The organism is Chromatiales bacterium (assembly GCA_014762505.1).
Taxonomy (GTDB): domain Bacteria; phylum Pseudomonadota; class Gammaproteobacteria; order SpSt-1174; family SpSt-1174; genus SpSt-1174.
The window spans coordinates 1-52,003 of the sequence record JABURS010000032.1 but is presented as its reverse complement, the minus strand read 5'-3'; the positions used below and the strand labels follow the sequence as shown (position 1 = coordinate 52,003).

The following is a 52,003-nucleotide window of genomic DNA, read 5'->3' as shown; positions in this document are numbered from 1 at the left end:
GAGCCGGCGGACAACGAAACCTACCGGCCGGTACGCGAGTTCATCGAACGTTTCACGCGGGAACTGCGCGACCCGCGGGAGGCGCGCTGAGATGGCGTCGACCGCCACCCGACTGCGCCAGGTACTGTTCGGCTCCATCCGGCGCCAGCTCATCCTGGGGATCGCGCTGGTACACGCGGTGCTCATGACCATCTTCGTCTTCGACCTGGTCGAGCGTCAGCGCGATTTTCTGCACGACCAGGCCATCGCCCAGGTCACCAGTCTGGCCGAGACGCTGGCCACCAACAGCGGTTCCTGGCTGCTGGCCAACGATGTCATCGGCCTGGAGGAGGTGCTCGCCTCGCAGGCCAGCTATCCGGGCCTGGAATACGCCATGGTACTCGGCACGCGCGGCAAGGTGATGGCGCACACCGAGCGCCGGTTCGCCGGTCAGCACGTCATCGACCCGGTGAGCCGCGAGCTGCTGGACTCCCCGCCCGGCACGCATCGGCTGATCGAGACCCGCCAGCTCATCGACGTGGCGGCGCCGATCCTGGTCAACGGCGAACTCATCGGCTGGGCCCGGGTGGCGCTCAGCCAGCAGGACAACCTGGCCGGCCTGCGCCTGATCACCCGTGACGGGGTGTTCTACACCGTGATTGCCATCGTCATCGGCGTGCTGTTCGCCGTGCTCATGGCCCGGCGCCTGACGCGCGGACTGCACGAACTGGTGGTCACCTCCTCGCGGGTGCGCGAGGGCGGGCATGGCGTGCGCGCCCCAGAGCAGCACACCGAGGAACTCGCGCAGCTGGCGGACGACTTCAACCGCATGCTCGACGTGCTGGAGCAGAAGGAGAAGGACCTGACTGCCGCCCAGCAGGAACTGATCCAGAGCGAGGAGCGTTTCGACCTCGCCATGCGCGGCTCCAATGACGGGCTGTGGGACTGGGATGCGCAGAGCAATACCGTGTACTACTCGCCGCGCTGGAAGGCCATGCTGGGCTTTGCCGAAGACGAGCTGGACAATTCCGAGGAGGCCTGGTCGAGCCGCGTGCACCCCGAGGACCTGCCACGGGCACGGGCGGCGATCGAGGCGAACCTGCGCGGCGAGACCCCCTTCTACGAGAGCGTGCATCGCATCCGCCACCGCGACGGCAGTTGGCGCTGGCACCTGGAGCGGGGCATCTCGGTGCATGACGACACGGGCAGGGCCTACCGCATGGTGGGCACCAATACCGACATCACCGAGCGCAAGCAGGCCGAGGACGCGCTGTTCGAGGAGAAGGAGCGCGCCCTGGTCACGCTCAACTCCATCGGTGACGCGGTGATCACCACCGACGAGTCCGGCCTGGTGGTGTTCATGAATCCCATCGCCGAGGTGCTCACGGGCTGGACCCAGGCCGAGGCGGCGGGCAGGACCCTGGAAGAGGTCTTCCCCATCGTCAACGAGATCAGCCGCGAGCCGCTGGACAACCCGGTGAACTACTGCCTGAACGAGGGCAAGGTGGCGGCCCTGACCAGCAATACCATCCTGGTCAACCGCCACGGGCACGAGATCGCCATCGAGGACTCGGCCGCCCCGATCCGCGATCGCAGCGGGCGCATCATCGGGGTGGTGATGGTCTTCCACGACGTGACCATGGCGCGCGAGCTCACGCAGAAGATGACCTGGCAGGCCACCCATGACGCCCTCACCGGGCTGGTGAACCGTGCCGAGTTCGAGCGCCGGCTGGCCGCGCTGATCCGCCAGCCCGGCGAGCCGGGCAGCACGCATGCGCTGCTCTATATCGACCTCGACCAGTTCAAGGTGGTGAACGACACCTGCGGCCACGTGGCCGGCGACGAGCTGCTGCGCCAGCTCAGCTTCCTGCTCAAGGAGCATGTACGCGACAGTGACACCCTGGCGCGTCTGGGCGGCGACGAATTCGGCCTGTTGCTGGAGCGCTGTCCCCTGGGGCGGGCGCGCGAGATCGCCGAGAGTCTGCGCCATGTCATCAAGGACTTCCGTTTCACCTGGGACGAGAAGCCCTTCGAGATCGGTGCCAGTATCGGCGTGGTGGAGGTCAACGAGGACTCGGAGAACCTGTCGACGGTGATGAGCGCCGCCGACGTGGCCTGCTACGCCGCCAAGGACCTGGGGCGCAACCGCGTGCATGTCTACGAGCCCAACGACGAGGAGCTCAAGCAGCGCCGCGGCGAGATGCAGTGGATCGGGCGCATCAACAATGCCCTGGCCAACGACCGGCTGGTGCTCTACGGCCAGGCAATCCGCCCGGTGGGCGGCGAGGCGGACGAGGGCAGGCACTACGAGATCCTGGTGCGCATGCTGGACGAGGAGGGCGAGCTGGTGCCGCCGGCCGCCTTCATCCCTGCCGCCGAGCGCTACAACCTGATGCCCTCGGTGGACAAGTGGGTGGTGAACCACGTCTGCCGCCTGGCCGGCGCGCTACGGGCGCGGGGCGGGGCCAGCCAGCTGACCATGCTCGCCATCAACTTGTCCGGCAGCACGCTCAGCGATGACGACTTCCTCGGTTTCGTGCGTCACCAGCTCGAGGCCTACCGCGTGCCGCCCGAACTGATCTGCTTCGAGATTACCGAGACGGCGGCGATTGCCAACCTGGCGCGCGCCATCCAGTTCATCCGCGAGATGAAGCGCTTCGGTTGCCGCTTTGCGCTGGACGATTTCGGCAGCGGCCTGTCGTCCTTCGCCTACCTGAAGAACCTGCCCGTGGACTACCTCAAGATCGACGGCAGCTTCATCCGCGACATGGTGGCCGACCCCATCGATCGCGCCATGGTGCGCAGCATCAACGAGGTGGGACACGTGATGGGGATACAGACCATCGCCGAATTCGTCGAGGACGAGGAGACGCTGGCGGTGCTGCGCAGCATCGGCGTGGACTATGCCCAGGGCTATGGCATCGAGCATCCCGCGCCGCTGATCGGGCAGCTCGGGCTGGATCACGGGCTGGCGCCCGGGGCTAGTGTGCGCGCAGCCGTTCGGCGATCGCGCGCAACGCCCGCGCCCGGTGACTGACGCGGTTCTTCTCGGCGGGGTCGAGTTCGGCGGCCGACCGGTCCAGTGCCGGATCGAAGAACAGCGGGTCGTAGCCAAAGCCGCCCTCACCGCGCGCGGACTCCAGGATGCGACCCTCCCAGATGCCCTCGGCGATCACCGGCGTGGGGTCTTCGGCGTGGCGCAGGAAGGCCACCGCGCAGTAAAAACGCGCGCCGCGCTCGGCCGTCGGCAGGCCTTCCAGCGCCGCCAGCAGACGGGCGTTGTTGGCCGCATCGTCGCCATGCACGCCGGCATAGCGGGCCGAGTAGATGCCCGGCGCGCCGTTGAGGGCGTCGACCTCGATGCCGGAATCGTCCGCCATCGCCGGCAGGCCGGTGTGCGCGGCCGCGTGGCGGGCCTTGAGGATGGCGTTCTCGATGAAGCTGAGCCCCGTCTCCTCCGCATCCGGCACGCCGAAGTCCGACTGCGGCAGCACCTGGATGCCCGTGCCCTCGAGGAGCTGGCGCAGCTCGGCGAGCTTGCCCTGGTTGCCGGTGGCGAGCACGAGTTTCATCGGGATGCCCTCCTAGATGCCCAGGGCCTGCTTCTGGTGTTCGATGATGTTGCCGATCCCGGCGGCGGCCAGGTCCAGCATCGCGTCGAGTTCCTCGCGGCGGAAGGCATGGCCCTCGGCGGTGCCCTGCACCTCGATGAAGGCGCCGCCGTCGTTCATCACCACGTTCATGTCGGTCTCGGCACTGGAGTCCTCGTCGAAGTCGAGGTCCAGCACCGGCGTGCCGTTGTGGATGCCCACCGACACCGAGGCCACCAGACCGTGCAGCGGGTTGGTCTTGAGCTGGCCCTTCTTCATCAGGTGGGTGATGGCATCGTAGAGGGCGACGAAGCCGCCGCTGATCGAGGCCGTGCGCGTGCCGCCGTCGGCCTGGATCACGTCGCAGTCCACCGTGATCTGGCGTTCGCCCAGGGCGGAGAGGTCGCAGGCGGCGCGCAGCGAGCGGCCGATCAGGCGCTGGATCTCCTGGGTGCGACCGCCCTGCTTGCCGCGGGCCGCCTCGCGGGCCATGCGGCTGCCCGTGGAGCGCGGCAGCATGCCGTACTCGGCCGTCACCCAGCCCTGGCCCTTGCCCTTCAGCCAGGGCGGCAGGCGCTCCTCCACCGTGGCGGTGCAGATCACCTTGGTGTGGCCGAACTCCACCAGGACCGAGCCCTCCGCGTGCTTGGTGTAGTTGCGGGTGAACTGGATCTCGCGTAGCTGGTCCGGTGCGCGGCCGCTGGGTCTCATGCCTGTCTCCTGGTCGGGGTGTGGTGTTGCCGGGTCGGCATTATAGCGGCTCGGCCCGCCCGATGTCGGGCGGGCGGGGCGAATGCACTACAATGGCGGGACACACCAAACACCACAAGGGCAGGACATGTTACGCAGCATGACGGCATTCGCGCGCCGCGAGGCGCAGGGGGACTGGGGCACGCTCGTCTGGGAGATCCGTTCGGTGAACCACCGCTACCTCGAGCCCGGCCTGCGTCTGCCGGAGGAGTTCCGCGCCCTGGAGAACGCCGTGCGCGAGCGGCTGCAGGCCCGCCTCGGTCGCGGCAAGATCGAGTGCGGCCTGCGCTACCAGGCCGGCAGCGGGGCGGTCTCCACCGTGGACGTGAACGTGGAGCTGGCCCGCGCCGTGATCGAGGCCTGCGACCGCATCGAGAAGGAGATGAGCAACGCCCAGCGCCAGTCGGCCATTGATATCCTGCGCTGGCCCGGCGTGGCCCGCGAGGCCGAGCGCGACATGGCGCCGGTGCAGGAGGCGGCGCTGGGGCTGCTGGAGCAGGCCCTGGACGAGCTGGTGGAGAGCCGCGAGCGCGAGGGGGCCCGGCTGCAGGCCATCATCGAGGAGCGGGCCGCGGCCATCGGCGGGATCGTGACCGAGGTGCGTGCGCGGCGCGTCGAGGTGATGCAGGGGGTGCGCGACAAGCTGCTCGCCCGCATCCAGGACCTCGGGGTGGAGGCCGATCCCGGGCGGCTGGAACAGGAGCTGGCCATCATCGCCCAGCGCCTGGACGTGGACGAGGAGCTCGATCGGCTGGATTCCCACCTCAAGGAACTTGCCGCCACCCTGGCGCGCGACGAGCCGGTCGGCCGGCGCCTGGACTTCCTCATGCAGGAATTCAACCGCGAGGCCAATACCCTGGGCTCCAAGGCCAACGACACCCGGACCACCCAGGCGGCGGTGGAGCTCAAGGTGCTGATCGAGCAGATGCGCGAGCAGGTGCAGAACATCGAGTAGGGCCGGTCCTGGTCGTAACGTATTGATCGTAAAGGGGTTGTTCCTTCACCTGCATTTGCCCGGGAATGAACTAACATCAGTCAGTGCGGCAGCATTCCCCGCCGCGGGAGGCCGGCAAGGACTTGTCGGCCGCAATCTCGGGTACCTAAGAGGGAGATCCCTATGGCACGAGACACGCTCGTCTCCGCCATTCGCGCGGCCATGGAACGCGATGGCGGCATCAACCTCCACGAATATCCCATCCGCATCATTCACAACGGCAGTCTTCGTCTCGAGGGCGAAGTCGGCACCATCGAGGCCAAGCGCAAGGCCCTGCTCATCGCCCGGCGGCTGGCCGACGGCCGGCCGGTGGAGGATGGCCTGCGCCTGATCCCGGGCGAGCGCCGCGAGGGCAAGGCCCTGCTCAACGGCGTGCTGAATGCACTCATGCAGGAGCCGGCCTTTGCCGAGTTCGATATCGCCAACGGCGAGCAGCGCGAGACCGGCAGCCCCCGCGGGCGTATCCAGGTCAAGGTGGACGGCAGCCGCGTGGTCCTGCTCGGCTGGGTCAACAGTCTCTCGCACCGGCGTCTGGCCGAGGTGATCGCCTGGTGGGTGCCCGGCTGCTGCGACGTGCTCAACCTCCTGCACGTGGAGCCGGCCGAGATGGAGACCGACGACGAGATCTCCGATGCCGTGCGCCTGGTGCTGGACAAGGAACCCTCGCTCAACGCCGACGAGATCCGCATCCTGACCCGCAACGCCGAGGTCACCCTGGCCGGGGTGGTGCACAGCGCGGAGCAAAAGCGCATCGCGAGTTCCGACTGCTGGTACATCCCCGGCGTGCACGCCGTGCACAACCGACTGGAAGTGAGGCCCCGCTAACCCTCCAGCGGAACCTCCTGTGAGATTCGCCCGCCGCCAGGCGGGCATTTTTTTGGCAGCCCTGGGCGCGCCTTGCTGTCCACTTGAAAAGTCTCCTCCTGCCCCTATCTAGAAGGACACGCAAACACCCTGTCGCATAACCTGTAGTGGAGGTGGAACCATGGCAATCACGCGTTATGAACCCTGGAGCCTGCTCAACCAGCTGCACCGGGAGATGGACAACATGATTCGTGGTGGCGGTGACGAGAGTGCGCTGGCCACCAGCGACTGGCATCCGTCCGTGGACATCAAGGAAGAGGCCGATGCCTACCTGATCTACGCCGACATCCCGGGCGTGGACCCGAAGGACATCGAGGTGAACATGGAGCATGGCGTGCTGACCATCCGTGGTGAACGCAAGGCCGAGACCACGGAGGAGCGCGACAACTTCCGCCGCGTGGAGCGCGTGCGCGGTTCCTTCTATCGGCGCTTCAGCCTGCCCGATACGGCGGACGCCGAGAAGATCACGGCGCGCAGTGAGCACGGGGTGCTGGAGGTGCGTATTCCCAAGCAGGAAAAGGTGCAGCCGCGGCGCATCGCGGTTGAAGGCTGATCATCCCGACGTACAACACGCTGGCGGCGTCATCGGTGTATGCTGTGACGCCGCCTCGATTGTGTGACTGCTGATGGAATTCAAGGACTATTACGAGATTCTCGGTGTCGATCGCGGTGCCTCCGCCGACGAGATCAAGAAGGCCTACCGCCGGCTTGCGCGCAAGTACCACCCGGACGTGAGCAAGGAGGCGCAGGCCGAGGACCGCTTCAAGGAGGTCAACGAGGCCTACGAGGTGCTCAAGGACCCGGAGAAGCGCCGTGCCTACGATCAGCTCGGTGCCAACTGGAAGTCCGGGCAGGACTTTCGTCCGCCGCCGGACTGGGAGGACATGTTCGGCTTCGGCGGTGCGGCGGGTGGTGCGCGCGCGGCCGACGGCGGGTTTGGCGGCAACGGCTTCAGCGATTTCTTCGACTCGCTGTTCGGCGGCGGCTTTCGTCGTGCCGGCGGCGGGGCCGGCGGCATGTTCCGGCAGAAGGGGGCCGACCAGCGCGCGAGCATCCGCGTGAACATCGAGGACCTCTACCACGGCGCCAGCAAGACCATACGCCTGGCCAGCGGCCGCTCGCTCAAGATCAGCATCCCGCGGGGCATGGCCGACGGCGGCCAGATCCGCCTGGCCGGTCAGGGTGGCCCCGGCGTCAACGGCGGGCCGAACGGCGACCTCTATCTCACGCTCAATGCCGCGCCGCATGCCTATTACCGGCTGGACGGTCGCGACATCCTGCTCGACCTGCCCGTGGCCCCCTGGGAGGCGGCGCTGGGCGCCAGCATCAAGGTGCCGACCCTGGGCGGTCCGGTGGAGCTCAAGATCCCGCCGGGCACCCAGTCCGGACGAAAGCTGCGGCTCAAGGGGCGTGGCCTGCCGGGCAGTCCGCCGGGCGATCAGTACGTGCTGGTGCAGGTCGTGACCCCGCCGGCCGAGACGGAGGCGCAGCGCGACTTCTACGCGCGCATGCAGAAGGAGCTGGCCTTCGATCCCCGCGCGCATCTGACCGGTGGCTGAGGCCTGCGCCTGAACTTTTCGCGGCTGCCGGGGTTCTAGTACCACAGTCGTGGCGGGCCGTCCGGCCCGTCGGAATCCGAAAGCGAGGTAAGGCATGCTGAAGACCGCAGGTGCACGGATGCTGTTGTCCGTTCTGTTCATGGGTTTGCTCTTCTCCGGTCTGTTCTTCACCGCTGTCCCGGCACGGGCGGTGCTGCCCGAGGCGGTGGATGGCCAGCCGTTGCCGACACTGGCACCGATGATCGAGCGGGTGACCCCGGCGGTGGTGAAGATCTCCACGCGCGGGCGCGCCGCCGCGCAGAACCCGCTGTTCGACGATCCCTTCTTCCGCCGCTTCTTCGGCGTGCCCGAACAGCCGCGCGAGCGCCAGACCCAGGGGCTGGGGTCCGGCGTCATCGTGGACGCGCAGAACGGCTACATCATCACCAACCATCACGTGATCGATCGCGCCGACGAGATCGCGGTGACGCTGCGTGACGGGCGCGAGTACCCGGCCCGGCTGGTGGGCGCGGATGCCGACGCCGACGTGGCGGTGCTGCAGATCGAGGCCGAGGGCCTGACCCAGGTGGAGATGGCCGACTCGGATGCGCTGCAGGTGGGCGACTTCGTGGTGGCCATCGGCAACCCCTTCGGGCTGAGCCAGACCGTCACCTCCGGCATCGTCAGCGCGCTCGGCCGCAGCGGGCTGGGCATCGAGTCCTACGAGGACTTCATCCAGACCGATGCCTCCATCAATCCCGGCAACTCCGGCGGTGCGCTGGTGAACCTGCGCGGCGAGCTGGTGGGCATCAACACGGCCATCCTCGGCTCCAGCGGCAACATCGGTATCGGCTTCGCCATCCCGGTGAACATGGCGCGCGGCATCATGGAGCAGCTGGTTGAATACGGCGAGGTGCGCCGTGGCCGCCTGGGCGTGTCGGTGCAGGATCTCACGCCGCAGCTGGCGCAGGCCTTCGACATCCGTCGCGTCCAGGGGGCGGTGATCGCCCAGGTGGCACCCGAGTCGCCGGCGGACAGGGCCGGCCTCAAGCCCGGCGACGTGGTGGTGGCGGTGAATGGCCGGCCGATACGCCGCTCGGCCGACATGCGCAATGCCGTCGGTCTGCTGCCCATCGGCTCGGAAGTGGAACTCACCGTCATTCGCAACGGCAAGGAGCGTCGCCTGGTGGCCAGGGTGGCCGAACCCGAGGTGAACACGGCGCAGGCCGGGCGCTTCAGCAGGAAGCTCGAGGGGGCCACCCTGAGCGACATCCGCGAGGGATCGCCGCTTTATGGCAAGGTGGAGGGCGTGTTGGTGGCCGATGTCACGCATGGCAGTCCGGCCCATCTCAACGGTCTGCGACCGGGGGACGTGATCCTGTCGGCGAATCGCCAGCCGGTGACGTCCATCGAGGAGATGGGCAAGGCCATCAGCGATCGCGACCGGGCCCTGCTGCTCAACATCCAGCGCGGGCGTTCGGCGCTCTTCCTGCTGTTGCAGTAGTCCTGTCCCGGGTCAGTAACCGGGGGTGTTCTTCTCCACCCAGCGCTCGCCGCCATCGGCGAGCGTTTCCTTTTTCCAGAAGGGCGCGCGGCTCTTGAGCGCCTCCATGAGGAAGCGGCAGGCCTCGAAGGCGTCCTTGCGGTGGGCCGACCAGGCGGCCGTGAGCACGATGGGGTCGGTGGGCAGGATGCGGCCGACGCGATGCACGATGAGGGCATCGATGAGCGTGTAGCGCCCGCGTGCCTCGTCGAGGATGGCGGCCAGGTGTTTCTCGGTCATGCCGGGATAGTGTTCCAGCGTCATCGCGGTGACGGTGTCGCCCTCGTTGAGGTCGCGCATGCTGCCGACGAACACGGCGGTGGCGCCCACGCCGGCCTCACCCGCCAGCCGTTCGGCCTGGTAACGCTGCAGCTCTGCCCAGGGATCGAAGGGCCCGTCGATGAGGCGGATGCCGTCCATCTCAGCCGCCGGTCACCGGGGGGAAGAAGGCGATCTCGTCGCCGTCATTCACGGGCTGGTCGGGTGCGGCGTATTCCTGATTGACGGCGGCCAGCACGTTGGCGGGCATGGCGGCGCCGTCGGTGGCGCGGGCCCAGGCCTCGCTCACGGTACCGGCATCGGTGGCAGTCAGCTCTACCGCGTCGCGCCCCAGGCGCTCGCGCAGGCTGGCGAAGAATCGGACGGTCAGGCTCATGGGGATGGGATCACGTCGGTGATGGTCCAGAAAGGGCCATTCTATCACTTCCTGTCCCGGTCCCCGGGAGAGGGCTCGATCTCGGGCGGTGGCGGGGGCGGGAGCAGCAGCTCCCGCGGGCGCTCGGCGATGCGCTGCAGGTAGACGCGCAGCAGGCGCGAGACGCTGCCGATGCGCGCGCCGCGCGCCTTGAGTGCCACCCAGAAGGCCAGGGCGAAGCTCACCCACAGGTTCATGGCGCCGATGAGCAGCACGAAGATGAAATACAGGGTCAAGTCGCCCCAGCCCGGCATGCCGCCAGCCACCACGTAGCCGAGGTTGGCCGAGGAGAAGGCGATGTGGCGGATGTCCAGTGGCAGGCTGAGCAGGTAGCCGATGTAGCCCGTGACGCCGAGCAGTACGCCGAAGAAGAAATTCCCGGCCAGCGCGCCGTAGTTGCCGTCGATGTAGTCGGCGATGCGCTCGCGCAGCCCGGTGGGGATGATGCGGCGCAGCAGCGGGTGTTCCCGCAGTCGGCCGGGCAGGTCGAGATAGGCGCAGCGGTTGTCGAAGAAGCCCGCGATCAGGCCGGAGACGAACAGCCACAGTCCGGCGATGGCGGCATGGAACAGCGCCAGCCCGGTGATCGGCGACAGCTCCTTGAGCTGGTAATTGGCCGCCTCGGCATCCAGCACCGGGGTATGCCAGAGTTCGAGATAGGCCCAGCCGACGAGGATGGCCACGGGCAGGGCGACCAGCACGTTGCCCAGGACCGCCACGAACTGCGAGCGGCCCACGTCGATCATCAGATCGGCGAGCTTCTTCAGGTTGGCCATGCCCCGGTCGCCCTGTTCCACGGCGGCGGCGAAGCGTGCGGCGGTCATGGCCGGCTGCTTGGTGGCGACGGTGAAGTGCAGGATGTGTATGAGCACGAAGCCCAGGCCGTAGTTGAGGCAGACCAGGAGCGTCTGCAGGCCCCGCGACAGGCCGAGTTCCACCACCTCGATCTTGATCAGCGCCATGAAGGCGATGATGAGCCCGGCCCCGGCCCCCGACCACAGCATCTGCAGGTATTCGGCGCGATTGCGCGTGATGTAGTGCTCGCCGGTATGGCTGGCGTTCTCGGTCACGCTGCGCGAGAGCAGCTTCACGTTTTCCTGCCACAGCGCGCGCAGGCTGTGGCGGCGGGCGTTGTTGACCACCATCTGCTTGAACAGGCGTACGCCGGTGCTGCGGCGCTTCTCGGCATCGTCCGGATCGAGCAGGTCGAGCAGGTTCTCGATGCGTTCCAGGGTCTGGTCCAGGCGCTCCAGCAGGTAGGTCAGGCCGATGCTGGTGCCGCGTTTCACCGCGCGCTTGCGGAACAGGCTGATCTGCTCGGCCACCTGCTCGAGCAGCACGCGCGCGTGCTCGTCGTCGTGGAAGGGGCGTTCGCTGTCCTGGGTCCACTCCAGGTACTCGCGCACGTAGACGGCCAGCTCGCGCTGCTGGGCGACAAAGGCCGAATTGCGCTCGCAGATGCGCGGGTCCAGGCGCAGCAACTCGGGCTCCAGCTCCTCGGCCGCGATCCAGGTGGAGAGCGTCTCCAGGGCATAGAGCGCCTCTTCGCGTGCCCGGCGCAGGGCCTTCTCGCGCCCCTCGGAGACGTCGATCAGCAGGTCGAACAGGCGCAGCCAGGCATCGTCCGGTACCGCCGTCACCCACTCCGGGTCGTCGAGCCGGTGAAAGACGATGGTGAGCACGTGCTTGAGGTTGCGCCGGTCGGCAGGCGCGGGATTCAGGCGCTCGTAGATGCGCGTGCCGAGTTCGCGGAAGAAGCCGCGGCGGGAGAACAGGCCGATCTCGGTGTACAGCGGCAGATGACGTGAGTCGAGCAGCTGGCCCTGCACGCGGCCGCTCAGGGCGTGACGCACGCTGGAGCGGGATTCCAGCGCCATGGCCAGCTCCTCGATACGGGCGATCACCGGTGCGATGTGCTCGGGGTCGTCCGGGCGCAGCCAGTCCACGAGCTGGGTGAGGGTGTCCACCGCGTCGAGGGTCTCGTCCTCCACGACCCGGTCGAGGAGTGTTTCGAGTCTTGGTCTGGCCATTGCTTCTGCTGGGTTCCCTGTGGCTGGGGTTGCGGGCCGAATGTCGAGCGATAATGTAACATCGCATGCTGGAACTGACTGCAATGATCGAGTGAAGCGGGAGCGGGCAAGGCATGAGCAAGCTGACACATTTCAACGCCGAGGGCGAGGCCCACATGGTCGATGTCGGCGACAAGGCGGTGACCGACCGCGTGGCGGTGGCCGAGGGGCGCATCCGCATGGCCGGGGAGACACTGGCGCTGATTCGTGCCGGTGGCCACAAGAAGGGCGACGTGCTCGGCATCGCGCGCATCGCCGGCATCATGGGTGCCAAGCGCACCGCCGACCTGATCCCGCTGTGTCATCCCATCCCGCTCACCCACGTGAGCGTGGAGTTCGCGCTGGAGGATGCGCCGCCCGCCGTACACTGCCGTGTCACCACCCGCACCGCCGGGCAGACGGGCGTGGAGATGGAGGCCCTCACGGCCGTGCAGGTGGCGCTACTGACCATCTACGACATGTGCAAGGCCGTGGATCGTGGCATGAGCATGGACGAGGTACGCCTGCTGAAGAAGGCCGGCGGCAAGTCGGGCGACTGGGAGCGTGACTAGCCCCGGCTAGCGGGCCGACAGGCGCATCGAGTTCACCAGTTGCTGCACGCGGCGCTTGATGTCGTTGCGCACCCGGCGGAAGGCATCCATTTCCTCTTCACCGGCCTCCGGCTTGAGCGGCGAGGCGATGGTCCACTGCTTTTCGCGCGCGCCGTTGGGGATGGGGGCGTTGAGGTGTTCGTCGTGGCCGGAGATGGTGATGATCAGGTCCGCCCAGGTGAGCAGGTCGCTGCTCACCAGGGCCGGCGGCTGGGTGCCGAGCTCGATGCCGTCCTCGCGCAGCACATCGATGGTGCGCGGGTCGGTGCGGTCCGAGGCGAGTCCCGCCGACTGCACGTCGATGATGTCGCTGCCGAGCTTGCGCATATAGGCCTCGGCCATCAGGGTGCGGTGCGTGTTGTGCGCTCCGAGAAACAGGATATGCGGCTTGCGACGCGGTGAACTGGACATGGATTCCTGCTCCTCGTTTAGCCCTGCTCAAGCAGATTGCGTAGATCGATCACGGCCGCATTGGCGCGCGAGAGATAGGAGGCCATCACCAGCGAGTGGTTGGTGATGATACCGAAGCCGTTGCCGTTGAGGATGATCGGGCTCCAGATCGGCTGCTGCGTGGCCTCGAGTTCGCGGATGATCTGGCGCAGGCTGATCACGGCGTTCTTGTCCTCGAGCGCAGGCCGGAAGTCGTGCTCGGCGGCCTTGAGGAAGTGCAGCAGGGCCCAGGCCGCGCCGCGCGCCTCGTAGAACACGTCATCTACCTCGAAACGGGGTGTCTTCACCAGCATCTCGCCTGGTCGCAGGGTGGACTGCTGGGCCGCACGCTCGCCGGCCAGGTCGGTGTTGATGCGGGTCTGGCCGACGCTGGCCGAGAGGCGCTGCGACAGCGAGCCCAGGCGTTTTTCCACCATGCCGAGCCACTCGCGCAGGTTGTCGGCGCGGGCGTAGAACTGTGCGTCGGCCTGGTCCGTGTCGCTCAGGCGGGCGAGGTAGCGTTCCAGCGCCCGGATGCCCTCGCGGTATTCGCGTTCGGTGGGCGGCAGCATCCAGGATTCGCTGTCGAAGCTGAACTGCGGCTCGGCGATGATGAGGTCGCGGTCCTCGGCCGACTGGGACTGGGAGCGGCTGATGTCGTTGCGCAGGGCACGCGAGAGGTCGCGCACCTGCACCAGCACCCCGTATTCCCAGTTGGGGATGTTGTCCAGGTACAGCCCGGGGGGAAAGATGTCGTTGCTCAGATAGCCGCCGGGCTTGTCGAGCAGAGTGCCGGCCACGCGGATCAGGGTGGCCGTGGTCACCTCGCCGGTGACCAGCGAGGTATCCGCCGCGCCGGTGCGCGCCTGGGCCAGCGACTGGGCGTGGGCGCGCACGTCGAAGGGCTCCGGCTCGTCGCTCCAGTACAGGCCGAGGATCAGCACGAACACCAGCAGGGTGGCAGCCACGATACCGACGCTCCAGGAAAAGCCCTTGCGACGCCAGGTGTCGGGGTGATAGAGACGCAGCAGGCGCTGGCCCAGGCGGGTGAGGGCGTCGCGCAGGGCGGCCAGCCAGTCGAGCAGGGTGTCACGCATGAGCTTGTCGTCCTTCGGTGTGATGCCGGTCATTGTACGCAAAAGCGCGTGGGACGCACGTCGTCGTCCCGTGGATTGTGTGGCCTGTCACTACCCGTCTTCAACCCGCTATGATTAACGATACGATGAATCCGTAATGTAAGAAGCCGGTGAGCGGAGGCAGGACATGAAGTGGTTGAAGTGGGCAGGTTTGGCGGTAGTGGCCGTGGTGCTGGTGCTGGCGGTCGCGATCGGCATCTTCGTCGCCACCTTCGATCCCAATGCCTACAAGTCGCAGATCACCCAGGGCGTGCACGAGGCCACCGGCCGCGAGCTGGCCATCGAGGGCGAGATCGACCTCACCTTCTTCCCGCTGGGCTTCAGCCTGGGCGAGACGCGCCTGAGCAACGCCGCCGGCTTTGGCGATGCGCCGTTCGCCAGTGTCGACGAGGTGGCGGTGCGCGTGGCCATCCTGCCGCTGCTGAAGAACGAGGTGCGCATCGACCGGGTGGTGCTGCGTGGCCTCAGCCTGGACCTGCAGCGCAACGCCCAGGGCGTGACCAACTGGGACGACCTGGTGCCGGCCCAGAGTGAGGTCCCGGGTGAGGCTCGGGGCGAGGAGACGGCGCAGCCGGCCCCCGGGCGCCCGCCCGCCGAGGCGCGCCCCCTGCCGACCATCTGGATCGGCGGCGTGGACATCTCCGCGGCCCGGGTCTCCTGGCGCGACGCCCAGGCGGGCACCGAGATGCGGCTGGACCCCTTCAACCTGCGCACCGGTGCCTTCGCCATCGGCGAGCCCATGGCCCTGCACATGGACCTGCGTATCGAACAGGGCAGCCCCGTCACCGTGCTCACCGCCGCACTGGATGCCGAGGTCACCGCCGACCCGGCCGCCGGCGCCTACCGCATCGCCGACCTGGTGCTGGACGTGGCCGCCAGTGGCCGGGACGTCCCGGCCGGCCGGGTCGAGGCGCGCCTGGGCGCCGGGATCGTCGCCGACCTTAATGCGCAGACGGCCAAGGTCAGCGACCTGCGCCTCGAGACCCTGGGCATGCAGCTCACCGGGCAGGCGGCGGCCACCGGGCTGCTGGGTGATCTCCGGGTCAACGGCAGTATCGCCTCCGACCGTTTCAGTCCGCGCGACCTGATGCAGCGCCTGGCCATCGCCGCGCCCGAGACCAGCGATGACAACGTGCTGAACAAGGCCGAGCTGCGCGCCGGGTTCGCCGCCACCAAGGACAGCGCGCAGCTCGAGGACCTGACCGTGGTGCTGGACGACACCACGCTCAAGGGCACGGCCAGCGTGGCCGGCTTCGCCCGGCCGGCCGTGCGCTTCGGCCTCACCGTGGATGCCATCAACGTCGACCGTTACCTGCCGCCCACCCCCGAACCGGCGCCCGCGCCGGCCGCTGGGGCCGCGGCTGCCGATACGCCCATCGAGCTGCCGATGGCGCTGCTGCGCAGCCTCGATCTCGAGGGCACCGCCGACGTGGGCGAGGCGATCGTGAGCGGCATCGTGCTCTCCGACATCCATGCCACGCTCTCGGCGAAGAATGGCCTGATCCGTGTTGACCCCATGGGACTCACGCTCTACGGCGGCAGCCTCAAGGGCAACGCGAGTCTCGATGCGCGCGGCGACAGCCCCGTCTACCGCACCAGCCAGGCGCTGCGCGGCATGGACATGGGCGCCCTGCAGGCCGACATGCTGGAGAAGGTCTGGCTCACCGGCCAGACGGAGATGGATGCCGATATCACCACCAGCGGCGACCGGCTCTCCGCCCTCAAGCGCGGCCTCAACGGCGACCTGCGTTTCGCCTTCAAGGACGGCGCCATCCAGGACGAGAAGCTCGCCCGCATCGTGCGGCTCATCGAGACCACCATCTACGAGGACAAGACCGCCGGCGAGGGCGGGGCGCGGGAGGTGCGCTTCACCAGCCTCACTGGCACGGCCGCCATCCGCAACGGCGTGGCCAGCAACAGGGACCTGCACGTCCTCACCCCCATCCTGCAGGCGAAGGGCGAGGGCAGCGTGAACCTGGTCGAGAGCCGCATGAACTACAGCTTCGGCGTCGCCAAGCTGGGTGGCTCGCGCACCTATCTCTACACCACGGTGAAGGGGCCCCTGGACGACCTCAGCTACAACCCCGACCTCGAGCGCTTCGCCAAGGACAAGCTGGGCGAGAAGGCCGAGGCCGAGGTGCAGCAGAAGAAGCAGGAGTTCAAGCAGGACGTCGAGGAGAAGGTGAAGGACAAGCTCAAGGGGCTGTTCGACCGCTAGGCCCGGCGGCCGGAACTCCCTGGAACGGCCCATGGGCGGGCGGTCCTGCCGCCACCCGGGCCGTGGGTCAGAAGCGCTGCTCCATGATCAGGCGGATGCCGCGGTGCTCCGTCTCGCTGCGCGGTTCATGCACGAGGAAGGGGCCGTAGACGACGTCGTCGCTGCGGCCGAATTCCCATTCCTCCCAGTAGAGCTCGGTGCCGATCCACCAGTTGTCCGGGCGCTCGTAGAGATAGCGGCCGGACAACTGGTGGATCGGCACCGAGCTCTACTGGGAGGAATGGGAATTCGGCCGCAGCGACGACGTCGTCTACGGCCCCTTCCTCGTGCATGAACCGCGCAGCGACCAGTGGTGGCGGTTGCGGGCAAACAGCGTCGCATCGACCCCCGCGCGCAGCTCCCACCAGCGGTATTCCTCCAGCAGGCCGCCGACCACGCCGCCGACCAGCGGGTTTTAGCTGGGCTGGATGTCGCGATCCCAGGCCACGTAATCGCCGCCGAAGATCAGCGTCACGCGCTCGGGCACGGCGGCGTATTCGTAGTCCAGGCCGAGGCGGTAGAGCAGGGTGTCCGTATCGGTGGTGTGCGGGATGCCCGTCTGCGTCTGGCCGTCGTAGTCCACCGTGCCGCCCGCGAGCTCGAACTTCCCCCGCAGGCCATGCGGCCCGCTGTTGCCCGACGCGGACACACCGAAGCCGGGCAGGGGACCGGTCTCTCCGTCCAGGAAGACGTTGTTGTCGTCGCATTCGGTGTAATCGAAGTAATGGATGAAGGGGTAGGCACGGAAGTCGCCGGCCGCAGCGGCCAGCGGGCAGGTCGTGCAAAGGAGCGCGAGGAGCAGGGGGCGTAGGGTCATGTGGCGAGTATAGGTGAGCGCGGGCGGTCTGGCGCTTGGAAGCCTGCGCCGGATTGTGTACCGTGCCCGGCGTAGCCGCCACTGCCTGTTGAATGCGTATGGATGAGTTCGCCCGCCGCCTGCTGACCTGGTTCGACGAGCACGGTCGCGCCGATCTGCCCTGGAAGCGGCAGGGCGACGCCTATGCCGTGTGGGTCTCGGAGATCATGCTGCAGCAGACCCAGGTCGCCACCGTGGTCCCCTATTTCGAGCGCTTCATGGCCCGCTTCCCCACGCTGGCCGTGCTGGCCGGGGCGCCAGTCGACGAGGTGCTGCATCACTGGACCGGGCTGGGCTACTACGCCCGCGCCCGCAACCTGCACCGGGCGGCCTGCATCGTGGTGGACGAGCATGGCGGCGAGCTGCCGGCGGACATCGAGGCGCTGGAGGCCCTGCCGGGCATCGGCCGCTCCACCGCCGGCGCCATCCTGGCCCAGGCCCACGGGCAGCGGCATGCGATCCTCGACGGCAACGTGAAGCGCGTGCTCGCCCGCCACCACCTGGTCGAGGGCTACCCGGGGCAGGCGGCGGTGCTCAAGGCCCTCTGGGCCCTCGCCGAGCGGCACACGCCGGCGGCGCGCGTGGCTGATTACACCCAGGCCATCATGGACCTGGGCGCCACGGTCTGTACCCGCGCCCGCCCGCGCTGCAGCGCCTGCCCGGTGGCCGGCGACTGCGCGGCACAGGCGCAGGGCCGGCAGGCGGAGCTGCCGGCGCGCCGGCCGAAGAAGGCCCTGCCCGAGCGCGAGACCGTGATGCTGCTGGCCGTCAACCCGGCGGGCGAGGTGCTGCTGGCCCGCCGGCCACCCAGCGGCCTCTGGGGCGGGCTCTGGGGCTTTCCCGAGTTCGCGGACGCCGACGCCGCACGGGCCTGGTGTGCCCGCGAACTGGGCACCGAACCGGCGCAGGAGGCGGCCTGGGAGCCCATCGTGCACAGCTTCAGCCACTTCCGCCTGCACATCACCCCGCTGGTGTTCCGCCTGCAAGCCCCTGCAAACCGTGTGATGGAAGCCGATGGCCAGGTCTGGTATAACACTTCGCTTTCGCCACCGGGCGGCTTCGCCACACCGGTGAAACGTCTCATCGAGCGTTTACGCGCAGAACAGACAGGAGCAAGCAATGGCTCGCATGGTGCAATGCGTCAAGCTGGGTAAGGAGGCCGAAGGCCTCGACCTGCCGCCCTATCCGGGGGATCTCGGCAAGCGGATCTGGGAAAACGTCTCCAAGGAGGCCTGGCAGGCGTGGCTGCGCCACCAGACCATGCTCATCAACGAGTACCGCCTCACCCCGGTGGACCCCAAGGCCCGCAAGTTCCTCGAGGAGGAGATGGAAAAGTTCTTCTTCAGTGGCGAGGAAACGGCCAAGCCGGAAGGCTACGTACCGCCGGAATCCTGAGTCTGCCCTTGACGCCGAAGGGGCGAGTCGCTTTAATAGGCGGCTCGCTCGGCAGGGGGCCCCTGCCAGACGCGTCAACGCCGGCCAGGTAGCTCAGTTGGTAGAGCAGGGGATTGAAAATCCCCGTGTCGGGGGTTCGATTCCCTCCCTGGCCACCATATTCCACGCAAAGGCCACGGTGCAAACCGTGGCCTTTGTCGTTTCTGCCTGGCTGGAATCGAACCCCCGACGGCTTTGTTCGATGTGTCGGGGGAGATTACTCGGCGCGCATCCGCTTATGCCTGGGGCCTCGCCCTACGGGCTCGCTGACGCTCGTGATGGGCCACCAAAGGCGTGGCCCATTCCCTCCCTGGCCACCATCTTCAAGTACAGAGGCCACGGTGCAAACCGTGGCCTTTGTCGTCCGTGCCCGTGAGATCTGGGTGGCTGCCGGTGCGGCTAAACTACATTGAGTGCGTGCCGTCTTATGGGCACGATTTCAGGTCAATTAATGGCGGTTTAAAGCCGAAACCGGGGCTTCTATAAGTAGCTTTATATGCTGGATCAATGAGTTAAGATGGTCCGGTCCCCGGAGTTGCAGCGAAGCTGTTAGGTTGCCAATGACAATATATGAAGGTTACATAGGATCTCTGGACGACCCCAATTTCAAGTGGGAGGGTGGAAATTGGAGTGGAACTATTCCTACCAGCATTAGCCCGAATTTACCTCCGCTGCCAAATAGCAGTGAAAATCTATATTTTAAGGTCGCTGACCTGATTGAGTCAGGCAGATGCCCCGGGAAGAAAACAGAATGGGGTGCATATGTGGCAGTTGTAACAAAATCACAACTACAGACAATATTTTCAGAATGGTATGGGGCTAATGGTTCATTGCTGAAAAATAGTGACTATGAGCATTGGCACCCCAATTACATCAAAGTTATGGAATTTGTATCACGGCTAGAAGAGCAGACACCTTATGCATTGGTTGGTACAGAGCTCTAACAAAGAGTACCTGCGCATGGGATAGTCCATATGGATAATAATGAACGACAAGCATTGAGAAAGATGCTGCTGCAATATCCAGATGTTACAGAAGAAACTGTTGATGAGCAGATATACGCTTATGAACAACGAGAAGTGGTGAAGAAGGCGTTAATTGAGGATAGGGGTTTCTCAAACGCACTTGCAGAAGCATGGCTAGATCGGTCTGGCTATCCTCGGCCTCCTGGTTGGAAATCAGTCTTCTTTTATCCAGGCAGTATTAGGCTGCGAAACAAATTAATTAGCTTCTTGGTAATGGCTTGCTGTGTTGCACTATGGTTGTTTCTCAAGTAGGCAATCTAACAACTGCCTCCAAGGCGACGCGACTACGCCGCGCGCTTGAGGCGAGACGTTAGCGCAAATGGACATAACGTCACGAATCATCGAGGCACGAGGTAGCGATACCATCGTTGATATTCGGCCTGCGAAGGTCGCGAGCGTAGAGGAGGCGGCAGCCCAATTTGGGCTATTCGATTCGCCGGGTATCTATTTCGAGATTTCCGAACAGGATGCGGTGTCCGTTTTGAAAACTGTGCTAAGTCGAGACATGGCATATCACGTTGAGCTCATGCCACAGAACGAGGCCGATGGCCTAGCTAAAGAATTTGTGCGCCACTTTTCAGGTGACAAGCCTAAGTATTTCACGAACGGCGACTACGGATGCCCCCGCAAACATCCAAATGTTGGCCCCAGTTGGACGCCGGCTACAATCGCGACGTTTGATACAGGAGTGCTGGTTATCACCACAGAGCGCATCGGTTGTGCTTGGTTTACTGATGAAGATTAGCGCTAACAACCGGGTCCACGCGATCGGTTACGCTGGCGCGTGAGCCGGAACGATAGAGCCACATCAATATCTCGTCCTGATTTATAACCCCATCTGCCTGGCCACCAGCGACACCGGATGCAGTGCCTCGATCGCCATGCCTTCGGCCTCGAGGCCGGCGCGCAGGTGCAGGGCGCAGCCGATGTTGCTGGTGACGAGGATGTCCGGCCTGAGGTTGCGCAGGTGGGCGAGCTTGTCTTCCCGGAGCTGGTCGGCCATGTCGGGCTGGGTGAGCATGTAGCTGCCGGCGGCACCGCAGCAGCGGGCGTTGTCGGGCAGGTCGAGCAGTTCGAGGCCCGGGATGTGTTCGAGCAGGCGGCGTGGCCAGGCGGCGGCCTTGAGGACGTGGGTGAGCGAGCAGGGGGCGTGGATGGCGACGCGGGCCTGGAGCGGGGCGAGATTGAGTTCCCGTTCGGCCAGGGCCTGGGCCAGGAACCGGCTGACGTCGACGACGCGCCCGGCGAAGGACGGGCCCCGTTCGTCGTCGCCGGCCCGGTCGTACTCGGCGAGCTGGGCGGTGCAGCCGCTCGCCGTGCCGATGATGGCCTGGTAGGGGGCATCGAAGGCGGCCAGGTTGCGCTGCATCAGGTCATCGGCGCGGCTGCTGCGACCGGCGTGCCGGTCGATGGCCCCGCAGCAGGCCTGGGTGGCCGGGATCTCGACCCGGTAGCCGAGGGCGCCGAGCACGGTGAGGGTGTCGGCCAGCGTGCGCCGGTCGAAGACCTCGCTGGCGCAGCCGGTGAACAGCGCCACCGTCGGGCCCTCGCCCCGTGGCTGCAGGTTGGCGGTGTCGATGCGCGGCAGCAGGGCCTCGGCCCGCGCCAGCCCGGTGGCCCGCAGCACGCCGCTGGCGCGGGCCAGCCGCTGCAGGCCGCTGGCCTGGTAAAACCGCAAGGCCTTTGTGGTCACGCGCCGCAGACGGCGTGAATCGATAAACTCCTGCCCGAGTCTTGCCCCCGCCCCTGCCTGCCGGGCGTCATTCAGCTCCTCGCGTACCGCATCGATCAGCTCGCCGTAGGGCACGCCCGAGGGACAGACCGACTCGCAGGCGCGGCAGGCCAGGCAGCCGTCCAGGTGGGCGAGCAGGTGCTCGTCCACGGCGAGGCGGCTGCTGTTCAGGCCCTGCATCAGGGCGATGCGCCCGCGCGGGGAGTCGGCCTCGTTGCGCGTCTTGCCGTAGGTGGGGCAGTGCGGGAGGCACATGCCGCACATCACACAGCGGTCGGTGGCGGCCAGTTTCGGGTTGGGCGGCGGCATGCGGGCGAGTTTGTTAGGATTCGGTTTCCAGACGTTACGGGAGGAATGAATGCTTCGTCAGACGATCTATGTTAGCAGTCTCTGCCTGTGGGCCGTGAGCGCCATGGCCCAGGAGGCCGGCGGCCCCGCCGACCCCTGGAGCGGTTCGGCCGAGCTGGGCGCCAGCACCACCAGCGGCAATACGGATACCCGTAACGTGAACGCCAAGGCGGAGGTGCTCTACGAACTGGATCGCTGGCGCCACACGCTCAATGGCGAGGGCCTGTTCGCCTCCGACTCCGGCGAGGACACGGCCGAGCGCTACGTGGCCGCCTACCAGGCGGATGCCAAACTGAGCCCGCGCAGTTACCTCTACGGTACGGTGCGCGGCGAGGTGGACAAGTTCAGCGGCTATGATTACCGTCTCTCCGAGGCGCTGGGTTACGGCTACCGTGTCTGGGAGGCCGGCGACCTGGGCCACCTGGACCTGGAAGGCGGCCCCGGTGCGCGCCAGAGCAAGCCCGAGGACGGGGCGCGCGAGGAGGAGGCCATCCTGCGCCTGAAGGCGAAGTACCGCCACAGCTGGACGGCGACCACCCGCTTCAGTCAGGACTTCCTGGTGGAATCGGGTGAAGACAACACCTATGCGGAGTCGGTGACCGGCCTCAAGGTGCGCATCAACAGCGCCCTGGCCATGAAACTCAGCTTTACCGCCAAGCGCAACAGCGAGGTGCCGGCCGGCACGAAGAAGACCGACACCCTCAGCGCCGTGAACCTCGTCTACGATTTCTGAACCGGGCCCGCCGGCCCTCGTGAGCCGCTATCCATGAGTTATTACAAGCATCACGTGTTCTTCTGCACCAACCAGCGTGCGCCTGGCCGCCAGGCCTGCGAGAACTGCGGCGCGAGCAAGCAGCGCGCCTATGCCAAGCAGCGGATCAAGGAGCTCGGGCTCAGCGGGCAGGGGGGCATACGTATCAACACGGCCGGCTGCCTGGACCGCTGCAGCGAGGGGCCGGTCATCGTCGTCTACCCGGACGAGACCTGGTACACCTACGTGGACCAGGAAGACATCGACGAGATCATCCAGGAACACCTCATCAACGGCCGCCCGGTCGAACGCCTCAAGATCTGATCCACCCGATCTGACGACCCCAGCCGCCGCCCGCACCCGGGACCCCGGGCACGGGCGGCGGTCCGTCTGCTCCATACATGACAAAAAAATGAAAACAGGGGTTGACATCACGATTTGGTATATTAGAAAATGCTCACATACTGATTCACCGGCCCCGCCGGTATCAGTGGACTCCTCCATCCTCCTTTGGTGGTATTTAGCGCGGCCCTCCCCTCTTTGCCGCGCTTTTTTTTTGCCTGCGATTCAGGGGTCGGCCCCCGGGCGGGAGTCCCGCGAGCCGGGGCGGGCGGTATTTCCGTGCCGTCGGCACTTGTCACCCCCGTCTCAATCAAGTAATATCTCGCGCCTTTCCTTGGATAGAACGTACCTGTTTGGAGCGTTTGGATGAAAACTGTAAGCGCCAAGCCGGCTGAAGTCCGTCGCGACTGGTTTGTGGTTGACGCCACGGGCAAGACCCTGGGTCGCCTGGCGACCGAAATCGCCCACCGTCTGCGCGGCAAGCACAAGCCGATTTACACGCCGCACGTCGATACCGGCGACTACATCGTGGTGGTGAACGCCTCCAAGGTACGCGTGACCGGCAACAAGATGCAGGACAAGGTGTACTATCACCATACCGGCTACATCGGTAACATGAAGTCCATCAACCTGCAGGACATGCTGGACAAGGCCCCCGAGCGCGCCATCGAGATCGCGGTGAAGGGCATGCTGCCCAAGAACCCGCTGGGCCGCGCCATGTTCAAGAAGCTCAAGGTCTATGCCGGCCCCGAGCACAACCATCAGGCCCAGCAGCCCCAGGCGCTGGAACTCTGATCCGTCATCTGAAGAGCACTGACAATGGCAGCAACTGAACAGTATTACGGTACCGGTCGTCGCAAGAGTTCGGCCGCGCGCGTCTTCCTGCGTCCCGGCAAGGGCCAGATCATGGTCAACCGCCGTCCGCTGGACGAATTCTTCGGTCGCGAGACCTCCCGCATGGTCGTGCGCCAGCCGCTCGAGGCTGCCGAGATGACCGAGAAGTTCGACATCCACGTCACCGTGGAAGGTGGCGGCGCCTCCGGTCAGGCCGGTGCCATTCGCCTGGGCATCGCCCGCGCGCTGGTCAACTACGACGAAGCCATGCGCAGCGAGATGCGCAAGCACGGCTACCTGACCCGCGACGCCCGCGAAGTCGAGCGCAAGAAGGTCGGCCTGCGCAAGGCCCGCCGCGCCACCCAGTTCTCCAAGCGTTAATCGCCTCTGGATTCCCCCGAGCCGGCCGTCCGCGGGCCGGCCCGGGTGCGAGCGAACTGTCAGGTGTTGTCGCAAAGCACGAGACGCCTTAAGCTTCAACGCTCATTGGGGAATCGTCTAACGGCAGGACAGCGGACTCTGACTCCGTCAATCTAGGTTCGAATCCTAGTTCCCCAGCCAACATGAAAAAGGCCCGCCTTGTGCGGGCCTTTTTCATGTTCGATGTGGGAGCGGGAGGCGGACCTTTGTTCGTATAGCCCGCCGGGAGCGGGCTATCGCGAGCGTCAGCGAGTCCGTAGGATCGGGCGCAGGACGCGCCCGACAATCCTGGTTCCCCAGCCAACATGAAAAAGGCCCGCCCTGTGCGGGCCTTTTTCATGTTGGCGTCAGGCGTGAGACGGAGATTCAAGGCGCCACAGAGGGCACAGAGGTCACAGAGCAGGCACGCTGCCTCGTAGGAGCGCTGCAAGGCGCGATCAAGCGTAGGCGTTATTGCCCGGACTGGTCATCGAGGTGCGTCGCAGGAGCCGGGCCCTCTCGGTGATGACGACCATGCCGGTGATAACCCCATCGGCCAGAGGGCTGGCATCCTACAAGGGCGTGAGGCGCACGGCTTTGCTGGTAGGATGGCGGGTTCAACTTGTCAGCGGGGAGTCTTATGCTGATTCATGTGAGGCCGACGGACGGGGCGGATCTTGCGGCCATCAACGCCGTGATCGAGGCGGCGGTGATGGGCTGGGACCTGCCGGAGCGGGTCAAGCGGCTGTCGTTGCCATCCTACCGTTACGACAGCGTCGACCTGGCGCATCTCGCGGCCGTGGTGGCGGAGGCGGAGAGGCGCGTGGTCGGGGTGGCGACCTGGGAGCCGGCCGATCCCCGTGATGTGCCGGCAGGGCGGGCGGCACTGCTGCTGCATGGCCTGTATGTCGACCCGGCCTGGCAACGCCAGGGGGTGGGGCGCCGCCTGCTCGCGGCCGTGCGGGAGGTGGCGTCGCGAGACGGGCAGGCCGGGGTGCTGGTCAAGGCCCAGGCCGATGCGCGGGGCTTCTTCGAGGGCAATGGATTCGTCGCGCTGGATCCGGAGGATCCGGATCGTCACTACGCCCACCGCTACTGGCTCGACCTGGGCTGAGGGGCCGGCAGGCCCGGATCAGGCGGCGCTGCCCAGCCAGAAGCTCACGTTCTTCTCCAGGAACTCGTCCCAGGACATGTAGTGTGAGCCGTCGCAGGAGAAGGTCAGGCTGATCATGCCGTTGAAGATGTTGATGGAGGCCGAGCGCAGGTACACCGTCTCGTCGGCGAAGCGCAGTTTGCCCATCTCCGTCAGGATCCCGCCGATGACGTCGTGCGGGATCAGGGCCTCGGGCGAGTAATCGCGGCGCGGGTAGGCCAGGCAGACGTCCGGGTCGCTCAGGGCGTCGTGCTGCAGCAGGCGGTAGCGGTAGGGGTCGTCGAGGGTCCACACGGTGGCGCGGCTGCTGGAGAAATGCAGCACGCACTGGAACACGCCGCGCTCGGCGATCAGCTCTTCCAGGATGGACATGGCCTGGTCGATGTTCTGGTCCATCAGGCTCTCGACGCGGGTCTGCTGGAACAGGGTGCCGCGGATGGCCGCATCCCCCTTGATCTGCCGCCACTGGGTGGGCTCGTCGTAGAGCTCGGCCGTGACCGGCAGGTTGCGCAGGTCGAAGTCGGCGCCGATGAAGCCCACCACCGCGTCGTCCCGGTGCACCAGCTGCAGGGCCGTGAGCGAGGGGCGGCGGCCCAGCAGGCTGATGTAGGCATCGGACAGCAGGAAGCCGGTGGCCGGCACGACCTCCTTCATGTAGGGGCGCTGCGAGCGGTCGCGACCGAAGTGTTCGGGCAACAGGCCGGAGCGGGAGACGTTGTCGGTGATCTGCACGCCGTTGGTGTTCAGCGCGTAGAGGAAGGTGCAGTAGGGCACGTTCTCCAGGCTCTCGCTGAGCACGCCGTCCAGCGCCTCGCGATGCCCCCAGATGGGGGCGCAGCTGGCGGCGATGCGCGCCAGGGGTTCGGCCAGCATGCCCTCCAGCGACTGGCGCTGTCTCTGAATGCTTTCTTTGAGTGATTCCATGCGGGTGTCTTTTGTTCGTATGGTTTTGACGGACGCGCATCCGGCGCGCCGGTGTGTCTCAGGGGAAATATACCGGGCATGGGCCGCGCTGGCGAGGTCGGGGGTCACAGCCTGACCGGGATCGGGGGATACTGCTGGAGGGATGGCGGGGTCGGCGCCCCGCCATCGTGGCTGGAGCGCCTAGTCGTGGACGATGATGCGGTGCCTGTCCGCGTCCACGTCGATGGTCATGTGGAACCGGTCGATCTCGGCGGCGATTTCCTTCAGGCGTGGCGCCTGGTTACGGTCGGCGAGGGTGTTGAGGCCGGCCTCGACGTCGCAGCTGACGAGCACGCCGTCGTCGGTGATCTCGCGGCAGTGCAGGGCCTCGCCGTCCAGGTGCAGGTCCATGTCGTCCGGCATGTCGAGGATGAAGGGTTCCAGGCGCTGGATCTGGAGCCTGGCCCTGGCCACGGCATGGCCGTCGTTCCAGGCCAGGTGGGGCATGTTGCTGTAGCCTCTCATGGTGAACCTCCTTGGTCTGCCGTTAGACGTAACAGGGAGTCTAGAAGCCGCTCACCTGTCCGTCCAGCCACGGCGCTGGCATAAAAAAACCCCGCCACAGGGGCGGGGTTCTTGGGGCCTGACTGTCGTTGCCTAGCCGCGAACGACGTTGGCGGCCTGCGGGCCCTTCGGACCCTGCTGGATGTCGAAGGTCACCTTTTCGCCTTCGGCCAGGGTCTTGAAGCCCGAGCCCTGAATCGCGGAGAAGTGGACGAACACGTCGTCGCCACCGGCGTCCTGCGAGATAAAGCCAAAGCCCTTGGATTCGTTAAACCACTTCACGGTACCTGTCGCCATGATGTTCACCTTCTAGAACTACTTAACAAAATGCATGAAAACGGGGTGTTGCGTGCAGATCATGATGGGTCGTTCGGGAGGTAAACCTGGCGGGACACTACCTAAACTGCCTGAACCACAAGCTGCAGCAAAATCACTCTACAACAACCCTTGACGGAAAACTACTGCAAAATGCAGCCTGCCCGGGAGACAAAAAACCCGATAGTTGTAGGGAACCAGGGCAGTTCGTGTTACTCTAAGCCTTCATGTTTGTCGCGGCGTCATTCACGAGGCCGCAAAGTACCCCCGAGACGCAACACTGTGTGGCTGGTACGGCAAACCGGCCGCGGCGCGTCTGTATCCCTCATCGGGTTTTCGCTTCGCACTTCATCGCATCGGACCGCCGGCATACCGGCACGGGTCCATCCAGAGGTATATCCACAATATGTCATTTTCCGATCTTGGCCTGTCGGCCGAGCTGCTGCGTGCTGTTTCCGATCAGGGTTACGACACGCCGACCCCCATCCAGGCCAAGGCCATCCCGATCATCATCGCCGGCCATGACGTCATGGCCAGTGCCCAGACCGGCACCGGCAAGACGGCGGCCTTCACCCTGCCCCTGCTGCAGCGCCTCGGCGCGGCCAATAACGGCGGCAAGCGCCGCGTGCGCATGCTGGTGCTGGCCCCGACCCGCGAGCTGGCCGACCAGGTCGCCGAGAGCGTGCGCACCTACGGCCGGCATCAGCAGCTGCGCACGGCCGTGATCTACGGCGGCGTGAACATCCGTCCCCAGATCAATGCCCTGCAGGCCGGTGTCGACATCGTCGTCGCCACCCCCGGTCGCCTGATCGATCACCTGGACCGTCGCACGGTGGATCTGTCCGCCGTAGAGACCGTGGTGCTCGACGAGGCCGACCGCATGCTCGACATGGGCTTCATCAAGCCCATGGAGCGCATCCTCGGCCAGGTGCCGAAGACCCGCCAGACCCTGCTGTTTTCCGCCACCTTCTCCGACGGCATCCGCAAGCTGGCCCAGCGCTTCCTGCGTTCGCCCGAGGTGATCGAGGTGGCGCGCAACAACTCGGCCGCCGAGTCCGTGGCGCAGGAGGCCCACTGGGTCGATCGTGGCCGCAAGCGCGAGCTGCTGAGCCATCTCATCGGTGCCAACAACTGGCGCCAGGTGCTGGTGTTCACCCGCACCAAGCGCGGCGCCGACCGCCTGGCCCTGCAGCTCTCGCAGGACGGTATCGACGCCATGGCCATCCACGGCGACAAGAGCCAGGGCCAGCGCACCCGTGCCCTGGCGGCCTTCAAGCGCCAGCGCGTGCGTGCCCTGGTGGCCACCGACGTGGCGGCCCGCGGCATCGACATCGACCGGCTGCCGCACGTGGTGAACTACGAGCTGCCGGACAACGCCGAGGACTACGTGCACCGCATCGGCCGCACCGGTCGCGGCGGGCAGCGTGGCTGCGCCGTGTCGCTGGTCGCCGGTGATGAGCGTGGCCAGTTCACCGCCATCCAGAAGCTGGTGAAGGGCAACCTCCAGGCCACGGTGGTGCCGGGCTTCGAACCGACGCCGGGCAGCGACCGTGCGCCGCGCCCCGAGGCACGCCGCGGCAAGCCGCGTCCGTCCGCCCCGCGCGCGCCGCGCAAGGGCTTCGCGCCGAAGGGCGCGCCCCGCAACGGTGGCCAGAAACCGGGCCGACGCGCCTCCCGCAAATCCGTCTAGGAGACAAGCATGCTAACGATGTACGTGGGCAACCTGCCCCCTGATACCCGGGAAAACGATGTGGAGACCCTGTTCTCGCAGTACGGCAAGGTGCGCGGGGTGAAGATGTCGCGTGACGTCTTCTCCGGCAAGTGCCGGGGCTTTGCCTTCGTCGACATGGAGGGGCACGAGGCCCGCGCAGCGATCGCCGGCCTGGACGGCAGCGACTTCAACGGCCGCCCCCTGCGCGTGAACCAGGAGCGCGCCAAGGACAGCAAGGGCCGCGGTCGCCGCCGCTAGTTTCACAGGCTGGCGATGATCCCGGGCCGGGGCGCGATATACACTATCGCCCCCGGCCTTTTTACTGGCATGACCATCTTCCGCACACAGGTACCCTGACGAACCCTTATGGCCCTTCTGACCTTCCGCGATGTCGTCGTCACCTACGGCAACCCGCCGCTGCTGGACCACGTGAATTTCCAGATCGAGCGGGGCGAACGCCTCTGCCTGGTCGGGCGCAACGGCGCCGGCAAGTCCACCCTGCTGCGCCTGGTATCCGGCGAGATCGCGCCCGACGACGGCCAGATCACCCGTAACCAGGGCCTGCGCATCGCGCGGCTGGAGCAGGAGGTGCCGCGTGACGCGACCGGCAGCGTGTTCGACGTGGTGGCCAGCGGCCTGGGCGAGGCCGGCGAGCTGCTGCGCCGCTACCACGCCATCGCCCATGCCATCGCCGAGGACCCGAGCGAGGCGCGCATGGCCGAGCTCGAGCGTTGCCAGCACGCGCTCGAGGCGGTGGATGGCTGGGACATGAACCAACGGGTGGATGCCACCCTCTCGCGCCTGCAGCTCGACCCGGAGGTGGCGATGTCCAGCCTCTCCGGCGGTCTCAAGCGCCGCGTGCTGCTGGCCCGCGCCCTGGTGGGCGACCCCGACCTGCTGCTGCTGGACGAGCCCACCAACCACCTCGACATCGAGGCCATCACCTGGCTGGAGGAGTTCCTGCTCGACTGGAACGGCGCGCTGCTGTTCATCACCCACGACCGCGCCTTTCTCAAGCGCCTGGCCACCCGCCTCATCGAGCTGGATCGCGGGCGACTCACCGACTGGCCCGGCGACTACGACACCTACCTGCGGCGCAAGCAGGAGGTGCTGGACGCCGAGGAGCGGCAGAACGCCCTGTTCGACAAGAAGCTGGCCCAGGAAGAGGCCTGGATACGCCAGGGCATCAAGGCGCGGCGCACGCGCAACGAGGGCCGGGTACGGGCGCTCAAGGCCATGCGCGAGGAGCGCCGCGAGCGGCGCGGCCAGGTCGGCAAGGCCCGCATGCAGATCCAGGAGGCCGAGCGCTCCGGCAAGATCGTGGTCGAGGCCGAGGGCGTGTGTTTCGAGTACGGCGGCAAGCCGGTGATCCGCGACCTGACGACCACCATCATGCGTGGCGACAAGGTGGGTATCATCGGTCCCAACGGTGCCGGCAAGACCACGCTGCTGCGCCTGCTGCTGGGCGATATCGAGCCACAGACCGGCCGCATCAAGCGCGGCGCGAACCTGGAGATCGCCTATTTCGACCAGTACCGCGCGATCCTGGATGAGGAAAAGACCGTGCAGGAGAACGTGGGTGAGGGGCGCGACATGCTCACCATCAACGGCCAGCCGCGCCATGTGCTGAGTTATCTGCAGGACTTCCTGTTCACCCCGCAGCGTGCCCGTCAGCCGGTGCGGGCCCTGTCGGGCGGCGAGCGCAACCGCCTGCTGCTGGCGCGCCTGTTCACCCGGCCCTCGAACGTGCTGGTGCTCGACGAGCCCACCAACGACCTCGATGCCGACACCCTCGACCTGCTCGAGGAGCTGCTGATGGACTACGCGGGCACGGTGCTGCTGGTGAGCCACGACCGCGCCTTCCTCGATCACGTGGTCACCAGCACCCTGGTGTTCGAGGGCGACGGGGTGGTCAACGAGTACGTGGGCGGTTACGAGGACTGGCTGCGCCAGCGGCGTGACCCCGCGGATATACCGGCGCCGGCCAGGCCGGTTGCCGCCCCGGCCGCGGAACGCGCCAGGCCGGCCCCGGCAAAGGCCGCCAGGCTCTCCTACAAGGACCAGCGTGAACTCGATCAGCTGCCCGCGCGCATCGAGGCCCTGGAGGCCGAGCAGGCCGGCCTGCACGAGGCCATGGCCGATCCGGACTTCTACCAGCAGGGGGCGGAGGCGATGGCCGATGCTCAGGCGCGGCTTGCCCGGGTCGAGTCGGAACTCGAGGCCGCCTATGCCCGGTGGGAGGCGCTGGAGGCGCTGCGTGCGGGCTGAGCCTCAGACCACCACGCGCCGGCCCCGGTAGATCACCTCCCGGCGCGGCTCCCCGGCCGGGCCGGCATCGTTGGAGGCCGGTGGCGGCTGCTGCTCGTCCTGCACCTGGCCGCGGTAGACCCGTCCGGGGTTCGCACCGACGAAGCGCTCATGCAGGGGGCTGCGAAACTGCGGCTGCAGCCGCTCCCGGCAGCCGGGACCGCTGACCTCGTAGTGCAGGGCCGTGAGGTGGTCGCAGAGGGCGTAGGCCAGCTGCTCGGCCTTCCGGTCCCGTGCCTCGCGGGCGGCGTCGAAGAGATTTTCCATCACGTGGGGGTCTTCGAGATCGATATCCACGCCGTGGTCGTCCAGCAGCACGCGGCGCAGCTGGATGATGATGCGCATGGTCTCGGCGTCGAGCGGGTCTTCGAATGGCATGTTCGCAGGCGTCCTTTTCCGGTGTCGATGGAAGCGCTTCCAGCAGGTTCTGTGCCAGTGCGGCGGGGACCGCTGCACAGGTGGCAGAGGCAGCCGGCGTGCGCCGGGATGGCGCGCAGGGCGCCGGGAACGTGCCATGGCGGTGCATCACCGCGCCGCTCCCGCATCATGACGCGAACCCGGTCGCGGTTTCGCACATTCCCGTGGTTTCGTGCTTACACCTGACATGCCGGTTGGTGTATCTTGCGCCTGCCTTGGGTATCCGCCTGGGATCCCGGCCAGCAGGACATCACCCCGTCAATATGGAGTTTGACCCATGAAAAAATCCCTTCTCGTCAGTGTTATTGCCAGCCTGATCCTGGTCGTTTCCGCTTCGCTGGCTGTCGCCGCCCAGGGCGCCGACGTGCCGAAGAAGAAGCAGACGACGCTTGGTCTTTATATGAGCGCCAAGGAGGCCTACGACCACATGCAGGCCCAGGGCGACAAGACGCTGTTCCTCGACGTGCGCTCGCACGCGGAAGTGAACTTCCTCGGCATGCCTACCGTGGCCGATGCGAACATCCCCTACATGCAGCTCAGCGAATGGAATGCCTTCGACGACAAGAAGCAGAGCTACGTGATGGACGTGAACAGCGAGTTCGCCAACCAGGTCGAGCGTCGCCTGCAGGCCAAGGGCCTGGGCAAGGACGACACGATCATCGTGCTGTGCCGTTCCGGCAGCCGTTCCGCGAAGGCGGCCGACCTGCTGGCCAAGCTGGGTTATACCCGCGTCTACAGCGTGCTCGAGGGTTACGAGGGCGACAAGGCCAAGGAAGGTCCGCATGCCGGTCAGCGCGTGGTCAATGGCTGGCGCAACCAGGGCCTGCCGTGGACCTACAAGCTCGAACGCAACAAGATGACGCAGATCGCGTCCAACTGAGTCCTCCCCTGTTCCTGCTGGAAAGGCCGCCTTCATGGCGGCCTTTTTTATGCGCTCAAAGCACCGGGGAGAAGAGACGGGCCACGCGACAGGCGATGCGGGCCGGCAGGCGGCGGGCGTTGATCATCTCGGGGGTCAGTGGCGTGCTGGCGGCGAAGTCCTGTTCGAGCATGGCCTCGACCTCGGCGGCAAACCGGGGACAGGCACTGATCACGGTGACCTCGAAATTGAGGCGCAGGGAGCGGTTGTCGAGATTCACCGTGCCGACGGCCGCAATCTCGTCGTCGATGAGCACGACCTTCTGGTGCAGGAATCCCCGGGTATGACGATGGATGCGGATGCCCGCGGGTACCGCATCCGCGTAATAGGCCTGGGCCGCCAGGTGTACCAGGCGGTGGTCCGGTCGCTGCGGTACCAGCAGGCGCACATCCACGCCGCGCAGCACGGCCAGACGCAGGGCGTTCATCACAGAGGAGTCCGGCACGAAATAGGGGCTCACGATCCATAGTCGCCGCCGGGCCATGCCGATGAGCTGGGTGAAGAGCAGGGAGCCGGTCTCCTGTTCGTCGGCCGGGCCGGTGGGTGCGATGAGTACCGGCTGATCGTGGTCCGCCGCGGCCACGGCCTGCCAGGCCAGTGTCGGCACCCTGCCCGTCACCCAGTGCCAGTCCTCGATGAAGGTCAGCTGCGCCGCCAGTACCGCCGGGCCCTCGAGAGACACGTGGGTATCGCGCCAGGGCGACAGGGCCGGGTCCTGGCCGAGGTACTCGTCGCCCACGTTGTGCCCGCCGATGAAGGCCTGGTGGCCGTCGATCACCAGCACCTTGCGATGGTTGCGGAAGTTGATCTGATAGCGGCTGCGTCGGTCGCTGCCGGCATTGAAGGCCTCCATTTCGACGCCGCGTTCGCGCAACGAGTCCACATAGGTGTCCGGCAGCTCGCGGCTGCCGATGGCGTCGTAGAGGAAATACACGCGCACGCCGCGGGCGGCGCAGGCCGCGAGCGCCGCGTGCAGGCGGCGGCCGAGGCCGTCGTCACGCACGATGAAAAACTGCACCAGGACGTAGTCGCGCGCCGTCTCGAGCGCCTCGAAGATGGCGTCGAAGGTGGCCTGCCCATTGACCAGCAGCGCCAGCCGGTTACCGCGGGTAAAGGGGATACGGGCCAGCCGCTCCAGGGCATGAAAGGCGCTGCCCGGTGTACCCAGTGCGGCAAGGTATTGCGGCGGGAAGTCCCGCGCGAGGTTCTGCGCGATATGGTGGATGCGCAGGTCGCCGGCCCGGCGGGCCAGCACGTAGCCCTGGAAGCGGTTGCGCCCGAAGAGGTAGTAAAGCGGCAGGGAGAGCAGGGGAAAACTCACCAGGGCCACCGACCAGGCGATGGCCCCCTGGGAGGTGCGCACCGTCATGATGGCGCGCAACGCGGTGACGATGGCGACCGCCTCGATCAGCGCGAATGCCAGGGGCGCGAGCAGGCCCCAGTTCCAGTCTCCACTCATCCCTGCTCCTCAGGCATGCGACGGGCAATGCCGGCCAGTGTATCAACGCCCCGCGCGGCGTGCTTGTCCGGGCGTCGCGGGCGTGTTTATACTCGCACAAAAAATAAGGTTAAACGAGCGGCGCATGGTCGCCCACAGGGGCATCTCCGCGTGCCCGCATGTGTCTGCTCACGAAGCCGCTGAGAGGGGGAAGCATGACGTTCATGCCCTGGACGGATGAGCTGCGTATCGGTATCGATCTGATCGATGAACAGCACCGCTGGCTGGTCGACAGCACCAATGCGCTGCACGACGAGATCTCGAAGCCCGCGCCCAGTCGCGAGGCCATCGGCGAGATCCTGTTCGGCCTGGTCGACTACACCATGAATCACTTCATTGTCGAGGAAGAGCTGTTCCAGCGACATGGCTACGAGGCGGAGGCCGCGCACAAGGCCGAGCACAACCAGTTCACGGCCAGTGTCACGAACCTGCTGGACCGCCACGAGGCGGGTGAGCAGGTGGACGAGGAGGCGCTCGGCCTGCTCAAGGACTGGCTCACCCACCACATCCTCAAGGTGGACAAGGCCTATGTGCCCTGGATGAAGGCCCAGGGCATCCGTTAGCTCAGAGCGGGGGTGTCTGGGGCAGCGGGCGCACCCTGAACCAGCCGGCGATGCTCAGTCGGCTGCGCTGCGTCACGGCGACCTCGTGCGGGATGCGTTCACTCAGGAAGGTGACCAGCGTGCCGCCCTCGGGGCGAATGGACTCGAAGACCCGGTCGCCGTCATAGAGGTTCAGTTCGCCGCCGTCCCAGGGCCGCCAGCGGGCGTTGAGATAGGCGACGATGGTGACGCGGCGCAGGTTGTTGTTGTTGAAGCTGTCGAGGTGGCGCTCGTAGTGGGCGCCCGGCGGGTAGAGGGCGAAGTGCGCCTCGAAGTCCTCCAGGCCGAGAAACAGCTCGCGGTTCAGGGTCTCCCGCAGCGCCTCCATCTGCGCCAGAAAGGCCTGCTGGGCGTCGGTCTCGCCGGTGAGCCAGCGGATCTGGTCGCCGCGAATGTCTTCACGCAGCTGGCGTTCGCCGTCCTTGCCGATGCGCGCGGCGCGCAGGCGATCTTCCCGGTGCAGCAGGCGCAGTTCGCGGCGCAGGGCGGCTACAAGGGCCGGATCGAAATACCCCGGGCGCAGGCTGTAGCCGTGATCGACGAGGTCGTCGACGACGGCCAGCGGCAGCGTATCGGCGGGCAGGGGCAGGGCGGGTTGCATGCGGGCAGCTCTTTGCAGGGTGATGCCGGCAGGGCATCAGGGCAGGGTGCCCCGGTCGTCCCTCATGGACGACCGGGGCGGTGATTACATCTCTTCCACTTCGTCCAGTTCCTCGGCCTCTTCGTCATCGGCCACGAGGTCGATGTCGAAGTCCTCGAAATCCATCTCCTCGTCCTCGCCTTCCTGCAGGCGCGGCTCTGCTGTGCTGGCGGCGGCAGCACAGCGCTCGGGCAGATTGAGGATGCGGGCCCCGCGGGTCCGGAATTCGTGACGCGCGGCGTCGAAGGCGGTCTTGAGTTCGCTGACCACCGACTGCTCGGCTGCCTTCAGTTCCCGCAGCTTGGGTTCGGCGATGTCGCGACGGTATTCCAGGATCTTGCCGCGCGCCAGGTTGAACACATACAGGGTCTGCGGGTTGCCGGTGTTGAGTCGCTCGTCGATCACCACCGGCGAGCTCTTCTCACCCGCGTCGAGATAACCATACCAGATCGTGGACTTGCTCATGAGACAGGCCTCCAGAGAACAAACCCGGGGCGGAGCGTGGCCCCTGTGCAACGGATATTAGTCATTCATCATTCGCTGTCCAGCAGATTTTTCGGCAGTCAGCGGACCTTTGGGTAGAATGCCCACGTCACCTCCCTGGACCATCTGCCATGCCATCCGTTCCCCAGTTGCAGCAGTACGATGCCGACCTCGCCGTGGTGGGCGCCGGTGCGGCCGGGTTGATGGCGGCGGTATGGGCCGGACGGGAGGCGCCCGGCGCCCGCATCCTCGTGCTCGACGGCGCGCGCCGGCCGGGGGCGAAGATCCTGGTGGCCGGCGGCGGACGCTGCAATGTCACGCATGATGTGGTCGACGAGACCGATTTCAACGGCGGCTCGCGCAACAGCATCCGGCGCGTGCTGCGTGCCTGGCCGGTGAGCGCCACCCGCGCGTTCTTCGAGGAACTGGGCGTGGCGCTCAAGCGCGAGGCCACGGGCAAGCTGTTCCCCGTGAGCGACTCGGCGCGCGACGTGCTGGCGGCCTTTCATGGCGAGTTGCAACGCCTCGGCATCCCGCTGCTCGCCGGTCACAAGGTCGCGCAGATCGAGAGCGTGGCCGGCGGGTTCCGTCTGACGGGCGACTGGGGCGAGTGCCGCGCCCGGCAGGTGGTGCTCGCCACCGGCGGACGCAGCCTGCCCAAGAGCGGCTCGGACGGTTCGGGTTATGCGCTGGTCCAGGCCCTTGGCCACAGTGTGCCGGGGCCCCTGTTCCCGGCGCTGGTGCCACTGGTGCTGGCGAAGGTACACGTGCTGCGCGAGCTGGCGGGAGTGGCCACGCCGGTGCGGCTGCTCGTGCGCAGCGGCAGCGGCAAGCCGCTCGCCGAGGCGGAGGGCGACCTGCTCTGCACCCACTTCGGCCTCTCGGGTCCGGCCGTGCTCGACATCAGCCGTCACTGGCTGAGTGCGCAGCGCGAGGACCGGGCGGCGGGGCTTTACGCCAACTGGCTGCCGGCGCAGGCCGCGGAGGCGGTGGACCGGCAGCTGCGCGAGGGTGGACGCAAGACGGTGCGCGGCCTGGTGCGCCAGTGGCTGCCGCAGCGCCTGGCCGATGCCCTCTGCGCCCTGGCGGGCATCACGCCGGAGGCCACCTGCGCCGAGCTGCCCCGCGACCGGCGCCGCGACTTGCTGGCCCTGCTCACCGACATGCCGCTGCCCGTGGTGGGCGATCGCGGCTACGCCTACGCCGAGGTGACGGCGGGCGGGGTGCCGCTCGCCGAGATCGATCCGCGCAGCATGCGCTCGCGCGTCTGCGACGGGCTCTACCTGGTGGGGGAGCTGCTGGACGTGGACGGGCGCATCGGCGGCTTCAATTTCCAGTGGGCCTGGGCGAGCGGCTATCTCGCCGGCCGCGCGGCGGGCGCCACCCTGCGGCAGGGTGGCGGGCAGTAGTCATTCCCCGATCAACCACTCCACGCGGGTGCCGCCCTCGCCCGCCGGCGAGAGGCGCTGCCAGAGGGCCGGCAGCAACTCGGCGAGCCGGGTGTCGAGCTGCCAGGGCGGATTCACGAACAGCATGCCCGAGCCGTTGAGACGGTCGCGGCGATCGTCCGGCAACACCGTGAGCTCCGCCACCAGCAGGCGTCGCCAGCCGCGCGCCACCACGGAGTCGAGAAACCGCTTCGCGATGGCCCGCTGGTGGATGGGATACCAGACGGCGTAACAGCCGGTGGCCCAGCGCCGCAGGCCCTCGGCCAGGGCCTCCAGCAGGCGGCGGTACTCGTCGCGTCCCTCGTAGGCCGGGTCGATCAGCACTAGGCCGCGGCGCTCGGGCGGCGGCAGGAAGGCCTTGAGGGCCTGATAGCCATCCTGCCGGTAGGTACGCACCTGCCGGTCGTCGGCAAACGCCCGTTCCAGTACCTCGTGGTCCTTGCGGTTGAGTTCGCAGAGGATCATGCGATCGCCGCTGCGCAGCAGGTGTCGGGCGACGCGTGGCGAGCCGGGATAATGACGCAGCTGGCCGTTCGGGTTCAGTGCCTGCACGGCGGAGAGATAGGGGGCGAGCAGGGCCGGGTTGTCGTCCCGCCCCCACAGGCGCCCGATGCCATCGTGGTATTCGCCGGTGGTTTGCGCCGCCTCCTGCGCGAGGTCGTAGCGGCCGCTGCCGGCATGGGTCTCCAGATAGCAGAAGGGCTTGTCCTTGCGCTTGAGGGCCTCCAGCGCAAGCGCCAGGGCGGCGTGCTTGAGGACATCGGCGATGTTGCCGGCATGAAAGGCGTGGCGATAGCCGAGCATGGGGATTACCGGATCATACCCGGGACGCGGGCGGCGTGATCACGCCGCCCGTGCGCGAGCGAGGTGTGGGCGGTGACACGGGCCCGGGGGCACGCCCCGGGCCCGTCCTGTCACTCGGGGACGACGTTGGCGGCCTGCGGACCCTTCGGGCCCTGCTGCACCTCGAAGCTGACCTTCTGGCCTTCACGCAGGGTGCGGAAGCCCTCGGCGGTGATGGCGCTGTAATGCACGAAGACGTCAGGGCCGCCATTGTCCTGCGCAATGAAGCCGAAGCCCTTGGTCTCGTTGAACCACTTGACGGTACCGGTAGCCATGCTGCTTTTCCTCGAGAACGCGAAAAAATCCTGTTGCCACTCGACACGTTGACCAGGCGCAGGCTGCCGCCCGGGCATTGTCGACGTGTCGGGATTTATTATCATGCAGCTTTTACGGGTGTGAAAGGTTTTTTGGCCGCGTATCGATGAAGACTTCGTGACGCGCGCCTGTCCTGTCATAGCCTTTTGCATCGGAAGGAGAGGACGCCATGTTCGATACGCTGGTGGAACTGCGCTGGTTGCAGGCGCATCTGCAGGACCCGGGGGTGGTCGTGGTCGACTGCCGCTTTTCGCTCGCCGATCCGCAGGCGGGGCGCCGGGCCTACCTGGCGGGGCATGTGCCGGGTGCCGTGTATGCCGACCTGGAGCAGGACCTCTCGGGGCCGGTCGGGCCGGATACCGGGCGGCATCCCCTGCCTGAACCGGCACAGCTCGCCCGCCGCTTCGCGGCCTGGGGGATCGGGCCCGGTACCCAGGTGGTGGCCCTGGACGATGCGGGCGGGGCGATGGCCGCACGGCTCTGGTGGCTGGCGCGCTGGCTCGGGCACCGGCAGGTCGCCCTGCTGAACGGTGGCCATGCGGTGTGGCAGGCTGCGGGCCTGCCGCTGGAGACCGGCGAGGTGACGCGGCCGTCGGCCGACTTCGTCGCGCGGCCCGATGCGGACCGCTGGGTGGATGCCGGTTACGTGGCCGAGACGCTGGCCCTCGGGCAGGGCGTGCTGATCGATGCGCGCGCCCCCGCGCGTTTTGCCGGGGAGGAGGAGCCCATCGACCCGGTGGCCGGGCATGTGCCGGGGGCACTGAACCGGCCCTTCACCACCAATCTCGACGAGGCGCAGCGCTTCCTGCCACCGGATGCCCTGCGCGCGGCCTTCCTCTCGCTACTGGGTGATGCCCTGCCGAGCGAAGTGATGCACATGTGTGGATCGGGGGTGACGGCCTGTCACAACCTGCTGGCGATGGAGGTCGCGGGCCTGCCCGGGTCGCGGCTGTATGCCGGCTCCTGGAGCGAGTGGATCAGGGACCCGGCGCGGCCGGTGGCGCGGGGTGATTAATCGTCCTGCGGCGGATCGATCCGCGCCGGCTGCCCGGTATTCTCCAGCACGGCATGCCACAGTTCGCCCTGGGGATTCACGCGCCGGGTCTGGCCCTCCAGTGCCTGCATGGGGACATGGGTCATGCGGCCGTGCCAGTAGCCGATGAGCATACCGGTCTTGCCGGCCATGGCAGCATGCGCGGCGGCACGGGCCAGGCGGTCGCAGTAGATCTGGTCGGTGGGGTTGGCGGGGGTCGAGCGGATGAGATAGCTCGGATCGATGTACTTCATCGTCACCGGGGTGCCGGCCTCGGCGAAGTGCTGTTTGATGCGATCGCGCAGCAGCACGCCGATGTCCCCCAGGGCCTGGTTTCCCGAGGCATCCGTGCCCAGTGTCTCGGTATCGAAACAGTCCTGACCGGCCCCCTCCGCGGCCACGATCACCACGTGATTCTTGCGTTCGAGCCGTTCTTCCAGCCAGCGCAGGAGGCCGTCCAGCGCGAAGGGTACCTCAGGTATCAGCACCAGGTTGGCATTGCCCGCGGCCAGCGCCGCGGTGGCCGCGATGAAGCCCGCATGACGCCCCATCAGCTTCACCAGGCCGACGCCGCGCGGTGAACCCTTGGCCTCCACCTCGGCGGCACGCACCGACTGGGTGGCAATGGCCACCGCCGTCTCGAAGCCGAAGGCGCGGCGGACGAAGGGGATGTCGTTGTCGATGGTCTTGGGGATGCCGACCACGGCGATGTCGAGCCGGCGATCGTGCAGCTCCCGTTGAATGGCCGCTGCACCGCGCATCGTGCCGTCGCCGCCCACGGTGAAGAGGACGTCGATGCCCAGCGCCACCAGGGTGTCGACCAGCGTGGCGGTCGGTGGCGTGCCGCGCGAGGAACCGAGGATGGTGCCGCCTTCCAGGTGGATGTTGCTCACCCGTTCGGGGGTGAGGGCCAGCGGCGGCTGGGCGTCCGGGCTCAGGCCGTTGTAGCCGTAACGGATGCCGAGGATGTCGCGGCAGCCGTAGTGGTACCAGAGCTGCATCACCAGGCCGCGGATCACGCTGTTCAGGCCGGGGCTGAGTCCGCCGCAGGTGACCACCGCGGCGCGTACCCGCTCGGGCTCGAAGTGGATCAGGCGCCGCGGGCCGGCCACCTCGAAGCCGTTGGGCTGCGCGCCGGTCTGTATGGCCTCCTCGAGGCCACTCAGATGGGGATCACAGAGCAGGCGCTCGCGATCGTCGACGAAGTGGAAGTCGCCCTCGCTGGCCATGGGGTTGTCGATGCGGCAGGCGCCGAGTTGATCGATCTCAAAAGATTGGCGGAAATTCATGGCAGGGGGCGGTTTTCCGTCGTGTCGCTGGACGTATCGTGATAGAGCTATTCAGGACGCATCGCCAGAGACTGTCAAGGTCGGCGACAGACGAACCTGCTTGCGGCTATCATTTTGCCTCCTGCAGACAGCGCGAAGGAATGCATCGGACGGGGCATAAAAACGCCAGTGACAGACAACCGCACCGCATTCATCTATTCGCGCAGAATCCGCCGGGTGCTGCTGGCGGCGTTCGCAGCCACGGGCATCACGCTGGTCGTCACCGTCTCGCTCGGAGTGGTCGGTCTGCATAGCACCCAGTCGTCGCTGATCGAGGTGGCGCAGGAGGAGCAGGTGGCCAATCAGTCCCTGTTTCGCATGCTGGACGCCGCACGGCGACGTCTGGCGATACTGCACGATCTGCAGGCCAGCGAGACGACCGACCCCTTCCTGTTCGAAGAAAAGGTGCAGACCTTCTACGCACTGGGGACCGAGTTCGCCATGGCGCGGTCCGAGCTGCTTGCCCTGGGGCTGCCGCCGACGGAACAGGCGCTGCTTGCCAGCCAGCGTGAGATCGCCCTGGAGATCGTCGCATTTCAGGAGCGGATCATCGATCTGCTGCGTGGCGGCGAGCACGATTTGGCCGGTCGCCTGCTGGTCGAGGAAGTGCAGCCACGCCAGACACGGATGCTCGAACGGCTGGAGGTGGCGCTGGCCTTGCATGCCGGGCGTACGCACGAGCAGACCCTGCAGGCCACCCTGTTGTCCCGGCGCGTCTACTGGCTGTTGCTCGCTTTCGGCACCATCGGTATCGCCCTGGTGGCGGGCATTGCCGCGCTCACGGTGCGCCAGGTGGCCCGTGGCACGGCCACCATCGAGGACCAGGCGGTGCGGCTCGATGCGATGCTCAAGGAGAACGAGTTCCAGCGCCAGGCCACCGACCGTCACAACATCGTGAGCATTGCCGATGCGGCCGGCGACATCATCTATGCCAACGACAAGTTCTGCGAGGTGAGCCAGTACTCCCGCGCCGAACTGATCGGCAACAACCACCGCCTGCTGCGTTCCGGTGTGCACGATGATGACTTCTACCGGCAGATGTGGGAGACCATCACCGAGGGATGCATCTGGCAGGGGGAGATCTGCAACCGCCGCCGTGATGGCAGCCTCTACTGGGTGGCCACGACCATCGTGCCCTTTCTGGATACGGAAGGGCTGCCGTACAAATACGTCTCCGTGCGTACCGAGGTTACCCGCATAAAGGATGCAGAAGCCATTTTGCTGCGTGGCAAGGAGGAGCTCGAGGCCATGGTGGCCGAGCGCACGGCGGCACTGGAAGCGACGAATGCCGAGCTTGCGCACGAGATCCGTCAGCGCGAGAAGCTGCAGGCCGAGCTGGAGGCGCTGGCCACGACCGACAGCCTCACCGGGGTGGCCAATCGGCGCGAGTTCAACAACGTCCTGCGTCACGAGATCAGCCGTGCCGAGCGCTATCTCTCCCCGCTGTCCCTGGTCCTGATGGATATCGATCACTTCAAGAGCATCAATGATCGCTATGGTCACCAGGCGGGTGATGCGGTGTTGCGTGCCTTTGCGCAGCTGGTTGGCGACAACGTGCGTGAGCAGGATGTGCTGGCACGCTGGGGTGGCGAGGAATTCGCACTGCTCTGCCCGGTGACCACGCTGGCCGATGCCGAGCAGCTGGCGAACAAGCTGCAGGCGCTGCTGCGCGCACAGGAGTTCCCGCATGTCGGGCGCCTGAGCTGCAGCTTTGGCCTGTCCGAATGGTGCGAGGGCGGGCCGCCCGGCGAGTTCATCGGGCGGGCCGATGTCGCCCTGTATCAGGCCAAGGAGGGGGGGCGTGACCGGGTGGTGGCTCATGCCTAGAGCGGCGCGCAATCTCCTGCTCGAGGAGATCGAATACCGGATCGAGCGTACCCGCCGCGGCGTGTGGCGACGCTATCTCTATCCCGATGGCCGGGCCTATGCAGAGTTCGTCTCACATGCCCGCTTCGCCGGCTGGCCGCTGCTGCACTACACCCGCGGCATCTGCCCGGAGACGGGGCGGCGCAAGGTGGCGCGTGGCGTGCTGGCCGTCGGCCGTGTCGCCGTCGGTGGCGTTGCCGTGGGGCAGGCGGCCTTCGGCCTGCTGGCCATTGGTCAGCTCGGTCTGGGCCTGCTGTTCGGGCTGGGGCAGGCGGCCACGGGGGTGTATGGCATCGGCCAGCTGGCACTGGCCCTGGAGTTCGGCATCGGGCAGCTGGCGACCGGTGCCACCGCCATCGGCCAGATTGCACTGGGCGAGTACGTGCTGGCGCAGATCGGTTTCGGTACGCATGTCTGGGATCAGTCGGCCACAGATCCCGAGGCGCGGCGCCACTTCATCGAACTCTGGATGCGCCTGCGCGGCTAGTCCTCGGCGGGTGCGTCCGGCAGGGTCAGCGTGGCCTAATCGCCCAAGGCCTGGCGCATCTCGCGGATGGAGGGCGGGATCGCATCGGCCGGGTCGTCCTCCCCGCCGCGGCAGACCAGGCGATAGACATCGGGCTGCTCTGGCGAGCGCAGGCGCATCTCCACCACGTACATGATGTAGCTGGGACCGTCGTCGTCGGCGGCCAGCCCCATCCCGCCCCACGGCCCGATCCCAAGGCCGATACCGAGGTGTCGGCCGGCGTCCACCAGGCGTACGGGATCACCTCCGGCGACCTGGTCCTGGCGTATGAGCACGCGCTGCACCCGAAACTCGCCCGGCAGGATGCGGCGTACCGTCTCGTCCACGGTAAGTACCTCGAACTCGCAGTTCGGGTAGTACAGGTTGCGTGCGGTGTAGGCAACGATCTGCCCGTTCTGCAGGAAGATGCGGGCCCGGCCCGGCGGGATATCGATGGCGCGATGCACCGTGACCGTCGTGCCCGCGGGTGGGTGATACCAGGGCGAGGTCTCGTCGCGCGGCAGGGTCCCCTGGCAGGCCGCCAGCAGCAGGGTCGCGAGTATGGTGAACAGGGTCTTCATGCAGTCTCCTTGCGACGGCTCGTGTCCATGGGGGTGATCGTTTATGCTTGGGCCATTCAGGAGGATAGTGCAGATGAAGAGAATCCGTCAGCTGCTCATCGGCTGCGTGGTGCTGGCCCTCGCCACCCTGCCCATGGGCTGCAAGAAACACGAGCTGCGCGAGCGCGGCGACGCCCTCAACTACTCGATCCAGGTCTATGGCTCGATGGTGCGCTGGGGCGAATGGCCGGATGCCGCGGCCTATCACAAGCCCCGCGAGGGCGAGCCGGAATTGCCGGACTTCGAGCGGCTCGACGGCATCCGCGTGACGGATTACAAGATCCTCGGCAGCGTCGGCAACCCCGACTCTGGCGAGGCCGTGGTGGAGACCCGCATCGACTATCACCTGGAGTTCGACAACCGCATCCGTACCCTGCACCAGCGACAGCAGTGGTATTACAGCGAGGATGACGAGCGCTGGTGGCTGGAAAGCCCGTTCCCCGATTTCTGAGTGCCCCTCACGCGTTTACAGCGCATCACCGGCATGTTCTGGCGCAGGGTCCTGGCCGGGGCCGCGGGACTCGGTCTGCTGCCGCTGGCCTATGCCGACCCGCTGGCCGACCCGGTCAAGCCTGACGAGGATCTGCTGCTGTTCCCCACGCTGTGCTGGCCGGCCGAGGCCGGCGACGGCTGGCAGGCCGAGTTGCATGCCTGGGTGTACGAGCCGCCGCTGATCGAGGCACGGGAGGCCTGGCGCTGGCTGGCAGGTGAGGTGCCCGTCGAGGACGGGGAGGAGATCTTGCTCCGGGAGCGCCTGCGCTGGTTCCTGGTGGACAACGAACGGGGCAAGCGTCTGCGCCTGCAGGTCGGCGCAACGGAGTTCGTCACGCCGCCGACCACGCCCGACGGACACACCCGTGCGCAAGTCTCATTGACCGAGCCGGCCGCAGCGGTGCGTTACCAGGCGCCTGACGGGCGGCAGTTCGCCGCGCCCCTCGCCTGCGCCCCGCGCGGTGGCGTGAGCGTGATCTCCGACATCGATGACACGCTCAAGATCAGCGAGGTGCACGATGCCCGGGCGCTGCTCGCCAACACCTTTCTCCGGCCCTGGCAGGCCGTCGAGGGCATGGCCGGTCTCTACAAGGAGCTGGCGAGCCATCCGGGCACACGTTTTCATTATCTCTCGGCCAGTCCCTGGCAGCTCTATGTCCCGCTGGCGGACTTCTTCGCCGCCGAGGGGCTGCCCGAGGGCAGCTTCCATCTCAAGTCCTTCCGTCTCAAGGACCGCAGCTTCTTCTCGCTGTTCGCCGATCCCTATGCCTACAAGCTCGGCCTGCTCGAGGGCCTGTTCAGCCGCCTGGACGGGCGCCGCTTCATCCTGGTGGGTGATTCCGGCGAGCAGGACCCGGAGGTCTACGCCGAGATGGCGCGGCGCTATCCGGGGCGGGTACGCGCCATCGTGATCCGTGAGGTCGGCGCGGTGGAGCCGGCCGTGGCCGATGCGCGTTATGCGGCGGCCTGGGACGGGCTGGATGACGTCGCCCTGTACCGGTTTGCAGGCGACGTCCCCGACGAGCTGCGCAAGGCCCTGTCTGCCCTGGCCGCCGCCGATGAGCCGATACCCTGAGTGGCGCCGGCTGCATGCCCGAACGGGATTTTGCCGGACCTGCTGTTACCGCTGTTACGACGAGAAAGGACAACCATGATCCAGGACCTCAAGGGCGACGAATCCTGGCGCCTGTTTCGCATCATCAGTGAGTTCACCGAGGGCTTCGACAAGCTCTCCGACCTGGGCTTCGCCGTCTCCGTGTTCGGCTCGGCGCGACTCACGCCGGACGATGCGTATTACCAGGCGGCGCAGACCATCAGCCATCGCCTCGCCGCCGCCGGCTTTTCCGTGATCACCGGCGGTGGGCCCGGCATCATGGAGGCCGCCAATCGCGGGGCCGCCGAGGGGGGTGGCAGTTCGGTGGGGCTCAATATCACCCTGCCGACCGAGCAGAGGCCCAACCCCTACCAGAACGTGTCGCTGGAGTTTCGCTACTTCTTCGCGCGCAAGGTGATGTTCGTCAAGCACTCCATGGGCTACGTCTGCCTGCCCGGCGGTTTCGGCACACTGGACGAATTCTTCGAGGCGCTCACGCTGCTGCAGACCCACAAGGTCTACCCCATGCCGCTGGTGCTCTACGGCAGCGAGTACTGGCAGGGACTGCTCGACTGGATTCGCGGCACCATGCTGCGCCATGGCGCGATCGGCGAAGAGGACCTGCGCTACATCGAGCTATGCGATGAGCCGGAGCAGGTGGTCGAGGTGATGCTGAGACACCGCGACTGGAAGCTCGGCAAGATCGCCGACGCGGAGGAGCGGGGCACGGAGACTCGCTGTGCGTGCTCGCCAAACCCTCGTGGCTGGACTAGTCTCGGTGGATACGCCGGGCTGGCCCGGCTGACAGGGATGCGGCAATGGACAGGCGGGAACCGGGAAAACTCAAGTACATCAACGGCATCCCCTACCTCAGCGGACGCGATGTCCGCATCGAGGAGGCACCCCTGCCATCCCTGGCCGAACGCGTGCTGCTGGCGAGTCAGGCGCTCTTCGGGCGGCGATTTGGCGGTGCCGTGCTCGTCCTCCTCCTGGTGGCCCTGGCCGCGACCCTGGGTGCCCTCATCGACCTGCTGTTCCTGCACCCGGTCTAGGCCACGGCCGTACGGCGCCGCTTCCAGCCACCCCCGCTGTTTTCCTTTTCGGCCTCGCTGGCCTTGCCGGGCGGGGTGATGTGCAGGGATTCCTGTCGGGGTACCGGCGACCCGGCCGGGATGGCGGGCATCGTGGCCCGTGCGGTCGTGGTGGCCGGTTCCTGGAAGGCGAGGCCGGATGCGGCGGCCAGGGCCAGCCAGGCCGTTGCCAGGACGATGCCGTTGCTGAGCTGCTGTTTCTTCATGCCGAGGTCCTCCGGTTGATGGAGGCCCCGGCCATCTACCCCGGTGCTGCCCCCAGTCGGTCTGGACTCCCTTCATCGTACGCGTGGCGGGCTCAGCGTGTCTCGGCCGGCCGCGCAGGGTATGCTCACTGCTTCCTTCACCCTATGCCCTGACTTTAGCAAAGCCTGGGAAAGTGTGAGCTGGTTCACAGGCCGGGCGGCGTGAAAAAACGGATGAGGTTGCCTGTCGGTCCGATGGACGGCAGGCGATCCTTGGCCGACTGCCCCACCTGCGGCACACTCGCTGCAGGTACCGGATGGGATGGTTTATTCGAATGGGACGTTATCGCGCGCCGCTCGGGCGCGGTTCACCGTATATCACCCCGGAAGGGGCGCGGCGTCTGCGCGAGGAGCTGCACCAGCTCTGGAGCGTGGAGCGGCCGCAGGTGACGAAGGCGGTGCAGGAGGCGGCGGCACTGGGCGACCGCTCCGAGAACGCCGAGTACATCTACGGCAAGAAGCGCCTGCGCGAGATCGATCGCCGGGTGCGTTTCCTGCAAAAGCGGCTGGCCGAGCTGAAGGTCGTGGACCGGGCGCCGGACGACCCCGACCGGGTCTTTTTCGGCGCCTGGGTGAGCCTGGAGGATGCGGCAGGGGAACAACGACGCTATCGCATCGTCGGGCCGGACGAGTTCGACGCCGAGCCGGCCTACATCAGCATGGACTCGCCGCTGGCACGCGCCCTGCTCGGCAGGCGTATCGACGACGAGGTGACGGTCTCCCTGCCGCGGGGCGAGGAGACCTGGGTGATACTCGACGTCGACTATGATGCCCCGGCGGCGGGCGCCTGATCCGGGAGGGGAGCAGCGTGTCCATCTCGCATGTGATCGGCTTCGACGACGCCCCCTTCGCCCGCGCGCACCGCGGCGATGTGCGGATCGTCGGCACGGTCTATGCCGATGCCCGCCTGGACGGTGTCCTCAGCGGCCGGGTGCGCCGCGACGGGCGCAATGCCACCGAGGTGCTGACGCGCCTGGTCGCAGGTTCACGCTTTCGCCGCCACCTGCAGCTGGTGATGATCCAGGGCATCGCCTTCGCCGGCTTCAATGTGATCGATATCCATGCCCTGCACGAGGCCCTGCAACTGCCGGTACTGGTGGTGGCGAGGCAGGCCCCCGACCTGCCGGCCATCCGGCGGGCGTTGCTGGAGAAGGTCCGTGGCGGGGCGCGCAAGTGGCGCCTGATCGAGGCCGCCGGGCCGATGGAGCCCCTGGCGGGCGTCTACGTGCAGCGCGCCGGCCTGAGTCTCGATGCGGCCGGCGAGGTGCTGGCGCGCTTCGCGCTGCATTCGCGGATACCCGAGCCGCTGCGTGCGGCCCATCTCATCGCGGGCGGCCTGGAGGCGGGCGAGAGTCGTCACCGCGTATGAGCGCCGCGGCGGGTGATGGCGGTGAAGTCGCCGCCCGGAATGCGCGGCAGATCCGCTGCCGCGGGGGTGTAGAGATAGATCCAGGCCGTGTAATGCCGCGGTCCGGCACGGACCTCGCGCTGCACGCGGGCAAAATCGGGGCCTTCGTAGTCGTCCAGGATCTGCAGGCAGCCCGGACGGAGGAGCTGGTAGAGCTCGCCATGGACGACCTCTCCCGGCTGCATCGCGTCCCGGGCGCCGGGATACCAGCTCACGCGATACAGGCGGCCGGCAAAGACGGCAGGCCCCAGCCGCCGGGCATGGCGCTGTAATACCTGCGACATGGGATGATGGCTATCCTGTCGCAGCGTGCCATAGACGAACAGGTACCGCGGCTCAGGCATCGTCGCGAATGCGCACCGCGAGGACGTCGCAGGGCGCATGGTGCAGCACCGCCGCCGCCGTGGAGCCCAGCAGGCGACCGATGCCGCGGCGACCGTGTGAACCGATCACGATCAGGTCCGCCTGCTGTTCGCGGGCATAGCCCACGATCTCGTCGCGCGGGTTGCCGGTGAGCAGGTGATGCAGGATGGGCGGGTCGGCGAGACGGGCCGCGAGCTTCCCGAGCTGCTGGCGATGCAGCTCCACCAGTTCCTGCTCGTTCACGCCCCAGCTCACCGAGCCCAGGGGGGTGTCGGCGATGTCCAGCGGGGGGAAGTACTCGAAGACGTGGATCAGCGTCAGGCGCGCCTCGTGCCGGCGCGTGAGATCCATGGCGCGCTCGAGCACCCGCTGCGAGGCGGCCGAGAAATCGACGGCGGCGATGATGTGCTGGTAGGACATGTGACTCCATGCATGCGGAGAAGACGTGTCGCGCCGTTGAAGCACGCTTGTTGCCGCATCGGCACAACCTTATGCTTGTTATAATTCATCCACGATACCCTGTCATCGACACATGCCCATGACCGAGAGACGCAAAGGCGACCGTCGTCGCTATGGCCAACGACCGAACTACCCCCTCGTGGACAGTGACGGCAACCTGATCACCCGGAACCGTCGCCGGGTCGTGGAGCGCCGCTACCGGCAGGCGTCGGAGGAGGAGGTGGTCGAGGCGGCACCGGCCGTGGCCGAGACAACCGCCGGGTCGCGGCTGGTCCTGAACCTGTCGGGCCAGGAGGTGGCGCTGGAGGCCCCGGTGAGCGGGTTCGTGGTCGGTCGTCACAGCGAGAGCGACCTGCGTGCCGATTCCAAGACCGTGTCCCGGCGGCACCTGAGCATCAGCTGGGATGGCGGGCACTTCGTCGTGACCGACTCGAGCAGCAATGGCACCTTCGTGGTGGACGCCGCTGGTGTGACCCACCACCTCAGTGGCGAGCACCTGGCGCTGTCGGGTGGTGGCGTGATGTACCTGGGGCTGCCGCCGGACGATCCCCGGGCGGTGAAGCTGGCCTACCACCTGGCCTGATCGTCTTTCCTTCCCGGCCGGCCGGTCGGCTGGTCGATGTGCTGGCGGGCCCGTCGTGACTCAGGCCCGTCCGTTTCCTGCGGCCGCTGTGGCCGGCCTGCCACGCACTCAGTTATAGAGCAGATGCACGGTGTAGACGAAGGCGGCCACCAGGGTGGCGGCGCGGGCGATGCGTGCAAACGTGATCTGCGGCTGGTGGTGCACATGCGTTCTGTAGGCGCGCATATCCTTGTCCTCCTGTCGCGGAAACTGCGTGGAGGGTGATTATGTGCCCTTCGTGCCGACGGGCTGTGGCATCGATCACATCCCGGTGGCTGGTGTGGGGGCATCGTGCAGGAACTGTGCGCGCAATCACGCGCCAGGCAGCGTCGCGCTTGACTCGGTTCTTTTTATTCAATAGGTTATGATTCGTACTTAATGCACAGGATAAAAAGACATGTCCAATGTACTAAGTTTTCGAGGCCAGCCGCATCCCGCCCGCCGGGCGACCGACCGGGGGGCGACGGTAGACGGGACGGAATTCCCGATCCTGGATCGCGATGGCGACATCGTGCGCGCCGACCGGCGCATTCCCGAATCACCGCAGAGCAACATCGAGGTGGAGTGGCTGCCGGTGGCGGAGATCCGCCTCTAGCAGGTCATCGAGAGGGCCTGTTCGGGGAGGCCCGCCCTAGCGGGGGTCGAGATAGGCCAGCCCCAGGCTGGCCTGCCGGCCGAACAGGCGAAAGCCCTGGTAGTCGGCCTCGCCGAGCGGCGGGGCATCGGGGGCGTTTCCCTGGTCCGCGTACAGCAGGCCGATCATGTGACCGGGCAGGCCGACGGGCATGAGAAAGCAGGCCGGTTCCCCGACGGCGCGCGCCAGCACGGCGTCACGGCCCTCGCCGGCCCTCAGCCACGCCGGCTGGCCGGCCTGCAGCAGCTCCTGCAGGCGCGGGGCCGTGGCCAGCGAGAGCTGCAGATCCTTGCGCAGTGCATCGGCGTCCTGGCCGAGGGCAATCTTCGTCACCAGCTGCTGCCGGTTCTTGCTGAGCAGCAGCAACGCCACCCGCGCCAATCCCACGCCGCGATAGATCCCCTCGGTCACCATCTCCAGCAGCAGCCCCGCCTCGGTGCGTTCGCCGAGCAGGGCCGCGATCTCGCCCAGTATCTGCAGTTGCACAGTCTGTCGGTCCGGTACTGCCACCGGCTGATTCGGGCTGTTTGTCTCGGCGGCCACGGCCTCCAGCATCGACGTATCCAGACCGTAGCCGGCCACCAGCTCCCGTGCGGCCTGCAGGCTGGCGTGGATGCGTTCACGCACGTCGCGCGGCCTTTGCTGCAGCAGCTCGGCGACCTTCTCGGCCAGTTCCAGCTGACGTTCGCGCTGCCCGCGTGCCAGTGCCTCGCTCACCTCGTTGGCCCGCCGGATCAGGCGGCCGAGGGCGGACCTGCCGTGCTCGGGCGACAGTGTCTGGTCCAGCAGCGGGCTCAGGTGCCAGTCCCGGCTCAGGGCACAGGTGAGTTCGGCCAGCGTGAAGCCCAGCACGGCGCGCTGACTGGCCTCGTCGCCTATGCCGCCGTTCCCCGCCCGGCGGATGATCTCCAGGGCCTTGTCGGGTGCATGGGTCCACAGGGCGATCTCACCCAGGTTGAAGAGCAGGGCGGCGATGAAGACGTCCTCCGGCTCGAAGTCGCCGATCTGGCTGGATCTGAGCAGCTCGGCGAAGGCTCGTGCCTGGACGCCGGCATGCAGCGAGCGGGCGATGGCGGCCAGGGCCTCCTGCTGGGCATCGGCCCCGCCGAAGGCGTCGAGCACGGTCTTGGAGACGCAGATGGTGAAGATGGCATTGAAACCCAGCACGACCACCGCACGACTGATGGTGCTGATGCGATGGCGGGTGGGATTGTAGAAGACGGTATTGGCCACGCGCAGGACCTGGGAGGTCATGGCCGGGTCGCGCAGGATGACAGTTGCCAGCTCGTTGGCCGTGCTGCCATCGCGTCGCGCCAGCGCCGCGATCTGCCGGTCCGTTTCCGAGAGTATCGGCAGGCCGCCATGCCCGATGCGGGCGAGCCAGGTATCGAGCTGGGTGGAGACGGGCGGGGCCATGGGCATCCTTTCTCGGGGTTGGGCCATCAGCAGCCTGTTATAGCGGAAACCGTCCCGTCACCACCAGCCGGCCAGGTACAAAAGGGCCGATTGCCCGGATGGCCCGTATCAGCGCGTGCGCAGTACGTGGGTCTCGCCGCTGCCCGCGCAGCGCAGCTCGGTGCGCGAGGCGGCCTCGCAACGCAGGCTGCGCCCGGGCTCCAGCCAGCCTTCCTCGGCACGCAGCCCGGGCGGCACGACGCCGCCACTGTTGCCGCGGCGGTCCACGTCCGTGACGTTGTAGATGTAGTTCACGCCGAAACGCCCCTCCGGGTCGAAGCCGCTGAGGGTGGCCTTGGTGGTGAAGGTCACGTCCTGCCCGTCCAGGCCGCGGGTCTGCTCGCTGGAAAAGCACACAACGTCCTCGCCGGATACCAGGCAGCGGGTGGTCGCCGAGGGCAGGAACAGTGCCGGTACACCGGTTGCGCTCCACTGGCCGTTCATCACCACGTCGCGGATGTCCGGCATGGCCGGGCGCGCCGGGGGGGGCGGCGTGGGCGCCGGTCTGGGGGCGGCG

At 67.0% G+C, this 52,003-nt stretch carries 60 protein-coding genes and 2 tRNA genes (1 of these 62 cut by a window edge); 36 read left to right on the top strand and 26 right to left on the bottom strand.

Annotated elements, in window-relative coordinates:
* Both HUJ28_05170 and HUJ28_05165 read left to right on the top strand, forming a co-directional pair.
* Window positions 1-90 carry the 3' end of a phosphate/phosphite/phosphonate ABC transporter substrate-binding protein gene (locus HUJ28_05170; GenBank protein MBD3618842.1) on the top strand. It extends 837 nt beyond the left edge of the window, so the window shows 90 of its 927 coding nt (coding positions 838-927); its start codon lies off the left edge, out of view; the stop codon is at window positions 88-90.
* 1 nt (window position 91) lies between these two features.
* Entirely contained in the window at window positions 92-3,016 is a 2,925-nt protein-coding gene (locus tag HUJ28_05165; protein ID MBD3618841.1) for an EAL domain-containing protein, read from the top strand.
* Here the strand turns inward: HUJ28_05165 and rdgB are convergent.
* Window positions 2,961-3,551: an RdgB/HAM1 family non-canonical purine NTP pyrophosphatase gene (gene rdgB / locus HUJ28_05160; protein MBD3618840.1), complete on the bottom strand. Its 591-nt coding sequence runs from the start codon at window positions 3,549-3,551 to the stop codon at window positions 2,961-2,963. The genes HUJ28_05165 and rdgB overlap by 56 nt on opposite strands.
* Before the next feature lie 12 nt (window positions 3,552-3,563).
* Window positions 3,564-4,280 carry a ribonuclease PH gene (gene rph, locus HUJ28_05155; GenBank protein MBD3618839.1) on the bottom strand — a complete coding sequence of 239 codons (717 nt, stop codon included), beginning with the start codon at window positions 4,278-4,280 and terminating at the stop codon, window positions 3,564-3,566.
* 127 nt (window positions 4,281-4,407) lie between these two features.
* On the opposite strand from rph, the gene HUJ28_05150 reads away from it, so the two are divergent.
* The 5 genes from HUJ28_05150 to HUJ28_05130 all read left to right on the top strand — a co-directional run bounded on the left by HUJ28_05150 (window position 4,408) and on the right by HUJ28_05130 (window position 9,219).
* Entirely contained in the window at window positions 4,408-5,274 is an 867-nt protein-coding gene (locus HUJ28_05150; protein ID MBD3618838.1) for a YicC family protein, read from the top strand.
* 162 nt (window positions 5,275-5,436) lie between these two features.
* The gene (locus HUJ28_05145; protein MBD3618837.1) at window positions 5,437-6,138 is read left to right on the top strand and encodes a BON domain-containing protein; all 702 of its coding nucleotides are present in this window, start codon (window positions 5,437-5,439) and stop codon (window positions 6,136-6,138) included.
* A 160-nt stretch (window positions 6,139-6,298) separates the two neighbouring features.
* Entirely contained in the window at window positions 6,299-6,730 is a 432-nt protein-coding gene (locus tag HUJ28_05140) for an Hsp20/alpha crystallin family protein (GenBank protein MBD3618836.1), read from the top strand.
* A gap of 73 nt (window positions 6,731-6,803) precedes the next feature.
* A complete protein-coding gene (locus HUJ28_05135) occupies window positions 6,804-7,736 on the top strand; it encodes a DnaJ domain-containing protein (GenBank protein ID MBD3618835.1) in 933 nt (310 codons plus the stop codon).
* Window positions 7,737-7,854: 118 nt separating this feature from the next.
* The gene (locus HUJ28_05130) at window positions 7,855-9,219 is read left to right on the top strand and encodes a DegQ family serine endoprotease (GenBank protein ID MBD3618834.1); all 1,365 of its coding nucleotides are present in this window, start codon (window positions 7,855-7,857) and stop codon (window positions 9,217-9,219) included.
* 12 nt (window positions 9,220-9,231) lie between these two features.
* Here the strand turns inward: HUJ28_05130 and HUJ28_05125 are convergent, their stop codons facing one another.
* From HUJ28_05125 to HUJ28_05115, 3 genes are read right to left on the bottom strand one after another with little or no spacing between them, the layout of a single operon-like run.
* On the bottom strand, window positions 9,232-9,678 hold the full coding sequence (locus HUJ28_05125) for a molybdenum cofactor biosynthesis protein MoaE (GenBank protein MBD3618833.1): 447 nt from the start codon (window positions 9,676-9,678) through the stop codon (window positions 9,232-9,234).
* Window position 9,679: 1 nt separating this feature from the next.
* Window positions 9,680-9,913, bottom strand: a complete 234-nt coding sequence (gene moaD, locus HUJ28_05120) for a molybdopterin converting factor subunit 1 (GenBank protein ID MBD3618832.1) — start codon at window positions 9,911-9,913, stop codon at window positions 9,680-9,682.
* A gap of 44 nt (window positions 9,914-9,957) precedes the next feature.
* Entirely contained in the window at window positions 9,958-11,982 is a 2,025-nt protein-coding gene (locus HUJ28_05115) for a site-specific recombinase (protein MBD3618831.1), read from the bottom strand.
* A gap of 113 nt (window positions 11,983-12,095) precedes the next feature.
* Here HUJ28_05115 and moaC point away from each other — a divergent pair, with 113 nt between their 5' ends.
* Window positions 12,096-12,572, top strand: coding sequence for a cyclic pyranopterin monophosphate synthase MoaC (gene moaC / locus HUJ28_05110; protein ID MBD3618830.1), 477 nt, complete (start codon window positions 12,096-12,098; stop codon window positions 12,570-12,572).
* 6 nt (window positions 12,573-12,578) lie between these two features.
* Here moaC and HUJ28_05105 read toward each other — a convergent pair whose 3' ends face one another.
* Both HUJ28_05105 and HUJ28_05100 read right to left on the bottom strand, forming a co-directional pair.
* Entirely contained in the window at window positions 12,579-13,022 is a 444-nt protein-coding gene (locus HUJ28_05105; GenBank protein MBD3618829.1) for a hypothetical protein, read from the bottom strand.
* Between the two features lie 17 nt (window positions 13,023-13,039).
* Entirely contained in the window at window positions 13,040-14,137 is a 1,098-nt protein-coding gene (locus tag HUJ28_05100; GenBank protein MBD3618828.1) for a DUF2333 family protein, read from the bottom strand.
* Between the two features lie 166 nt (window positions 14,138-14,303).
* Between HUJ28_05100 and HUJ28_05095 the strand changes: the two genes are divergently transcribed.
* Window positions 14,304-16,394 carry an AsmA family protein gene (locus HUJ28_05095; protein ID MBD3618827.1) on the top strand — a complete coding sequence of 697 codons (2,091 nt, stop codon included), beginning with the start codon at window positions 14,304-14,306 and terminating at the stop codon, window positions 16,392-16,394.
* A gap of 67 nt (window positions 16,395-16,461) precedes the next feature.
* On the opposite strand, the gene HUJ28_05090 is transcribed toward HUJ28_05095, so the two are convergent.
* Together HUJ28_05090 and HUJ28_05085 are read right to left on the bottom strand one after the other, a co-directional pair.
* Window positions 16,462-16,656: a hypothetical protein gene (locus HUJ28_05090; GenBank protein ID MBD3618826.1), complete on the bottom strand. Its 195-nt coding sequence runs from the start codon at window positions 16,654-16,656 to the stop codon at window positions 16,462-16,464.
* Between the two features lie 192 nt (window positions 16,657-16,848).
* On the bottom strand, window positions 16,849-17,250 hold the full coding sequence (locus tag HUJ28_05085) for a hypothetical protein (GenBank protein MBD3618825.1): 402 nt from the start codon (window positions 17,248-17,250) through the stop codon (window positions 16,849-16,851).
* Window positions 17,251-17,342: 92 nt separating this feature from the next.
* Between HUJ28_05085 and mutY the strand changes: the two genes are divergently transcribed.
* The 5 genes from mutY (at window position 17,343) to HUJ28_05060 (ending at window position 20,493) form a co-directional block, all read left to right on the top strand.
* Window positions 17,343-18,443, top strand: coding sequence for an A/G-specific adenine glycosylase (mutY, locus tag HUJ28_05080; GenBank protein MBD3618824.1), 1,101 nt, complete (start codon window positions 17,343-17,345; stop codon window positions 18,441-18,443).
* The gene (locus HUJ28_05075; GenBank protein MBD3618823.1) at window positions 18,409-18,684 is read left to right on the top strand and encodes an oxidative damage protection protein; all 276 of its coding nucleotides are present in this window, start codon (window positions 18,409-18,411) and stop codon (window positions 18,682-18,684) included. The genes mutY and HUJ28_05075 overlap by 35 nt, the downstream gene beginning before the upstream one ends.
* 82 nt (window positions 18,685-18,766) lie before the next feature.
* Window positions 18,767-18,842: transfer RNA gene (locus HUJ28_05070), tRNA-Phe, on the top strand.
* 855 nt (window positions 18,843-19,697) lie between these two features.
* Complete coding sequence (locus tag HUJ28_05065) at window positions 19,698-20,000, top strand: hypothetical protein (GenBank protein ID MBD3618822.1); 303 nt, start codon at window positions 19,698-19,700, stop codon at window positions 19,998-20,000.
* A gap of 67 nt (window positions 20,001-20,067) precedes the next feature.
* On the top strand, window positions 20,068-20,493 hold the full coding sequence (locus HUJ28_05060; protein ID MBD3618821.1) for a hypothetical protein: 426 nt from the start codon (window positions 20,068-20,070) through the stop codon (window positions 20,491-20,493).
* Window positions 20,494-20,574: 81 nt separating this feature from the next.
* On the opposite strand, the gene HUJ28_05055 is transcribed toward HUJ28_05060, so the two are convergent.
* The gene (locus HUJ28_05055) at window positions 20,575-21,789 is read right to left on the bottom strand and encodes a (Fe-S)-binding protein (GenBank protein ID MBD3618820.1); all 1,215 of its coding nucleotides are present in this window, start codon (window positions 21,787-21,789) and stop codon (window positions 20,575-20,577) included.
* Window positions 21,790-21,838: 49 nt separating this feature from the next.
* Here HUJ28_05055 and HUJ28_05050 point away from each other — a divergent pair, with 49 nt between their 5' ends.
* From HUJ28_05050 to HUJ28_05025, 6 genes are all read left to right on the top strand, one after another.
* Window positions 21,839-22,561, top strand: a complete 723-nt coding sequence (locus tag HUJ28_05050; GenBank protein MBD3618819.1) for a DUF481 domain-containing protein — start codon at window positions 21,839-21,841, stop codon at window positions 22,559-22,561.
* Window positions 22,562-22,594: 33 nt separating this feature from the next.
* Window positions 22,595-22,903, top strand: coding sequence for an NAD(P)H-dependent oxidoreductase subunit E (locus HUJ28_05045; GenBank protein ID MBD3618818.1), 309 nt, complete (start codon window positions 22,595-22,597; stop codon window positions 22,901-22,903).
* Window positions 22,904-23,287: 384 nt separating this feature from the next.
* Window positions 23,288-23,716: a 50S ribosomal protein L13 gene (rplM, locus tag HUJ28_05040; protein ID MBD3618817.1), complete on the top strand. Its 429-nt coding sequence runs from the start codon at window positions 23,288-23,290 to the stop codon at window positions 23,714-23,716.
* Window positions 23,717-23,740: 24 nt separating this feature from the next.
* Window positions 23,741-24,136, top strand: a complete 396-nt coding sequence (gene rpsI, locus HUJ28_05035; GenBank protein MBD3618816.1) for a 30S ribosomal protein S9 — start codon at window positions 23,741-23,743, stop codon at window positions 24,134-24,136.
* A 106-nt stretch (window positions 24,137-24,242) separates the two neighbouring features.
* Window positions 24,243-24,316 (top strand) — tRNA-Gln (locus HUJ28_05030).
* A gap of 478 nt (window positions 24,317-24,794) precedes the next feature.
* Window positions 24,795-25,268, top strand: a complete 474-nt coding sequence (locus tag HUJ28_05025) for a GNAT family N-acetyltransferase (GenBank protein ID MBD3618815.1) — start codon at window positions 24,795-24,797, stop codon at window positions 25,266-25,268.
* Between the two features lie 18 nt (window positions 25,269-25,286).
* On the opposite strand, the gene HUJ28_05020 is transcribed toward HUJ28_05025, so the two are convergent.
* From HUJ28_05020 to HUJ28_05010, 3 genes are all read right to left on the bottom strand, one after another.
* Window positions 25,287-26,231 (bottom strand): hypothetical protein, encoded by a 945-nt coding sequence (locus HUJ28_05020; GenBank protein MBD3618814.1) that lies wholly within the window; start codon window positions 26,229-26,231, stop codon window positions 25,287-25,289.
* 180 nt (window positions 26,232-26,411) lie between these two features.
* The gene (locus HUJ28_05015) at window positions 26,412-26,735 is read right to left on the bottom strand and encodes a hypothetical protein (protein MBD3618813.1); all 324 of its coding nucleotides are present in this window, start codon (window positions 26,733-26,735) and stop codon (window positions 26,412-26,414) included.
* Window positions 26,736-26,867: 132 nt separating this feature from the next.
* Window positions 26,868-27,071 carry a cold-shock protein gene (locus tag HUJ28_05010; protein MBD3618812.1) on the bottom strand — a complete coding sequence of 68 codons (204 nt, stop codon included), beginning with the start codon at window positions 27,069-27,071 and terminating at the stop codon, window positions 26,868-26,870.
* 424 nt (window positions 27,072-27,495) lie between these two features.
* Here HUJ28_05010 and HUJ28_05005 point away from each other — a divergent pair, with 424 nt between their 5' ends.
* From HUJ28_05005 to HUJ28_04995, 3 genes are all read left to right on the top strand, one after another.
* Window positions 27,496-28,779 (top strand): DEAD/DEAH box helicase, encoded by a 1,284-nt coding sequence (locus HUJ28_05005; protein ID MBD3618811.1) that lies wholly within the window; start codon window positions 27,496-27,498, stop codon window positions 28,777-28,779.
* A gap of 9 nt (window positions 28,780-28,788) precedes the next feature.
* Window positions 28,789-29,058 carry an RNA-binding protein gene (locus HUJ28_05000; GenBank protein MBD3618810.1) on the top strand — a complete coding sequence of 90 codons (270 nt, stop codon included), beginning with the start codon at window positions 28,789-28,791 and terminating at the stop codon, window positions 29,056-29,058.
* Window positions 29,059-29,166: 108 nt separating this feature from the next.
* Entirely contained in the window at window positions 29,167-31,068 is a 1,902-nt protein-coding gene (locus HUJ28_04995; GenBank protein ID MBD3618809.1) for an ATP-binding cassette domain-containing protein, read from the top strand.
* A gap of 3 nt (window positions 31,069-31,071) precedes the next feature.
* Here HUJ28_04995 and HUJ28_04990 read toward each other — a convergent pair whose 3' ends face one another.
* On the bottom strand, window positions 31,072-31,485 hold the full coding sequence (locus HUJ28_04990; GenBank protein MBD3618808.1) for a hypothetical protein: 414 nt from the start codon (window positions 31,483-31,485) through the stop codon (window positions 31,072-31,074).
* A 316-nt stretch (window positions 31,486-31,801) separates the two neighbouring features.
* Here HUJ28_04990 and HUJ28_04985 point away from each other — a divergent pair, with 316 nt between their 5' ends.
* A complete protein-coding gene (locus tag HUJ28_04985; GenBank protein MBD3618807.1) occupies window positions 31,802-32,404 on the top strand; it encodes a sulfurtransferase in 603 nt (200 codons plus the stop codon).
* A 55-nt stretch (window positions 32,405-32,459) separates the two neighbouring features.
* Here HUJ28_04985 and cls read toward each other — a convergent pair whose 3' ends face one another.
* Window positions 32,460-33,902: a cardiolipin synthase gene (gene cls, locus HUJ28_04980; protein ID MBD3618806.1), complete on the bottom strand. Its 1,443-nt coding sequence runs from the start codon at window positions 33,900-33,902 to the stop codon at window positions 32,460-32,462.
* 194 nt (window positions 33,903-34,096) lie between these two features.
* Between cls and HUJ28_04975 the strand changes: the two genes are divergently transcribed.
* Window positions 34,097-34,504 carry a bacteriohemerythrin gene (locus HUJ28_04975; protein MBD3618805.1) on the top strand — a complete coding sequence of 136 codons (408 nt, stop codon included), beginning with the start codon at window positions 34,097-34,099 and terminating at the stop codon, window positions 34,502-34,504.
* Between the two features lies 1 nt (window position 34,505).
* On the opposite strand, the gene HUJ28_04970 is transcribed toward HUJ28_04975, so the two are convergent.
* Both HUJ28_04970 and HUJ28_04965 read right to left on the bottom strand, forming a co-directional pair.
* Window positions 34,506-35,144: a 2OG-Fe(II) oxygenase gene (locus HUJ28_04970; protein MBD3618804.1), complete on the bottom strand. Its 639-nt coding sequence runs from the start codon at window positions 35,142-35,144 to the stop codon at window positions 34,506-34,508.
* Window positions 35,145-35,228: 84 nt separating this feature from the next.
* On the bottom strand, window positions 35,229-35,648 hold the full coding sequence (locus HUJ28_04965) for a hypothetical protein (GenBank protein MBD3618803.1): 420 nt from the start codon (window positions 35,646-35,648) through the stop codon (window positions 35,229-35,231).
* 167 nt (window positions 35,649-35,815) lie between these two features.
* Between HUJ28_04965 and HUJ28_04960 the strand changes: the two genes are divergently transcribed.
* Window positions 35,816-37,075 (top strand): NAD(P)/FAD-dependent oxidoreductase, encoded by a 1,260-nt coding sequence (locus HUJ28_04960; protein MBD3618802.1) that lies wholly within the window; start codon window positions 35,816-35,818, stop codon window positions 37,073-37,075.
* Here the strand turns inward: HUJ28_04960 and HUJ28_04955 are convergent, their stop codons facing one another.
* Window positions 37,076-37,918 carry a 23S rRNA (adenine(2030)-N(6))-methyltransferase RlmJ gene (locus tag HUJ28_04955; GenBank protein ID MBD3618801.1) on the bottom strand — a complete coding sequence of 281 codons (843 nt, stop codon included), beginning with the start codon at window positions 37,916-37,918 and terminating at the stop codon, window positions 37,076-37,078.
* Window positions 37,919-38,028: 110 nt separating this feature from the next.
* Window positions 38,029-38,232, bottom strand: a complete 204-nt coding sequence (locus HUJ28_04950; GenBank protein MBD3618800.1) for a cold-shock protein — start codon at window positions 38,230-38,232, stop codon at window positions 38,029-38,031.
* Window positions 38,233-38,441: 209 nt separating this feature from the next.
* Between HUJ28_04950 and HUJ28_04945 the strand changes: the two genes are divergently transcribed.
* Window positions 38,442-39,287 carry a sulfurtransferase gene (locus HUJ28_04945; GenBank protein ID MBD3618799.1) on the top strand — a complete coding sequence of 282 codons (846 nt, stop codon included), beginning with the start codon at window positions 38,442-38,444 and terminating at the stop codon, window positions 39,285-39,287.
* On the opposite strand, the gene HUJ28_04940 is transcribed toward HUJ28_04945, so the two are convergent.
* Complete coding sequence (locus HUJ28_04940) at window positions 39,284-40,594, bottom strand: ATP-dependent 6-phosphofructokinase (protein ID MBD3618798.1); 1,311 nt, start codon at window positions 40,592-40,594, stop codon at window positions 39,284-39,286. The two genes, HUJ28_04945 and HUJ28_04940, sit on opposite strands and share 4 nt — an antisense overlap.
* A 168-nt stretch (window positions 40,595-40,762) precedes the next feature.
* Here HUJ28_04940 and HUJ28_04935 point away from each other — a divergent pair, with 168 nt between their 5' ends.
* Window positions 40,763-42,460: a diguanylate cyclase gene (locus HUJ28_04935; GenBank protein MBD3618797.1), complete on the top strand. Its 1,698-nt coding sequence runs from the start codon at window positions 40,763-40,765 to the stop codon at window positions 42,458-42,460.
* Window positions 42,453-42,986 carry a hypothetical protein gene (locus HUJ28_04930; GenBank protein MBD3618796.1) on the top strand — a complete coding sequence of 178 codons (534 nt, stop codon included), beginning with the start codon at window positions 42,453-42,455 and terminating at the stop codon, window positions 42,984-42,986. The genes HUJ28_04935 and HUJ28_04930 overlap by 8 nt, the downstream gene beginning before the upstream one ends.
* Before the next feature lie 35 nt (window positions 42,987-43,021).
* On the opposite strand, the gene HUJ28_04925 is transcribed toward HUJ28_04930, so the two are convergent.
* Window positions 43,022-43,585, bottom strand: coding sequence for a hypothetical protein (locus HUJ28_04925; GenBank protein MBD3618795.1), 564 nt, complete (start codon window positions 43,583-43,585; stop codon window positions 43,022-43,024).
* 73 nt (window positions 43,586-43,658) lie between these two features.
* Here HUJ28_04925 and HUJ28_04920 point away from each other — a divergent pair, with 73 nt between their 5' ends.
* The 3 genes from HUJ28_04920 to HUJ28_04910 all read left to right on the top strand — a co-directional run bounded on the left by HUJ28_04920 (window position 43,659) and on the right by HUJ28_04910 (window position 46,340).
* Window positions 43,659-44,075, top strand: a complete 417-nt coding sequence (locus tag HUJ28_04920; protein ID MBD3618794.1) for a hypothetical protein — start codon at window positions 43,659-43,661, stop codon at window positions 44,073-44,075.
* Window positions 44,076-44,108: 33 nt separating this feature from the next.
* The gene (locus HUJ28_04915) at window positions 44,109-45,191 is read left to right on the top strand and encodes an App1 family protein (GenBank protein MBD3618793.1); all 1,083 of its coding nucleotides are present in this window, start codon (window positions 44,109-44,111) and stop codon (window positions 45,189-45,191) included.
* 75 nt (window positions 45,192-45,266) lie between these two features.
* On the top strand, window positions 45,267-46,340 hold the full coding sequence (locus tag HUJ28_04910) for a TIGR00730 family Rossman fold protein (GenBank protein ID MBD3618792.1): 1,074 nt from the start codon (window positions 45,267-45,269) through the stop codon (window positions 46,338-46,340).
* On the opposite strand, the gene HUJ28_04905 is transcribed toward HUJ28_04910, so the two are convergent.
* Window positions 46,258-46,506 carry a hypothetical protein gene (locus HUJ28_04905; protein MBD3618791.1) on the bottom strand — a complete coding sequence of 83 codons (249 nt, stop codon included), beginning with the start codon at window positions 46,504-46,506 and terminating at the stop codon, window positions 46,258-46,260. The two genes, HUJ28_04910 and HUJ28_04905, sit on opposite strands and share 83 nt — an antisense overlap.
* 314 nt (window positions 46,507-46,820) lie before the next feature.
* Here HUJ28_04905 and greB point away from each other — a divergent pair, with 314 nt between their 5' ends.
* A complete protein-coding gene (gene greB, locus HUJ28_04900; GenBank protein MBD3618790.1) occupies window positions 46,821-47,336 on the top strand; it encodes a transcription elongation factor GreB in 516 nt (171 codons plus the stop codon).
* A gap of 17 nt (window positions 47,337-47,353) precedes the next feature.
* The gene (locus HUJ28_04895) at window positions 47,354-47,914 is read left to right on the top strand and encodes a DUF99 family protein (protein ID MBD3618789.1); all 561 of its coding nucleotides are present in this window, start codon (window positions 47,354-47,356) and stop codon (window positions 47,912-47,914) included.
* On the opposite strand, the gene HUJ28_04890 is transcribed toward HUJ28_04895, so the two are convergent.
* A complete protein-coding gene (locus HUJ28_04890; GenBank protein ID MBD3618788.1) occupies window positions 47,902-48,297 on the bottom strand; it encodes a gamma-glutamylcyclotransferase in 396 nt (131 codons plus the stop codon). The genes HUJ28_04895 and HUJ28_04890 overlap by 13 nt on opposite strands.
* Window positions 48,290-48,736 carry a universal stress protein gene (locus HUJ28_04885; GenBank protein ID MBD3618787.1) on the bottom strand — a complete coding sequence of 149 codons (447 nt, stop codon included), beginning with the start codon at window positions 48,734-48,736 and terminating at the stop codon, window positions 48,290-48,292. The genes HUJ28_04890 and HUJ28_04885 overlap by 8 nt, the downstream gene beginning before the upstream one ends.
* 118 nt (window positions 48,737-48,854) lie before the next feature.
* Between HUJ28_04885 and HUJ28_04880 the strand changes: the two genes are divergently transcribed.
* Both HUJ28_04880 and HUJ28_04875 read left to right on the top strand, forming a co-directional pair.
* Window positions 48,855-49,358, top strand: coding sequence for an FHA domain-containing protein (locus HUJ28_04880; GenBank protein ID MBD3618786.1), 504 nt, complete (start codon window positions 48,855-48,857; stop codon window positions 49,356-49,358).
* Window positions 49,359-49,794: 436 nt separating this feature from the next.
* Window positions 49,795-49,992 carry a hypothetical protein gene (locus tag HUJ28_04875; protein ID MBD3618785.1) on the top strand — a complete coding sequence of 66 codons (198 nt, stop codon included), beginning with the start codon at window positions 49,795-49,797 and terminating at the stop codon, window positions 49,990-49,992.
* Between the two features lie 36 nt (window positions 49,993-50,028).
* Here the strand turns inward: HUJ28_04875 and HUJ28_04870 are convergent, their stop codons facing one another.
* Both HUJ28_04870 and HUJ28_04865 read right to left on the bottom strand, forming a co-directional pair.
* Complete coding sequence (locus HUJ28_04870; GenBank protein ID MBD3618784.1) at window positions 50,029-51,447, bottom strand: HDOD domain-containing protein; 1,419 nt, start codon at window positions 51,445-51,447, stop codon at window positions 50,029-50,031.
* A 108-nt stretch (window positions 51,448-51,555) separates the two neighbouring features.
* Window positions 51,556-51,954: a hypothetical protein gene (locus tag HUJ28_04865; GenBank protein MBD3618783.1), complete on the bottom strand. Its 399-nt coding sequence runs from the start codon at window positions 51,952-51,954 to the stop codon at window positions 51,556-51,558.
* Window positions 51,955-52,003 lie beyond the last annotated feature (49 nt).

What these genes read in the sequence shown, in the direction of transcription:
- HUJ28_04990 (MBD3618808.1), bottom strand. Translation starts at nt 31,485, where the DNA reads ATGCCATTCGAAGACCCGCTCGACGCCGAGACCATGCGCATCATCATC.
- HUJ28_05130 (MBD3618834.1), top strand. Translation starts at nt 7,855, where the DNA reads ATGCTGTTGTCCGTTCTGTTCATGGGTTTGCTCTTCTCCGGTCTGTTC.
- HUJ28_04945 (MBD3618799.1), top strand. Translation starts at nt 38,442, where the DNA reads ATGTTCGATACGCTGGTGGAACTGCGCTGGTTGCAGGCGCATCTGCAG.
- HUJ28_04905 (MBD3618791.1), bottom strand. Translation starts at nt 46,506, where the DNA reads ATGAAGAAACAGCAGCTCAGCAACGGCATCGTCCTGGCAACGGCCTGG.
- HUJ28_04970 (MBD3618804.1), bottom strand. Translation starts at nt 35,144, where the DNA reads ATGCAACCCGCCCTGCCCCTGCCCGCCGATACGCTGCCGCTGGCCGTC.
- cls (MBD3618806.1), bottom strand. Translation starts at nt 33,902, where the DNA reads ATGAGTGGAGACTGGAACTGGGGCCTGCTCGCGCCCCTGGCATTCGCG.
- HUJ28_05140 (MBD3618836.1), top strand. Translation starts at nt 6,299, where the DNA reads ATGGCAATCACGCGTTATGAACCCTGGAGCCTGCTCAACCAGCTGCAC.
- HUJ28_05150 (MBD3618838.1), top strand. Translation starts at nt 4,408, where the DNA reads ATGTTACGCAGCATGACGGCATTCGCGCGCCGCGAGGCGCAGGGGGAC.
- HUJ28_04985 (MBD3618807.1), top strand. Translation starts at nt 31,802, where the DNA reads ATGAAAAAATCCCTTCTCGTCAGTGTTATTGCCAGCCTGATCCTGGTC.
- HUJ28_04995 (MBD3618809.1), top strand. Translation starts at nt 29,167, where the DNA reads ATGGCCCTTCTGACCTTCCGCGATGTCGTCGTCACCTACGGCAACCCG.
- rpsI (MBD3618816.1), top strand. Translation starts at nt 23,741, where the DNA reads ATGGCAGCAACTGAACAGTATTACGGTACCGGTCGTCGCAAGAGTTCG.
- HUJ28_05000 (MBD3618810.1), top strand. Translation starts at nt 28,789, where the DNA reads ATGCTAACGATGTACGTGGGCAACCTGCCCCCTGATACCCGGGAAAAC.
- HUJ28_05085 (MBD3618825.1), bottom strand. Translation starts at nt 17,250, where the DNA reads ATGACCCTACGCCCCCTGCTCCTCGCGCTCCTTTGCACGACCTGCCCG.
- HUJ28_04920 (MBD3618794.1), top strand. Translation starts at nt 43,659, where the DNA reads ATGAAGAGAATCCGTCAGCTGCTCATCGGCTGCGTGGTGCTGGCCCTC.
- HUJ28_05125 (MBD3618833.1), bottom strand. Translation starts at nt 9,678, where the DNA reads ATGGACGGCATCCGCCTCATCGACGGGCCCTTCGATCCCTGGGCAGAG.
- HUJ28_05105 (MBD3618829.1), bottom strand. Translation starts at nt 13,022, where the DNA reads ATGTCCAGTTCACCGCGTCGCAAGCCGCATATCCTGTTTCTCGGAGCG.
- HUJ28_05015 (MBD3618813.1), bottom strand. Translation starts at nt 26,735, where the DNA reads ATGAGAGGCTACAGCAACATGCCCCACCTGGCCTGGAACGACGGCCAT.
- moaD (MBD3618832.1), bottom strand. Translation starts at nt 9,913, where the DNA reads ATGAGCCTGACCGTCCGATTCTTCGCCAGCCTGCGCGAGCGCCTGGGG.
- HUJ28_04910 (MBD3618792.1), top strand. Translation starts at nt 45,267, where the DNA reads ATGATCCAGGACCTCAAGGGCGACGAATCCTGGCGCCTGTTTCGCATC.
- HUJ28_05025 (MBD3618815.1), top strand. Translation starts at nt 24,795, where the DNA reads ATGCTGATTCATGTGAGGCCGACGGACGGGGCGGATCTTGCGGCCATC.
- HUJ28_05065 (MBD3618822.1), top strand. Translation starts at nt 19,698, where the DNA reads ATGGATAATAATGAACGACAAGCATTGAGAAAGATGCTGCTGCAATAT.
- HUJ28_05010 (MBD3618812.1), bottom strand. Translation starts at nt 27,071, where the DNA reads ATGGCGACAGGTACCGTGAAGTGGTTTAACGAATCCAAGGGCTTTGGC.
- HUJ28_04880 (MBD3618786.1), top strand. Translation starts at nt 48,855, where the DNA reads ATGACCGAGAGACGCAAAGGCGACCGTCGTCGCTATGGCCAACGACCG.
- HUJ28_04955 (MBD3618801.1), bottom strand. Translation starts at nt 37,918, where the DNA reads ATGCTCGGCTATCGCCACGCCTTTCATGCCGGCAACATCGCCGATGTC.
- HUJ28_05165 (MBD3618841.1), top strand. Translation starts at nt 92, where the DNA reads ATGGCGTCGACCGCCACCCGACTGCGCCAGGTACTGTTCGGCTCCATC.
- HUJ28_04870 (MBD3618784.1), bottom strand. Translation starts at nt 51,447, where the DNA reads ATGGCCCCGCCCGTCTCCACCCAGCTCGATACCTGGCTCGCCCGCATC.
- HUJ28_05115 (MBD3618831.1), bottom strand. Translation starts at nt 11,982, where the DNA reads ATGGCCAGACCAAGACTCGAAACACTCCTCGACCGGGTCGTGGAGGAC.
- rplM (MBD3618817.1), top strand. Translation starts at nt 23,288, where the DNA reads ATGAAAACTGTAAGCGCCAAGCCGGCTGAAGTCCGTCGCGACTGGTTT.
- greB (MBD3618790.1), top strand. Translation starts at nt 46,821, where the DNA reads ATGGGACGTTATCGCGCGCCGCTCGGGCGCGGTTCACCGTATATCACC.
- HUJ28_05100 (MBD3618828.1), bottom strand. Translation starts at nt 14,137, where the DNA reads ATGCGTGACACCCTGCTCGACTGGCTGGCCGCCCTGCGCGACGCCCTC.
- HUJ28_05055 (MBD3618820.1), bottom strand. Translation starts at nt 21,789, where the DNA reads ATGCCGCCGCCCAACCCGAAACTGGCCGCCACCGACCGCTGTGTGATG.
- HUJ28_05145 (MBD3618837.1), top strand. Translation starts at nt 5,437, where the DNA reads ATGGCACGAGACACGCTCGTCTCCGCCATTCGCGCGGCCATGGAACGC.
- HUJ28_05045 (MBD3618818.1), top strand. Translation starts at nt 22,595, where the DNA reads ATGAGTTATTACAAGCATCACGTGTTCTTCTGCACCAACCAGCGTGCG.
- HUJ28_04865 (MBD3618783.1), bottom strand. Translation starts at nt 51,954, where the DNA reads ATGCCGGACATCCGCGACGTGGTGATGAACGGCCAGTGGAGCGCAACC.
- HUJ28_05005 (MBD3618811.1), top strand. Translation starts at nt 27,496, where the DNA reads ATGTCATTTTCCGATCTTGGCCTGTCGGCCGAGCTGCTGCGTGCTGTT.
- mutY (MBD3618824.1), top strand. Translation starts at nt 17,343, where the DNA reads ATGCGTATGGATGAGTTCGCCCGCCGCCTGCTGACCTGGTTCGACGAG.
- HUJ28_04890 (MBD3618788.1), bottom strand. Translation starts at nt 48,297, where the DNA reads ATGCCTGAGCCGCGGTACCTGTTCGTCTATGGCACGCTGCGACAGGAT.
- HUJ28_04915 (MBD3618793.1), top strand. Translation starts at nt 44,109, where the DNA reads ATGTTCTGGCGCAGGGTCCTGGCCGGGGCCGCGGGACTCGGTCTGCTG.
- HUJ28_05020 (MBD3618814.1), bottom strand. Translation starts at nt 26,231, where the DNA reads ATGGAATCACTCAAAGAAAGCATTCAGAGACAGCGCCAGTCGCTGGAG.
- HUJ28_04930 (MBD3618796.1), top strand. Translation starts at nt 42,453, where the DNA reads ATGCCTAGAGCGGCGCGCAATCTCCTGCTCGAGGAGATCGAATACCGG.
- moaC (MBD3618830.1), top strand. Translation starts at nt 12,096, where the DNA reads ATGAGCAAGCTGACACATTTCAACGCCGAGGGCGAGGCCCACATGGTC.
- rdgB (MBD3618840.1), bottom strand. Translation starts at nt 3,551, where the DNA reads ATGAAACTCGTGCTCGCCACCGGCAACCAGGGCAAGCTCGCCGAGCTG.
- HUJ28_05095 (MBD3618827.1), top strand. Translation starts at nt 14,304, where the DNA reads ATGAAGTGGTTGAAGTGGGCAGGTTTGGCGGTAGTGGCCGTGGTGCTG.
- HUJ28_04950 (MBD3618800.1), bottom strand. Translation starts at nt 38,232, where the DNA reads ATGGCTACCGGTACCGTCAAGTGGTTCAACGAGACCAAGGGCTTCGGC.
- HUJ28_05060 (MBD3618821.1), top strand. Translation starts at nt 20,068, where the DNA reads ATGGACATAACGTCACGAATCATCGAGGCACGAGGTAGCGATACCATC.
- HUJ28_04940 (MBD3618798.1), bottom strand. Translation starts at nt 40,594, where the DNA reads ATGAATTTCCGCCAATCTTTTGAGATCGATCAACTCGGCGCCTGCCGC.
- HUJ28_04875 (MBD3618785.1), top strand. Translation starts at nt 49,795, where the DNA reads ATGTCCAATGTACTAAGTTTTCGAGGCCAGCCGCATCCCGCCCGCCGG.
- HUJ28_04975 (MBD3618805.1), top strand. Translation starts at nt 34,097, where the DNA reads ATGACGTTCATGCCCTGGACGGATGAGCTGCGTATCGGTATCGATCTG.
- HUJ28_04925 (MBD3618795.1), bottom strand. Translation starts at nt 43,585, where the DNA reads ATGAAGACCCTGTTCACCATACTCGCGACCCTGCTGCTGGCGGCCTGC.
- rph (MBD3618839.1), bottom strand. Translation starts at nt 4,280, where the DNA reads ATGAGACCCAGCGGCCGCGCACCGGACCAGCTACGCGAGATCCAGTTC.
- HUJ28_05135 (MBD3618835.1), top strand. Translation starts at nt 6,804, where the DNA reads ATGGAATTCAAGGACTATTACGAGATTCTCGGTGTCGATCGCGGTGCC.
- HUJ28_05050 (MBD3618819.1), top strand. Translation starts at nt 21,839, where the DNA reads ATGCTTCGTCAGACGATCTATGTTAGCAGTCTCTGCCTGTGGGCCGTG.
- HUJ28_05075 (MBD3618823.1), top strand. Translation starts at nt 18,409, where the DNA reads ATGGCTCGCATGGTGCAATGCGTCAAGCTGGGTAAGGAGGCCGAAGGC.
- HUJ28_04965 (MBD3618803.1), bottom strand. Translation starts at nt 35,648, where the DNA reads ATGAGCAAGTCCACGATCTGGTATGGTTATCTCGACGCGGGTGAGAAG.
- HUJ28_04885 (MBD3618787.1), bottom strand. Translation starts at nt 48,736, where the DNA reads ATGTCCTACCAGCACATCATCGCCGCCGTCGATTTCTCGGCCGCCTCG.